At 62.4% G+C, this 55,045-nt stretch carries 57 protein-coding genes and 1 tRNA gene (2 of these 58 running past the window's edge); 25 read left to right on the forward strand and 33 right to left on the reverse strand.

Features of this window, described 5'->3' with window-relative positions; translation table 11 throughout:
• A protein-coding gene (locus tag BSY240_RS15735; RefSeq protein ID WP_054149893.1) for an HlyC/CorC family transporter crosses the window boundary here: on the forward strand, nucleotides 1-917 show its 3' portion. The gene continues 388 nt to the left of window position 1, outside the view; the window shows 917 of its 1,305 coding nt (coding positions 389-1,305); its start codon lies off the left edge, out of view; the stop codon is at nucleotides 915-917.
• Nucleotides 918-930: 13 nt separating this feature from the next.
• Here the strand turns inward: BSY240_RS15735 and BSY240_RS15740 are convergent, their stop codons facing one another.
• The gene (locus BSY240_RS15740; RefSeq protein WP_054149894.1) at nucleotides 931-1,212 is read right to left on the reverse strand and encodes a BolA family protein; all 282 of its coding nucleotides are present in this window, start codon (nucleotides 1,210-1,212) and stop codon (nucleotides 931-933) included.
• 103 nt (nucleotides 1,213-1,315) lie between these two features.
• Here BSY240_RS15740 and BSY240_RS15745 point away from each other — a divergent pair, with 103 nt between their 5' ends.
• From BSY240_RS15745 to BSY240_RS15760, 4 genes are read left to right on the forward strand one after another with little or no spacing between them, the layout of a single operon-like run.
• Entirely contained in the window at nucleotides 1,316-1,942 is a 627-nt protein-coding gene (locus tag BSY240_RS15745) for a J domain-containing protein (protein ID WP_069042914.1), read from the forward strand.
• 59 nt (nucleotides 1,943-2,001) lie between these two features.
• Nucleotides 2,002-2,994 (forward strand): cobaltochelatase subunit CobS, encoded by a 993-nt coding sequence (gene cobS, locus BSY240_RS15750; protein ID WP_054149896.1) that lies wholly within the window; start codon nucleotides 2,002-2,004, stop codon nucleotides 2,992-2,994.
• Nucleotides 2,995-3,006: 12 nt separating this feature from the next.
• Nucleotides 3,007-4,902 carry a cobaltochelatase subunit CobT gene (gene cobT / locus BSY240_RS15755; protein ID WP_054149897.1) on the forward strand — a complete coding sequence of 632 codons (1,896 nt, stop codon included), beginning with the start codon at nucleotides 3,007-3,009 and terminating at the stop codon, nucleotides 4,900-4,902.
• Nucleotides 4,895-5,926: an esterase-like activity of phytase family protein gene (locus BSY240_RS15760; RefSeq protein ID WP_083229746.1), complete on the forward strand. Its 1,032-nt coding sequence runs from the start codon at nucleotides 4,895-4,897 to the stop codon at nucleotides 5,924-5,926. The genes cobT and BSY240_RS15760 overlap by 8 nt, the downstream gene beginning before the upstream one ends.
• A 72-nt stretch (nucleotides 5,927-5,998) precedes the next feature.
• On the opposite strand, the gene BSY240_RS15765 is transcribed toward BSY240_RS15760, so the two are convergent.
• Nucleotides 5,999-6,637 carry a VUT family protein gene (locus BSY240_RS15765; protein ID WP_054149898.1) on the reverse strand — a complete coding sequence of 213 codons (639 nt, stop codon included), beginning with the start codon at nucleotides 6,635-6,637 and terminating at the stop codon, nucleotides 5,999-6,001.
• 150 nt (nucleotides 6,638-6,787) lie between these two features.
• Nucleotides 6,788-7,078, reverse strand: coding sequence for a 50S ribosomal protein L28 (gene rpmB, locus BSY240_RS15770; RefSeq protein ID WP_006724535.1), 291 nt, complete (start codon nucleotides 7,076-7,078; stop codon nucleotides 6,788-6,790).
• A 239-nt stretch (nucleotides 7,079-7,317) separates the two neighbouring features.
• On the opposite strand from rpmB, the gene BSY240_RS15775 reads away from it, so the two are divergent.
• Genes BSY240_RS15775 through BSY240_RS15785 form a run of 3 tightly spaced genes read left to right on the forward strand, consistent with a single transcriptional unit; the run spans nucleotide 7,318 to nucleotide 9,644 of the window.
• Nucleotides 7,318-8,079 carry a DUF3108 domain-containing protein gene (locus BSY240_RS15775; protein ID WP_054149899.1) on the forward strand — a complete coding sequence of 254 codons (762 nt, stop codon included), beginning with the start codon at nucleotides 7,318-7,320 and terminating at the stop codon, nucleotides 8,077-8,079.
• A gap of 33 nt (nucleotides 8,080-8,112) precedes the next feature.
• Nucleotides 8,113-8,991: an aromatic amino acid exporter YddG gene (gene yddG / locus BSY240_RS15780; protein ID WP_054149900.1), complete on the forward strand. Its 879-nt coding sequence runs from the start codon at nucleotides 8,113-8,115 to the stop codon at nucleotides 8,989-8,991.
• Between the two features lie 11 nt (nucleotides 8,992-9,002).
• Complete coding sequence (locus BSY240_RS15785) at nucleotides 9,003-9,644, forward strand: lysoplasmalogenase (protein ID WP_069042915.1); 642 nt, start codon at nucleotides 9,003-9,005, stop codon at nucleotides 9,642-9,644.
• Nucleotides 9,645-9,653: 9 nt separating this feature from the next.
• Here BSY240_RS15785 and BSY240_RS15790 read toward each other — a convergent pair whose 3' ends face one another.
• Together BSY240_RS15790 and gloB are read right to left on the reverse strand one after the other, a co-directional pair.
• Nucleotides 9,654-10,076, reverse strand: coding sequence for a cupin domain-containing protein (locus tag BSY240_RS15790; RefSeq protein ID WP_069042916.1), 423 nt, complete (start codon nucleotides 10,074-10,076; stop codon nucleotides 9,654-9,656).
• Nucleotides 10,076-10,846: a hydroxyacylglutathione hydrolase gene (gene gloB / locus BSY240_RS15795; RefSeq protein WP_069042917.1), complete on the reverse strand. Its 771-nt coding sequence runs from the start codon at nucleotides 10,844-10,846 to the stop codon at nucleotides 10,076-10,078. Before gloB ends, BSY240_RS15790 begins: the two co-directional genes overlap by 1 nt.
• Nucleotides 10,847-10,937: 91 nt before the next feature.
• Here gloB and BSY240_RS15800 point away from each other — a divergent pair, with 91 nt between their 5' ends.
• From BSY240_RS15800 to BSY240_RS15810, 3 genes are all read left to right on the forward strand, one after another.
• Entirely contained in the window at nucleotides 10,938-11,690 is a 753-nt protein-coding gene (locus BSY240_RS15800) for a class I SAM-dependent methyltransferase (RefSeq protein WP_054149904.1), read from the forward strand.
• Nucleotides 11,691-11,824: 134 nt separating this feature from the next.
• Complete coding sequence (gene hisC, locus BSY240_RS15805) at nucleotides 11,825-12,928, forward strand: histidinol-phosphate transaminase (protein ID WP_069042918.1); 1,104 nt, start codon at nucleotides 11,825-11,827, stop codon at nucleotides 12,926-12,928.
• The gene (locus tag BSY240_RS15810; protein ID WP_236759382.1) at nucleotides 12,910-13,851 is read left to right on the forward strand and encodes a prephenate/arogenate dehydrogenase family protein; all 942 of its coding nucleotides are present in this window, start codon (nucleotides 12,910-12,912) and stop codon (nucleotides 13,849-13,851) included. Before hisC ends, BSY240_RS15810 begins: the two co-directional genes overlap by 19 nt.
• Nucleotides 13,852-13,866: 15 nt before the next feature.
• Here BSY240_RS15810 and BSY240_RS15815 read toward each other — a convergent pair whose 3' ends face one another.
• Nucleotides 13,867-14,877 (reverse strand): DUF2125 domain-containing protein, encoded by a 1,011-nt coding sequence (locus BSY240_RS15815; protein ID WP_069042920.1) that lies wholly within the window; start codon nucleotides 14,875-14,877, stop codon nucleotides 13,867-13,869.
• Between the two features lie 50 nt (nucleotides 14,878-14,927).
• On the opposite strand from BSY240_RS15815, the gene BSY240_RS15820 reads away from it, so the two are divergent.
• Nucleotides 14,928-15,455 carry a gamma-glutamylcyclotransferase gene (locus tag BSY240_RS15820; RefSeq protein ID WP_069042921.1) on the forward strand — a complete coding sequence of 176 codons (528 nt, stop codon included), beginning with the start codon at nucleotides 14,928-14,930 and terminating at the stop codon, nucleotides 15,453-15,455.
• Between the two features lie 31 nt (nucleotides 15,456-15,486).
• Here BSY240_RS15820 and BSY240_RS15825 read toward each other — a convergent pair whose 3' ends face one another.
• From BSY240_RS15825 to ftsE, 4 genes are all read right to left on the reverse strand, one after another.
• Nucleotides 15,487-16,272, reverse strand: a complete 786-nt coding sequence (locus BSY240_RS15825; protein ID WP_069042922.1) for a lysophospholipid acyltransferase family protein — start codon at nucleotides 16,270-16,272, stop codon at nucleotides 15,487-15,489.
• Nucleotides 16,273-16,353: 81 nt separating this feature from the next.
• Nucleotides 16,354-17,070 carry a YdcF family protein gene (locus BSY240_RS15830; RefSeq protein ID WP_150127484.1) on the reverse strand — a complete coding sequence of 239 codons (717 nt, stop codon included), beginning with the start codon at nucleotides 17,068-17,070 and terminating at the stop codon, nucleotides 16,354-16,356.
• Between the two features lie 85 nt (nucleotides 17,071-17,155).
• On the reverse strand, nucleotides 17,156-18,178 hold the full coding sequence (locus BSY240_RS15835; RefSeq protein WP_069042923.1) for a cell division protein FtsX: 1,023 nt from the start codon (nucleotides 18,176-18,178) through the stop codon (nucleotides 17,156-17,158).
• Nucleotides 18,171-18,830, reverse strand: a complete 660-nt coding sequence (ftsE, locus tag BSY240_RS15840; protein WP_054149910.1) for a cell division ATP-binding protein FtsE — start codon at nucleotides 18,828-18,830, stop codon at nucleotides 18,171-18,173. The genes BSY240_RS15835 and ftsE overlap by 8 nt, the downstream gene beginning before the upstream one ends.
• Before the next feature lie 200 nt (nucleotides 18,831-19,030).
• Between ftsE and BSY240_RS15845 the strand changes: the two genes are divergently transcribed.
• From BSY240_RS15845 to BSY240_RS15855, 3 genes are all read left to right on the forward strand, one after another.
• The gene (locus BSY240_RS15845) at nucleotides 19,031-19,684 is read left to right on the forward strand and encodes a hypothetical protein (RefSeq protein ID WP_069042924.1); all 654 of its coding nucleotides are present in this window, start codon (nucleotides 19,031-19,033) and stop codon (nucleotides 19,682-19,684) included.
• 82 nt (nucleotides 19,685-19,766) lie between these two features.
• A complete protein-coding gene (hpt, locus tag BSY240_RS15850; RefSeq protein ID WP_006724552.1) occupies nucleotides 19,767-20,309 on the forward strand; it encodes a hypoxanthine phosphoribosyltransferase in 543 nt (180 codons plus the stop codon).
• 150 nt (nucleotides 20,310-20,459) lie between these two features.
• A complete protein-coding gene (locus BSY240_RS15855; RefSeq protein WP_006724553.1) occupies nucleotides 20,460-20,819 on the forward strand; it encodes a response regulator in 360 nt (119 codons plus the stop codon).
• A gap of 76 nt (nucleotides 20,820-20,895) precedes the next feature.
• On the opposite strand, the gene BSY240_RS15860 is transcribed toward BSY240_RS15855, so the two are convergent.
• The 4 genes from BSY240_RS15860 to argH form a co-directional block, all read right to left on the reverse strand.
• Nucleotides 20,896-23,553, reverse strand: a complete 2,658-nt coding sequence (locus tag BSY240_RS15860; protein ID WP_069042925.1) for a TIGR02302 family protein — start codon at nucleotides 23,551-23,553, stop codon at nucleotides 20,896-20,898.
• Nucleotides 23,554-23,686: 133 nt separating this feature from the next.
• Entirely contained in the window at nucleotides 23,687-24,955 is a 1,269-nt protein-coding gene (gene lysA / locus BSY240_RS15865; protein WP_054149913.1) for a diaminopimelate decarboxylase, read from the reverse strand.
• A gap of 13 nt (nucleotides 24,956-24,968) precedes the next feature.
• Nucleotides 24,969-25,157 (reverse strand): LPS translocon maturation chaperone LptM, encoded by a 189-nt coding sequence (gene lptM, locus BSY240_RS15870; protein WP_054149963.1) that lies wholly within the window; start codon nucleotides 25,155-25,157, stop codon nucleotides 24,969-24,971.
• Between the two features lie 109 nt (nucleotides 25,158-25,266).
• A complete protein-coding gene (gene argH, locus BSY240_RS15875; protein ID WP_069042926.1) occupies nucleotides 25,267-26,670 on the reverse strand; it encodes an argininosuccinate lyase in 1,404 nt (467 codons plus the stop codon).
• Between the two features lie 24 nt (nucleotides 26,671-26,694).
• Between argH and tlpA the strand changes: the two genes are divergently transcribed.
• Nucleotides 26,695-27,357, forward strand: coding sequence for a thiol:disulfide interchange protein TlpA (gene tlpA, locus BSY240_RS15880; RefSeq protein ID WP_069042927.1), 663 nt, complete (start codon nucleotides 26,695-26,697; stop codon nucleotides 27,355-27,357).
• A 69-nt stretch (nucleotides 27,358-27,426) separates the two neighbouring features.
• On the opposite strand, the gene BSY240_RS15885 is transcribed toward tlpA, so the two are convergent.
• The 12 genes from BSY240_RS15885 to BSY240_RS15940 form a co-directional block, all read right to left on the reverse strand.
• Entirely contained in the window at nucleotides 27,427-28,986 is a 1,560-nt protein-coding gene (locus BSY240_RS15885; RefSeq protein ID WP_171901581.1) for an EAL domain-containing protein, read from the reverse strand.
• Between the two features lie 112 nt (nucleotides 28,987-29,098).
• Nucleotides 29,099-30,121: a sulfate/molybdate ABC transporter ATP-binding protein gene (locus tag BSY240_RS15890; RefSeq protein WP_054149917.1), complete on the reverse strand. Its 1,023-nt coding sequence runs from the start codon at nucleotides 30,119-30,121 to the stop codon at nucleotides 29,099-29,101.
• A complete protein-coding gene (gene cysW / locus BSY240_RS15895; RefSeq protein ID WP_069042929.1) occupies nucleotides 30,118-31,008 on the reverse strand; it encodes a sulfate ABC transporter permease subunit CysW in 891 nt (296 codons plus the stop codon). The genes BSY240_RS15890 and cysW overlap by 4 nt, the downstream gene beginning before the upstream one ends.
• Before the next feature lie 3 nt (nucleotides 31,009-31,011).
• Complete coding sequence (gene cysT, locus BSY240_RS15900; RefSeq protein WP_054149919.1) at nucleotides 31,012-31,833, reverse strand: sulfate ABC transporter permease subunit CysT; 822 nt, start codon at nucleotides 31,831-31,833, stop codon at nucleotides 31,012-31,014.
• 68 nt (nucleotides 31,834-31,901) lie between these two features.
• Nucleotides 31,902-32,885 (reverse strand): thiosulfate ABC transporter substrate-binding protein CysP, encoded by a 984-nt coding sequence (gene cysP, locus BSY240_RS15905; protein WP_069042930.1) that lies wholly within the window; start codon nucleotides 32,883-32,885, stop codon nucleotides 31,902-31,904.
• 142 nt (nucleotides 32,886-33,027) lie between these two features.
• On the reverse strand, nucleotides 33,028-33,909 hold the full coding sequence (locus BSY240_RS15910) for a 3-hydroxybutyryl-CoA dehydrogenase (RefSeq protein WP_054149921.1): 882 nt from the start codon (nucleotides 33,907-33,909) through the stop codon (nucleotides 33,028-33,030).
• 141 nt (nucleotides 33,910-34,050) lie between these two features.
• Entirely contained in the window at nucleotides 34,051-34,980 is a 930-nt protein-coding gene (locus BSY240_RS15915) for an electron transfer flavoprotein subunit alpha/FixB family protein (RefSeq protein WP_069042931.1), read from the reverse strand.
• Nucleotides 34,981-35,005: 25 nt separating this feature from the next.
• Nucleotides 35,006-35,755 (reverse strand): electron transfer flavoprotein subunit beta/FixA family protein, encoded by a 750-nt coding sequence (locus tag BSY240_RS15920; protein ID WP_054149923.1) that lies wholly within the window; start codon nucleotides 35,753-35,755, stop codon nucleotides 35,006-35,008.
• A 174-nt stretch (nucleotides 35,756-35,929) separates the two neighbouring features.
• Nucleotides 35,930-36,787 carry a rhomboid family intramembrane serine protease gene (locus BSY240_RS15925; RefSeq protein WP_069042932.1) on the reverse strand — a complete coding sequence of 286 codons (858 nt, stop codon included), beginning with the start codon at nucleotides 36,785-36,787 and terminating at the stop codon, nucleotides 35,930-35,932.
• 299 nt (nucleotides 36,788-37,086) lie between these two features.
• Nucleotides 37,087-37,665, reverse strand: a complete 579-nt coding sequence (locus BSY240_RS15930; RefSeq protein ID WP_054149925.1) for a cob(I)yrinic acid a,c-diamide adenosyltransferase — start codon at nucleotides 37,663-37,665, stop codon at nucleotides 37,087-37,089.
• 4 nt (nucleotides 37,666-37,669) lie between these two features.
• Nucleotides 37,670-37,867 carry a twin transmembrane helix small protein gene (locus BSY240_RS15935; RefSeq protein WP_006728764.1) on the reverse strand — a complete coding sequence of 66 codons (198 nt, stop codon included), beginning with the start codon at nucleotides 37,865-37,867 and terminating at the stop codon, nucleotides 37,670-37,672.
• A gap of 30 nt (nucleotides 37,868-37,897) precedes the next feature.
• The gene (locus BSY240_RS15940; RefSeq protein WP_069042933.1) at nucleotides 37,898-38,722 is read right to left on the reverse strand and encodes an SDR family oxidoreductase; all 825 of its coding nucleotides are present in this window, start codon (nucleotides 38,720-38,722) and stop codon (nucleotides 37,898-37,900) included.
• A 93-nt stretch (nucleotides 38,723-38,815) separates the two neighbouring features.
• Between BSY240_RS15940 and BSY240_RS15945 the strand changes: the two genes are divergently transcribed.
• Nucleotides 38,816-39,706, forward strand: a complete 891-nt coding sequence (locus BSY240_RS15945; RefSeq protein ID WP_069042934.1) for a YihY/virulence factor BrkB family protein — start codon at nucleotides 38,816-38,818, stop codon at nucleotides 39,704-39,706.
• Here BSY240_RS15945 and gluQRS read toward each other — a convergent pair.
• On the reverse strand, nucleotides 39,677-40,573 hold the full coding sequence (gene gluQRS, locus BSY240_RS15950; protein WP_069042935.1) for a tRNA glutamyl-Q(34) synthetase GluQRS: 897 nt from the start codon (nucleotides 40,571-40,573) through the stop codon (nucleotides 39,677-39,679). The two genes, BSY240_RS15945 and gluQRS, sit on opposite strands and share 30 nt — an antisense overlap.
• A gap of 44 nt (nucleotides 40,574-40,617) precedes the next feature.
• On the opposite strand from gluQRS, the gene BSY240_RS15955 reads away from it, so the two are divergent.
• Both BSY240_RS15955 and BSY240_RS15960 read left to right on the forward strand, forming a co-directional pair.
• Nucleotides 40,618-41,262: a DNA-3-methyladenine glycosylase family protein gene (locus BSY240_RS15955; protein WP_069042936.1), complete on the forward strand. Its 645-nt coding sequence runs from the start codon at nucleotides 40,618-40,620 to the stop codon at nucleotides 41,260-41,262.
• A gap of 106 nt (nucleotides 41,263-41,368) precedes the next feature.
• Nucleotides 41,369-41,926: an HNH endonuclease gene (locus tag BSY240_RS15960; protein ID WP_054149929.1), complete on the forward strand. Its 558-nt coding sequence runs from the start codon at nucleotides 41,369-41,371 to the stop codon at nucleotides 41,924-41,926.
• A 55-nt stretch (nucleotides 41,927-41,981) separates the two neighbouring features.
• Here the strand turns inward: BSY240_RS15960 and BSY240_RS15965 are convergent, their stop codons facing one another.
• Nucleotides 41,982-42,497: a disulfide bond formation protein B gene (locus tag BSY240_RS15965; RefSeq protein WP_054149930.1), complete on the reverse strand. Its 516-nt coding sequence runs from the start codon at nucleotides 42,495-42,497 to the stop codon at nucleotides 41,982-41,984.
• 11 nt (nucleotides 42,498-42,508) lie between these two features.
• On the reverse strand, nucleotides 42,509-43,090 hold the full coding sequence (locus BSY240_RS15970) for a YqaA family protein (protein ID WP_054149931.1): 582 nt from the start codon (nucleotides 43,088-43,090) through the stop codon (nucleotides 42,509-42,511).
• Between the two features lie 179 nt (nucleotides 43,091-43,269).
• Between BSY240_RS15970 and BSY240_RS15975 the strand changes: the two genes are divergently transcribed.
• The 3 genes from BSY240_RS15975 to BSY240_RS15985 all read left to right on the forward strand — a co-directional run bounded on the left by BSY240_RS15975 (nucleotide 43,270) and on the right by BSY240_RS15985 (nucleotide 45,708).
• A tRNA-Leu gene (locus BSY240_RS15975) sits at nucleotides 43,270-43,354 on the forward strand.
• A 22-nt stretch (nucleotides 43,355-43,376) separates the two neighbouring features.
• A complete protein-coding gene (locus BSY240_RS15980; RefSeq protein WP_150127486.1) occupies nucleotides 43,377-43,868 on the forward strand; it encodes a hypothetical protein in 492 nt (163 codons plus the stop codon).
• 205 nt (nucleotides 43,869-44,073) lie between these two features.
• The gene (locus BSY240_RS15985) at nucleotides 44,074-45,708 is read left to right on the forward strand and encodes an AMP-binding protein (RefSeq protein ID WP_069042938.1); all 1,635 of its coding nucleotides are present in this window, start codon (nucleotides 44,074-44,076) and stop codon (nucleotides 45,706-45,708) included.
• A 33-nt stretch (nucleotides 45,709-45,741) separates the two neighbouring features.
• Here the strand turns inward: BSY240_RS15985 and BSY240_RS15990 are convergent, their stop codons facing one another.
• The 4 genes from BSY240_RS15990 to secA all read right to left on the reverse strand — a co-directional run bounded on the left by BSY240_RS15990 (nucleotide 45,742) and on the right by secA (nucleotide 52,468).
• Nucleotides 45,742-47,013: a GNAT family N-acetyltransferase gene (locus tag BSY240_RS15990; RefSeq protein WP_069042939.1), complete on the reverse strand. Its 1,272-nt coding sequence runs from the start codon at nucleotides 47,011-47,013 to the stop codon at nucleotides 45,742-45,744.
• On the reverse strand, nucleotides 47,010-48,404 hold the full coding sequence (locus BSY240_RS15995; protein WP_069042940.1) for a lipopolysaccharide biosynthesis protein: 1,395 nt from the start codon (nucleotides 48,402-48,404) through the stop codon (nucleotides 47,010-47,012). Before BSY240_RS15995 ends, BSY240_RS15990 begins: the two co-directional genes overlap by 4 nt.
• A gap of 61 nt (nucleotides 48,405-48,465) precedes the next feature.
• Complete coding sequence (locus BSY240_RS16000; protein ID WP_069042941.1) at nucleotides 48,466-49,671, reverse strand: acyltransferase family protein; 1,206 nt, start codon at nucleotides 49,669-49,671, stop codon at nucleotides 48,466-48,468.
• A gap of 100 nt (nucleotides 49,672-49,771) precedes the next feature.
• Entirely contained in the window at nucleotides 49,772-52,468 is a 2,697-nt protein-coding gene (gene secA, locus BSY240_RS16005) for a preprotein translocase subunit SecA (protein WP_054149936.1), read from the reverse strand.
• A 245-nt stretch (nucleotides 52,469-52,713) separates the two neighbouring features.
• On the opposite strand from secA, the gene BSY240_RS16010 reads away from it, so the two are divergent.
• The 3 genes from BSY240_RS16010 to BSY240_RS16020 form a co-directional block, all read left to right on the forward strand.
• Nucleotides 52,714-53,565 carry a peptidylprolyl isomerase gene (locus BSY240_RS16010; protein WP_069042942.1) on the forward strand — a complete coding sequence of 284 codons (852 nt, stop codon included), beginning with the start codon at nucleotides 52,714-52,716 and terminating at the stop codon, nucleotides 53,563-53,565.
• 66 nt (nucleotides 53,566-53,631) lie between these two features.
• Nucleotides 53,632-54,873, forward strand: coding sequence for a bifunctional glutamate N-acetyltransferase/amino-acid acetyltransferase ArgJ (gene argJ / locus BSY240_RS16015; RefSeq protein ID WP_069042943.1), 1,242 nt, complete (start codon nucleotides 53,632-53,634; stop codon nucleotides 54,871-54,873).
• Between the two features lie 7 nt (nucleotides 54,874-54,880).
• Nucleotides 54,881-55,045, forward strand: the 5' portion of a protein-coding gene (locus BSY240_RS16020) for a GNAT family N-acetyltransferase (RefSeq protein WP_069042944.1). 612 nt of this gene lie beyond the right edge of the window; the window shows 165 of its 777 coding nt (coding positions 1-165); its start codon is at nucleotides 54,881-54,883; the stop codon falls past the right edge of the window.

Raw genomic sequence — 55,045 nt, forward strand, 5'->3', positions numbered from 1 at the left:
TCGCGCTGTTTGTTGCCCCGCTCGTTCGCCCGTTCGTCGCCGTGGTTGGGCCGCTTTCCAGCCTTGTCAACTGGATCGTGCGCAAGCTGCTTGGCATGTTCGGTGTTTCGATCTCCGGCGAAGCGTCGATGCTTTCTGCGCATGAGGAACTGCGCGGCGCAGTCGCCCTCCTGCATCGCGAGGGATCGGTGATCAAGGCCGACCGCGACCGCCTCGGGGGTGTCCTCGATCTGGGCGAACTCGAAGTGTCAGATATCATGATCCATCGCACGGCCATGCGGGCGGTCAATGCCGACGAGGCGCCGGAAACCGCGATCCGCAACATTCTCGAAAGTCCTTACACCCGCATGCCGGTCTGGCGTGGCGCGACCGACAACATCATCGGCGTGATCCATGCCAAGGATCTGATCCGCGCGCTCGCCGAGCCGAATGTCGAGCCGCAGGACATCGACATCGTCAAGATTGCCCAGAAGCCGTGGTTCGTGCCTGACACCACCAACCTCAAGGACCAGCTCAACGCCTTCCTGCGCCGTAAGACCCATTTCGCCGTGGTCGTCGACGAATATGGTGAAGTGCAGGGTGTGGTGACGCTGGAAGATATCCTGGAGGAGATCGTCGGCGATATCTCCGACGAACATGATCTGGAGATCCAGGGTGTGCGTCAGGACAGCGACGGGTCGATCGTCGTCGATGGCGGCGTGCCGATCCGCGACCTCAACCGTGCCATGGACTGGCTGCTGCCGGATGAGGAGGCAACGACGATTGCCGGTCTCGTCATCCACGAGTCGAAGTCGATCCCCGAGGAGCGCCAGGCCTTTACCTTCTACGGCAAGCGCTTCATCGTCTTGAAGCGGGAGAAGAACCGCATCACGCGTCTGCGCATCCGGCCGATCGATGCGGCCGAGCCGGAGGTCTGATTTCAGACGAAAACTACCAGCGTGTGGGCTCGCCGGGGGCGGCGGGCTCGATGGCCAGCGCATGCAGGCCGGCGTCCAGTTCGGGTTTCAGCAGATCGGTCACGGCCCGGTGGCGCGCAAGCCGCGTCATGCCCTCAAAGGCGGATGCGACGATGCGAACACGCATATGTGTTTCACCCGTGCCGGTGATGTCGGGCTGGTGGCCGGCATGGTGCTGGCTCTCGTCGATCACGACGAGCCGTTCGGGGCTGAAAGCCTCCGTCAGACGGGTCTCGATCCGGCTCTTTACCGACATGGTCTTACCTCTTTCTGCTGCTTCGCAAAACGCCCCACAAAGCGCGCAACAAACCGGTTTGTCAATTCTTGTCCGACCCCTTCCTGAGCCCCATAATTAGCGCATGAAACTCGACTCGAAATATTTCGACGGGATACGTACCCGGCGAAAGCGGGCAGCGGAGCCCGAACCATCCAATCCTGTGTGCCAATGGGACGGCTGCGACAAGCCGGGGGCCCATCGCGCACCCGTGGGCCGCCACGCCGAAGGCCAGTTTTTCCTGTTCTGCTTCGAGCACGTGAAGGACTACAACAAGGGCTATAACTACTTCTCCGGCCTCTCGGACACCGAGATCGCGCGTTACCAGAAGGAGGCGATCACCGGTCATCGCCCGACCTGGACCGTGGGAGTCAACAAGGCGGCGAAGGCGAGCCCGCTTCACTCCACCATGCGTTCCGGTTCGGCTGCGTCACAGGCGCGCATGAAGGACCCGTTCGGCTTCGTGCAGCAAGGCCGCGGCGGTGCGTCGCGCTATCAGGCGGCGGATCGAAAACTCAAGGCCCTTGAGGCAAAAGCGCTTGATACGCTTGGACTTACCGTCAGCTCCACGCCGACCGACATCAAGACCCGCTACAAGGAGCTTGTAAAAAAACACCATCCCGACGCAAATGGCGGAGACAGGGCTTCGGAAGAGCGTTTTCGCGCTGTTATTGAAGCCTACAAATTGTTAAAGCAGGCCGGTTTCTGTTAATCCGAACACACAGCAGCGATGAGATGCGGCCGGTCGGTGGCGCCCGGCATGGAGAAACGATGAGCAAAATTGATCTTGATATTACCAATCTCCCCGACACCACCGTGTCGGTGCGCGAAGTGTTTGGTATCGACAGTGACATCCGGGTGCCGGCCTATTCCAAGGGTGACGCCTATGTGCCGGACCTCGATCCGGACTATCTTTTCGACCGTGAAACCACGCTCGCCATCCTCGCCGGTTTTGCGCATAACCGCCGCGTCATGGTCTCCGGCTTCCACGGCACGGGCAAGTCCACCCATATCGAGCAGGTTGCGGCCCGCCTCAACTGGCCTTGCGTGCGCGTCAACCTCGACAGCCATGTCAGCCGTATCGATCTCGTCGGCAAGGACGCCATCGTCCTCAAGGACGGCAAGCAGATCACCGAATTCAAGGACGGCATCCTGCCCTGGGCCTATCAGCACAATGTCGCGCTCGTCTTCGACGAATACGACGCAGGCCGCCCGGATGTTATGTTCGTCATCCAGCGCGTGCTGGAATCGGCCGGCCGCCTGACGCTGCTCGACCAGAGCCGCGTCATCCGCCCGCATCCCGCCTTCCGCATCTTCGCGACCGCCAACACGGTTGGCCTCGGCGACACGACGGGCCTCTATCACGGCACGCAGCAGATCAACCAGGCGCAGATGGACCGCTGGTCGATCGTGACGACGCTGAACTATCTGCCGCATGACAAGGAAGTCGATATCGTCTGCGCCAAGGTGAAGAGCTTCGGCTCGACCGCCGAAGGTCGCGACACCGTTTCGCGCATGGTCCGCCTTGCAGACCTGACACGTGCCGCCTTCGTCAACGGCGATCTTTCGACCGTCATGAGCCCGCGTACAGTCATCACCTGGGCCGAGAACGCCGAGATCTTCGGCGATGTCGCCTTCGCCTTCCGCGTCACCTTCCTCAACAAGTGTGATGAACTTGAGCGGACGTTGGTGGCCGAGCAGTATCAGCGCGCCTTCGGCGTGGAACTCAAGGAAAGTGCGGCCAATATCGTACTCGGCGCATAAGGACTGAGAAGCATGGCAGGGCGCGGCGACAATTCGAAGGCGAGAGCCGGCGGTGGAGTAGACACGGAACCGATGCGCCGGGCCATCACGGGCTGCGTCCGTTCGATTGCGGGTGATCCGCAGGTCGAGGTCGCCTTCGCCAACGAGCGTCCTGGTCTTGCCGGCGAGCGCATTCGCCTGCCGGAACTCTCCAAGCGTCCGACCGCCCATGAGCTCGCCGTGACCCGCGGTCTTGGCGATTCCATGGCCCTCAGGCTCGCCTGCCACGACCAGAAGGTCCATGCGGCACTGGCACCGCAGGGCACAGATGCCCGCGCCATCTTCGATGCGGTCGAACAGGCTCGTGTGGAATCGCTCGGGTCGCTGCGCATGCCAGGCGTGGCCTCCAACATCCAGTCGATGAACACCGAGAAATACGCGAAAGCGAATTTCTCGACGATCAGCCGGCAGGAAGATGCGCCGATCGGCGAGGCCGTCGCCATGCTGGTGCGCGAAAAGCTCACCGGCCAGAAGGCGCCGGAAACGGCCGGCAAGGTGCTTGATCTCTGGCGTCCCTTCATCGAGGACAAGGCCGGTGCCGACCTCGACAATCTCTCGTCCGTCATCGAAGACCAGCAGGCCTTTTCCCGCGTGATCCGCCACATGCTGTCGGCCATGGACATGGCAGAGGACATGGGCGACGATCAGGAGCAGAGCGAGGACGAGCAGTCCACCGACGAGGAGCAGCCGCGCAGCGGCGAGCAGGACCAAGAAACGTCCGAAGACGAAGCCGGTCAGGATTCCGCGCCTGCGGAAGAAAGCGAAGCCTCGCAGGAACAGCTCGACGACGGCGAGATGGACGGTGCCGAAATCTCCGAAGAGGAGATGTCGGACGAGGGCGACGACGACAGCGAGACGCCCGGCGAAATGCGCCGTCCGGCGACCCCGTTCGACGATTTCAACGAGAAGGTCGACTACAAGATCTTCACCCAGGAATTCGACGAGGAGATCACGGCTGAAGAGCTTTGCGATGAGGCCGAGCTCGAGCGCCTGCGCGCTTTCCTCGACAAGCAGCTCGCGCACCTGCAGGGTGCCGTGGGCCGGCTCGCAAACCGCCTGCAGCGCCGCCTGATGGCGCAGCAGAACCGCTCCTGGGACTTCGATCTGGAAGAAGGTTATCTTGATCCGGCGCGTCTCACCCGCCTGATCATCGACCCCATGCAGCCGCTCTCCTTCAAGAAGGAGAAGGACACCAAGTTCCGCGATACCGTCGTGACGCTGGTCATCGACAATTCCGGCTCGATGCGCGGCCGTCCGATCACGGTTGCCGCCTCCTGTGCCGACATCCTTGCCCGCACGCTCGAGCGCTGCGGCGTCAAGGTCGAGATCCTCGGCTTCACCACCAAGGCCTGGAAGGGCGGACAGGGCCGAGAGAAGTGGCTTGCGAGCGGCAAGCCGCCAGCGCCCGGCCGCCTCAACGATTTGCGCCACATCATCTACAAGTCTGCCGACGCCCCTTGGCGCCGGTCGCGCCGCAATCTCGGCCTGATGATGCGCGAGGGCCTGCTCAAGGAAAACATCGACGGCGAAGCGCTGATGTGGGCGCATAACCGCCTGATCGGGCGGCGCGAGCAGCGCAAGATCCTGATGATGATCTCGGATGGTGCTCCGGTCGACGATTCGACGCTGTCGGTGAACCCGGGCAACTATCTCGAGCGCCATCTGCGCGCCGTCATCGAGCAGATCGAGACGCGGTCTCCGGTTGAGCTTCTGGCGATCGGCATCGGCCACGATGTCACGCGCTACTATCGCCGCGCTGTCACCATCGTGGACGCTGACGAACTGGCCGGCGCCATGACCGAACAGCTCGCCTCGCTCTTCGAGGAAAAGCCCTCCGGTGGCACCGGCCGGGCGCGCCTGCGTGCCTGAGCGATCGACCTATCGGCGGCGTCTTGGCCTGAGCTCTGCGCTGGCAGGCCTGCTTGCGCTCTCCGCCTGTACGCCTTCGGTCATCCCGCCTGGTCAGACCTTGTCCATCCCGGTCGACAGCGACATGTTCACTGAACTCGGCGGCAATCCGACCATCGCGCCCGGACTGACATTCCTCGGCGGTGTCGAGCTGTCCTCATCCGAGCCGCTGTTCGGCGCCTTCTCGTCGATCCGGTTCCTGGACGACAGCCGCTTCCTCGGCGTGTTCGACACGGGCTACTGGATCGAGGGAGAGATCAGGCGCGATGCCGAGGGCCGACTCGCTGGTGTCGACGCCGTCAAACTTGCGCCGTTGCTGGACGCGTCCGGGCAAGAGAGCCCGAGCAAGTTCTTTGTCGATGCGGAAAGCCTTGCCGTCGATGGCAACAGTGCCTTAGTGGGTTTCGAACAGCGTCACCGCGTCGTGTCCTACGCTCCTCTGTCCGACCTTGGCAAGGCAGTGCCGTCTGAACCGCTCGCCTTCCCCTTCGATCTCGACGTCCTGCGCAGCAATGGCGGTTTGGAGGCGCTGGTGATCGCCGAAAAGGACGGACCGCTCGGCGGGGCGCTGGTGGCGATTTCCGAAAAGAGCTTCGACGACAACGGCAATATCTATGCGGCGATCCTCGGTGGTCCGCTTGCCGGCGAATTTCGAGTGCGTCCGCGTGACGGTTTCGACATCACCGATGCGACTTTCCTGCCGGATGGGGATCTGCTGCTGCTCGAGCGCCGCTTCACCATCGCCAGAGGTGTGGGAATGCGTTTGCGCCGCGTCGACGGGGGCAGCATTCGACCGGATGCTGTTGTCGATGGCGAGATCCTGTTCGAGGCCAATTACCGATCCCAGATCGACAATATGGAAGGCATCGACGCCATCCCCGAGCCCGACGGCTCCGTTCGGCTGATCGTCGTCTCCGACGACAACCATTCGATCCTGCAGCGGAACTTGATGCTGGAATTCCGGCTCTCCGCGCCTCAGTCCTGACGTCTTCACCCCTAGAAAACGAAACAGCCCCGGTTTCACGAGGCTGTCTTTGATCGTTTGGTTTCGCTGCCGTCAGGCCGTGCGCGAGGCTGTCGGCATGGGGCGAACGACACTCATCAGCGCGCCGTAGGGCAGGAGCATGATGAAACCGATCAGCATCTTCACGCCGAAGTCGGCGATCGCCCAGGAGATCCAGCGTGGTGCTTCTGTCGACATCACGCCTAGGATAGGGGCTGCGGCAATCGCGAAGTCGTCGTTCGGGCCGATGAAGCCGAAGACGGGCGCGAAGGACAGCGAGAAGAAGATGATCGTGTCCAGCACGGAGCCGATCAGCGAGCCCATCAGCGGTGCCTTCCACCAGGTCTGCTGGCGCAGCCTGTTGAAAACCGAGATGTCGAGCAGCTGGCCGACGAGGAAGGCCGAGCCCGATGCGATCGCAATGCGCGGCGTGGCCAGCAGGATCGACAGGAGAACACCTGCGATGAAGCCGACGAGAACGACGCGGCGCGCAACCTGAGGGCCGAACTGACGGTTGGTCAGGTCGGTGACGAGGAAGGCGATCGGATAGGTGAAGGCGCCAAAGGTCAGGAGGTCGGCGAGATTAATGCCGGCCAGAACGCCGTTGACCGGGTGCTGGACGAGGAAGTTCGAGGCGACGACGATTGTCGTCATCAGCAGACTGTAGGCAAAGAAATAGCGCTTGTTCAGCATTTTTTTATCCTGGGTGATGCCACCAGTTGGAGGGACAAAAATGTAAGGGTAGGGCGGTATGCGAGGCTCTCGCCTCTCAGGATACCCCAAACGAAAAGGCTTGCCCGGCGTGCCGGTCAAGCCTTTCGAAAGTCTGGCCGGATGACGCTATTAAGCGGCTTCGGCGGTCTTCTTGACGATCTGGCGACGCAGCAGACGAGCGCGCATGCTCAGTTCGGTTTCGGAAGCCTTGATCAGGAAAGCATCGAGACCACCGCGATGCTCGACCGTGCGCAGGGCAGCAGCCGAAACGCGCAGGCGGAAGCGCTGGTTCAGAGCGTCCGAGATCAGCGTGACGTCGCACAGGTTCGGAAGGAACCGGCGCTTGGTCTTGTTGTTCGCGTGGCTCACGTTGTTGCCCGACTGGACGCCCTTGCCGGTCAATTCGCAACTGCGGGACATGGTACACCTATTGTTTTTCTAGGCCATCGCATCGCTTCCGGCCAAATGCCGGCGAGGCAATCCAACAGCGTCTGATTGGAAAGTTGCGGTTCTATAGTCAGTGAGAACCGGCGCGTCAAGCCAAACCTTGGATTTTCCGGGCGGCAGACCGGGTGTAGGATATTTTCTTGCCACAGTCCACGGCGAGACTGCATGTTCTAGACGCCGGCCCGCCGGCATTCCCATGATGGAGATGGCATTTGCGTCCGACCGGCTTCCTTACCGCCTTCCTCGTCCTTGCCGCCGGTGGTGCCGGGGCTGCCGATTATCGCTACGACACATCCTACAAGGTTTCTCTCGGTGTCTTGCCGATTGCGCGCATGACCTTTCAGACGGCCGTCAAAAACGACCGTTATACCATTTCCGGCCAGTTCCATTCGTCGAGCCTCGTGGACATCGTGCGCGAGGTGTCTGCCGACAGCAGCGTGTCCGGGCGCATGTCCGGCGGGAGCATGAACCCGGAGCGCTATGTGCTCGACTACAAGAGCGGCAAGCGGAAACATACCTACGAGGTGCTTTTTGCCGGTGGCAATGTGGTGGAAACCAGGGTCACGCCGGAGCGGCCGAAGCCGGACACCTGGGTGCCCGTCCAGCCGGGTGACCTGAAGTCGGTGCTTGATCCAATCGGTGCTCTCCTCATCCCCGGCAATGCCGATGTCTGCGGCCAGATACTGCCCGTCTATGACGGCGAAAGCCGGATGGATCTCGTTCTCTCCCCGAACCGCTCCGAGACCTTCTCCGCCGGCCGTGCCAAGGGCGAGGCCATCGTCTGTTCGGTTCGCTACGTGCCGAAGTCCGGATATCGCCAGGGCCGCAAGGACATCGAGTATCTGAAGTCGGTGACCGGCATGGAGATCTGGTTTGCCAAGACTGCGACGCTGCAGCTATATGCACCTGTCTATGCGAGAATCCCGACCCGCTACGGAACCGTGCATGTGACAGCAGAAAAGTTCGACGGCTAGTTTGAGCGGGCGAGCCCCGCATCAGGGGATTTCATGAAGACCAAGGCAACGCTGATCGGGTTCACCGCGATCCTGATGTGGTCCTTCCTCGCGCTGATGACAGCGGCTTCCGGCACCATGCCGCCCTTCCAGCTTTCGGCCATCACCTTTGCGATCGGCAGTCTTCCCGGCATCTTCATGTTCATCGCCCGGCCGGAGCGGTTGAAGGAGCTGCGCCAGCCGCCAAAGGTCTGGCTCGCCGGCGTCGGTGGCCTCTTCGGCTATCATTTTCTCTATTTCACCGCACTCCGGAATGCGCCGGCCGTCGAGGCCGGTCTGATCGCCTATCTCTGGCCGCTCCTGATCGTCGTCGGCTCGGCGCTCCTGCCGGGCGAAAGGCTCGGTTGGCACCATATCGTCGGTGCGCTGTGCGGTCTCGCCGGTACTGCGCTCATTGTCGGCAAGAACGGTTTCGCTTTCGACCCGGCCTATAGCCTCGGCTATTTCACCGCCTTGCTCTGTGCCTTCACCTGGGCCGCCTATTCGCTTGTCAGCCGCAAGTTCGAGACGGTGTCGACCGATGTCGTCACCGGCTTCTGCCTTGCGACATCGGCTCTTTCACTTCTCTGCCATCTCGCGCTCGAAACCACCGTCTGGCCGGATACGACGGCGCAATGGGCCGCGGTGATCGGGCTCGGGCTGCTTCCGGTCGGGCTTGCCTTCTATGTTTGGGACTATGGGGTGAAGAACGGCGACATCCAGATCCTCGGCGTTTCCAGCTATGCCGCGCCGCTTCTGTCCACGCTGATCCTGATTATTTTTGGCTTTGGCGAGATTAGCGTCAGAATTGGCCTTTCATGCCTGCTTATCACAGGTGGCGCTGTGCTCGCGGCTCGCGATATGGTTTTCCGCAAATCGGAGCGCGCGACCTGACGGGAGATTGAATGGCCACTGCGACCGGCATCCTCTGGCTTTCGGTGGCGCTCGGTACCAGCTATCTCTGGATCCTGCCGCGAGAGAAAACCGTGTTCCGGGCCGTCTGGAAGACGTTGCCTGTCCTGCTGCTCGCCCTCTATGCCTATGCCGTCGGCGCCCATCCGCTGCTGATTGCCGCCCTTTTGTTCGGAGCCCTTGGCGACTGGTCACTCGCCTTTGAAGGAGACCGAGCCTTTGTCGGTGGTGTCGCCGCCTTTCTCTCGGCTCATATCGCCTATGTGGCCTTGCTCGCGACCCTTACCGACCTGGAGATCGCCTTTGCCGAACCCTGGCGGGTGATCGCCGGCGCGCTTGTCGCGATCCTGACCTTCGGCGTACTTATGCGCATCTGGAAGCCTGCCGGACGATTGGCGCTGCCCATAGGCATTTATGTCTTCTTGTTCATGGTCCTGGTCTGGCTGACGCTCGGTCTCGCCAATCCGGTCGCCTTTGTCGGCGCAACGCTCTTCATCCTCTCGGACATCGTGCTGACGATCCGGAAATACTGGACAGGCCCCGATCACCCGATCGATGGCATGGCCGCCTACTTCGTCTGGATGACCTATTATGCAGCGCAGGTGATCCTGACGGTGACGCTGTCCGAGGTCTGAATCGCGGGCTTATGCGCCCGGTGCCCAGCCTGGCGGCGCCATTTCGAAGGCGGAAAAGTCGAAGCCGGGCGCTACGGTACAGCCGACCAGCGTGAATTCGCCGAGACTTTCCGCCGCCTGCCACTCATCGGCATCAATGATTGCCTGAGGACGCTGACCGGCCGCGAGATCGAGCCCCAGCACGACCGTCTCCTGCGTCACGCCGTCCTTCGAACGGCGCAGGGCAAGCGGCGCACCGGCATAGTAGTGCCAGGCCTCGGCGGCATCCTTGACCTTGTGCCAGTGAGACCGTTCGCCGGCCTGCAGGAGATAGTAGATCGCCGTCGAATGGCCGCGGGGCCCGCCGTGTTCGTCCCGATAGGTTTCCACATACCAGCCGCCCTCGGGATGGCGCTGCATGCCGAGGGTTTCGATGATATCTGCTGCCTGCATCAGAAGGAGTCCTTGCGCTTGCGGATTTCCGCGAAGACCTCATCATTCGTCGCGCCCTCCATGCCGAGCGTGCGGCGGATATCCGGGTCGCCGGCGCGCAGGAAGGGATTGGTTTCCTTCTCCAGTCCGATCGTCGTCGGAATGGTGAAATCGCCACGCTTGCGCTGCATTTCGATCAGTTCGACGCGGGATCTGAGCCGGGCATTCTCCGGATCGACCGTCAGTGCGAAACGGGCATTCGAGAGTGTGTATTCATGGCCGAAATAGACGATGGTCTCGTCGGGCAGCGCCGCAAGCTTCTGCAGGGAATGCCACATGTCGAGCGCGGATCGTTCGAAGAGGCGCCCACAGCCAAGGGCGAAGAGCGTGTCGGCGGCAAAGAGCAGCATATCCTCGGGCAGGTAGTAGCAAATATGCCCCGCAGTGTGGCCCGGCGTCTCGATCACCCGCACCGGCCGCTTGGCGAAGGTGAACTCGTCGCCGTCGCCCACAGTCCGGTCGATGCCGGGAATCGCCGCCGCCTCGTTGCGCGGGCCGATGATCTCGCAGCCGTATTTTTCCTTCAGTGCCAGATTGGCATCGACATGGTCACCGTGGTGGTGGGTCGTGAAGACATGGGTGATCGTCCAGCCCCGCTTCTCCGCGGCCGCCACGATCGGATCGAGTTCCGGTGCGTCGATCGACGCCGTCTCGCCGGTTTCCGGGCAATGGAGGAGGACGCCGAAGTTGTCACTTCGGCAGAGGAATACCTCGATCTGCAGTGATTTCATTGTTGACCCGCTTTTTTATGTCCCGCCTCGTTGGCGCGAATGTATCCTCTTGCAGCTTGAAGTCCAAGGATGGGCTGCTAACAATAAGTTCATGCATGTCGATATCGTGGATCTGAGGCAGTTTTATTATACGATGCTCGGCCGAGTGGCGGAGCAGTCGGTCGCGCTGGCAATATCCTCGGTCTGGGCGCGCCTGCCACAGGAGCGGCTTGTCGGCCTTGGTTACTGTATTCCCTTTCTCGAACGCTTCCGTGCCGACACCGAGCGCACCATGGCCTTCATGCCGGCGGGGCAGGGAGCGGTGAATTGGCCGGTCGGCGAGCCCTCGGCCACGACGCTCGTCTTCGACGAGGAGTTGCCTCTCCCTGATAGTTCGGTCGATCGCGTCCTCATGGTTCATTCACTCGAATTCGCCGAGAACCCGCGGGAGACCTTGAAGGAGGTCTGGCGGGTGCTCGCCCCCGGCGGCCGCCTCGTCATCGTCGTGCCCAACCGTCGTGGCGTCTGGGCGCGCATGGAGCACACGCCCTTCGGTTCGGGCCGGCCCTATTCGCGTGGCCAGCTCACGGCGCTGCTGCGCGAGACCAACTTCACACCCGGTGCCTCGGCAGAGGCCTTGTTCTTCCCGCCGTCGAAGATCCGTGCAGTCCTCCGCCTTCGCCGAGGCTTCGAGCGGCTTGGTAAGGTACTCTGGCCGGCCTTTTCCGGCGTCATCGTCGTCGAGGCGCAGAAACGGCTCTATCAGGGACTGCCCGTTGCCGCGCGTGCCTCCCGCCGCGTCTTTGCGCCGGTGCTCGCACCGCAGGGCGTGCCGACGACCCGCAATCGGTCTCCCGAGGTCTGAAAAGCGGAGAGTGTCGGGCGTCCCCTGGACAGGCTGCGGCGCTCGCCCGCCTCGACAAAGCGCGTTTTCCGCAGTAATCCCAATCCCATGTGAAGGGGTGGCCTCTTGCCATCCAATGGCCGGGAATGCGCCTCATGAACGCCTCGACGAAGCCGACACCCCGTGCCGGGGTCATGGAGATCGCCGCCTATGTTCCTGGCAAGGACCATGCGGGCGGGGTTTCCCGCGTCTTCAAGTTGTCGTCCAATGAAACGCCGGTTGGTCCAAGCCCGAAGGCCATGGACGCCTTCCGCATGGCGGCCGAAACGCTCGAGATCTATCCTGACGGACAGGCGCGCGTGCTGCGTGCTGCGATCGCCGAGGTGCATGGGCTGAACCCGGCCAACATCCTCTGCGGCAATGGTTCGGGCGAGTTGCTGGCCCTGCTCGCCAACATCTATGTCGGGCCCGGCGACGAAGCCATCATCACCGAACATGGCTTCCTGCTCTATCGGATCCAGATCCTGGCGGCCGGCGGCACGCCCGTGACGGTCAAGGAAGCCGATCGGCGCGTCGACGTGGATGCAATCCTTGCCGCCGTGACCGAGCGGACGAAAATCGTCTTCCTCACCAATCCCGGCAATCCGACTGGCACCTATGTGCCCTATGCCGAGATCAAGCGACTGCATGCGGCCTTGCCGGCGCATGTCATCCTCGTGCTCGACGCCGCCTATGCGGAATATGTCCGCCGAAACGATTATGAGGCCGGTATCGCGCTCGTGTCTGCCAACCGCAACGTTGTGATGACCCGGACCTTCGCCAAGGTCTACGGGCTGGCTGCTCTGCGCATCGGCTGGATCTATGGCCCCGCCGAGATCATCGACACGCTGAACCGGGTGCGCGGGCCGTTCAACATCAACACGCCGGCACTTCTCGCCGGGGCTGCCGCCATGCACGACCAGGCGCATGTGGCGAAAGCCGTCGAGCATAACCAGGTCTGGCTCGCCCGGGTCTCGGAAGCGCTCACCGCCCTTGGCCTCGAGGTCACGCCCTCGGTCACCAATTTCATCCTGATCCACTTCCCTGACCAGGACGGAAAGCGCGCGTCTGATGCCGATGCCTTCCTGACTTCGTGCGGCTTCGTCTTGCGCGCCGTCTCGTCCTATGGTTTTCCCAATGCACTCCGCATGACGATCGGCAGCGAGGAGGCCAATACCGGCGTCATCACTGCCCTCACCGAATTCATGGAACGCACCTGATGTCTGAAATCCTGTTCGACCGCATCGCCCTGATCGGTATCGGCCTCATCGGCTCGTCGATTGCCCGCGACGTGAAGAAGCTCGGGCTGGCTAAAGAGGTCGTCATCTCGACCCGCAGCGCCGAGACGCTGAAGCGGGCAGAAGAACTGGAGCTCGGTACTGCTTATGTCGGGTCTGCCGCCGAGGCGGTCAAGGATGCCGATCTCGTCATCGTCTCCGTTCCCGTCGGCGCTTCGGAAGCGGTCGCCAAACAGATCGCGCCCAACCTGAAGCTGGGCGCCATCGTCACTGATGTCGGCTCGACCAAGGCATCCGTCATCGCGCAGATGGCGCCGCATATGCCAGACGGTGTGCATTTCATTCCCGGTCATCCGCTGGCGGGTACGGAGAAGTCCGGTCCCGACGCCGGTTTTCCCGGCCTGTTCAAGGGGCGCTGGTGCATCTTCACGCCGCTCGAAGGTACGGACGCGCAGGCGATGGCCCGTCTGCGCGGCTTCTGGGAGGCGCTGGGATCGATGTGTGACGAGATGGATGCGCAGCACCACGACAAGGTGCTGGCCATCGTCTCGCATCTGCCGCATATCATCGCCTACAACATCGTCGGCACGGCGGACGATCTGGAGGCCGTGACGGAATCGGAAGTCATCAAGTATTCCGCTTCGGGTTTCCGCGACTTCACCCGTCTGGCCGCTTCCGATCCGACCATGTGGCGGGATGTCTGCCTGCACAACAAGGATGCGATCCTCGAAATGCTGGCACGGTTTTCGGAGGATCTCGCCTATCTACAGCGGGCGATCCGTTGGGGCGAGGGCGACAAGCTGTTCGAACTCTTCTCGCGCACCCGCACCATCCGCCGCTCGATCGTCCAGGCAGGCCAGGATGTCGATGTGCCGGACTTCGGCCGTCACGCGCTCGACAAGTGAGCCAATCCCGCCGCCTCAGAGGGGCGGGATCTGTCCAAGCGGGATGAAGCCGAGCGATGCCACGCCATTCTGGATGGTGATCTCGGCTTCGCTGTCGTCGCGGCCGAAGGCGAGTGCCCGCAGCACGTTGGCGACATTGTCGATCATGTCTGATTGCTCGGGATAAGCCGTCTTCACAGCATCGCGCCAGGCACGGATTTGCTCGACCTGCAACTTGATCCGCCCGGAGATCAGGCCGTCCTCACCCACCTCGAAGGGGCCACTCAGCGTCAGGACGCGGCCTTCACCCATGTCGATCACCATGCGACGAATTTCGCCCCTCGTGCCGTAGAGCTTCTGCTCCTGTGCCACACGCGGATCGAGCAATCCGCCCTTGTCGGCAAAGGTGGCGTCGAGGCTCGCCGCCACGGGTGGAAGCGCGATCTGGGTGCCGTCGATCGAGACCGAGACATCGCGCACCAGCGTCGCGTAGTCGAGATTGCCTTCGTTCTGGCGGACATGCGACTGGGCGCTCGGCGCCGTCATCTGCACCTGCAGGTTCGACACGGTGGAGGTGACCGTCGCGCTGAGCCCTTCCATCATCAGCGAACTGCGCGACAGGCCTGATAGTCCGATGCGGAAGCTCGACTGCATGTTGGTCCAGTCCAGCGCCGTGTTGAAGCCGAGTGCCGAGCGGATTTCCGCCGGCCCGTCCAGTTCCCAGACGATATGGCCAGGATTGTAGATCTGGGCTGCGGCGCGCATCGGGCCGAAGGAGGCGGCCACACCCTGGAAGTGATCGTCGAAGGCAAGTCGCGTGCAATTCAGCCGGAAGCGGAAAGGATAGCCGCCAAGCGTCGCATCCTCGCAGGTTGCGGTCACGCCTGCCGGATTTCCGCCGCCGAAGAAGGTCAGAATGCGTTTCTTCAGAAATTCCGCAGCAAAATACCAGCCGACACTATAGACAGCGATGACGAGGACGATCAAAACGCCGAGCCGGACAACCTTTCGGCTGATCGTGCTTTCCGGCGCGGTCGACATGGCCATGGGATGCTCCTCGTTGCGATCACTTCACGTGTCTTGGATTGGCGTGCGATATGGACGAATTTTGGGTCTTTGGCTACGGATCGCTGATGTGGAATCCGGGCTTTCCCTATGAAGAAAGAGTGCTTGCCCGGCTCGGCGGCTATCGTCGTTCCCTCTGTGTCCGCTCCTATGTTCACCGCGGAACCGAAGAGCGCCCTGGACTGGTCCTCGGGCTCGACCGGGGCGGCTCCTGCAAGGGCGTCGCGTTCCGTGTCGCGCCATCTTCGTGGCAATCCACCGTTGACTATCTGCGCGAACGCGAACTCGTCACCAGCGTCTATCTTGAGCGCCACGTCCGCACCACGTTGGCCGACGGCCGCTCCGTAAGGGCACTCACCTACGTGATCGACCGGGCCCACCCGCAATATGCAGGCGCCGTCACGGTCGAGGAGGCGGCGCAGATCGTCGAGGGCGCCGTCGGTCGCTCGGGTCCCAATCCGGTCTATGTCGCCAACACCGTCGCCCATCTCAGGGAAATCGGCATCCGTGACCACTGGCTCGAGAGCGTGGCTTCCGCCATCACCGCGAACGGAGCCTGAAGCCCCACACGTATTCCCGTGTTGAATGCGTTCAGAGTGCTCCGAGTTCCTTCAGCCTGTTCACGGCCGTGGGAGGCAGCGGCAGATGCGGGTTGTCCTTGGCCGTCTTGATCAGCAATTCGTCGCTTGCCGCCTCCAGGCGTTCCATCAGGGTTGCCTGCATGACATCGGGATCGAGACCCGGCTCGATCGGCGGCAGGATGCGGACGACGAAGTGACCCGGAAAGCGTAGGAACTTGCGGCGCGGCCAGAAGAGGCCGGGATGCATGGCGACGGGCACGACGGGCACGTTGATGTCGCGGTAGAGACGGGCGATGCCATATTTGTATTCCGGCGGCGCACCCGGCGGACGGCGGGTGCCCTCGGGATAGATGATCAGTTGTCGGCCATTGGCCATTTCCACCTTGGTCCGCTCGATGACCTGCGCCATGACCTTGCCCTTGGCGCCGCGATTGACCGGGATCATCCGCTGCTTGGCGACATACCAGCCGAAGACCGGGATCCACATCAGTTCCCGCTTCAGGATATAGACCGGATCATCCAGCCAGGGCAGCAGCGCATAGGTGTCCCAGAAGGACTGGTGCTTCGGCGCCAGGATGTAGCCGCCGTTCTTCGGAATGTTCTCCAGCCCCTCGACCGTAAACGTCGTGCCGACGATCTTCTCCATCAGCCAGTGATTGGCGCGCGCCCAGTCCTTCGGCACGAAGAAGGCCTTCTTGCGCGGCAAGAGGAAGTAGATCGGAAACAGCACGATCATCCGGATGATGATGTTCGCGTAAAAGGCGATGTTGAAGATGATGGAACGCAGGGCAATCATGATCTGGAGCTCTCGAGGGCGGGCGAAACCGTCATTAGAGCAAAAGTCCCGCCAGCAAAAGCGCTAGCTTCTTCTTGCTGGTCAGGATGTGCGTCCAGATTCGGTGATTTCGCCGTCCGGGCGCAGGCCCTGATCCCGGCTCCATCCGGTCACGCCCCTAACATAGGCAATCACCGTCTTTCCGTATTCGGCCAGCATGGTGCGCATCGCATCCGGCTCGCTGTACCAAGCGCGCGTCTTTAGATCGGCATTGACCACGGGATAGCCGATGAATTCGGTCTCCGGATCGCTGCGGCGCAACTCCATCAGGCTGCGTGAAAGATGGTAGTTGCTGGTGACGACCAGGATGGAGCGATAGCCCTTGTCGCGGATCCAGATCGCCGTCTCGTTGGCATTGCCGATCGTGTCGATCGCGGCGTAACCGATGTCGACGCAGCATTCGAAGATGTCAGGCGAGGTGCGCGTCGCCTTGCGGATCTGCCCTGCGGTGGTCGAGGGATTGACCCCCGAGATCAGAAGTCTTTCGCCGTAGCCGCGCTTCAGAAGATCGATCGCCTGCTCGATGCGCTGGTAACCTCCGGTCAGAACGACGATCGCATCCGCCTTCACCGTCTCGGGTGGCCGCATGTTACTCACCGAATCAGCGAAGATCAGAAAACCGGCCACCAGCACCGCGGCGCTGAGGATCACCAGCATCCCGCCATAGCGCAAAGCCCGGCGTATCAGGCCTTTGCGCGCAAAGAGGCCGTCTCCGGAAGGAGGGCGGCCGCCGTCACGCAGCGGTTGATTCGAGGTCATCCGATCCATGCTCATAGCCCGTGAATAGCCGGGATTTCCCACAGCGAACAGGCGGCTTTAAGGCAAGTCAACATGCGAGATTTCGTCAATCGTCGAGAAGGCCGTCCGTGCGGGCCGGATCGGAGCGAATGAGATCGATTTCATAGATCGTGCGCATGACCGTCAGGCGCGCGGTAATGGTGGTCAGAAGCGCAATCACGATCATCGTCGCGAAGATGCCGAGATAGCCGCCCCAGCCGATCGTGAAGGTGCCAAACAGTGCCGTCGCCTGGTCGCTTTCCGGGGTTGCCAGCGACCGGCTTTGCCAGAAACTGGCAAGCGCAAAAAAGCTTGCTGCCAGCACCGCCCCGACGGCGGCGCCCTTCATGCTGATCTTCAGAAAGTGTTTCTGAAATTCCTGGGCGACGAAGCTGCCCTCGGCGCCGACGAAATGCAGCACTTCGATGATGTGGCGGTTGCCTGACAAAGCGCCGCGCGTCGCAAAAACCACCGTCAGCACCATGGCCGTGAAGACGAGGATCAGGATGCCCGAGCCGATCAGCACCGTCGTGCGCGCCATCTGCACCAACCGGTCCACCCAGGTGCGGTGATCGTCGAGGAAGGCCTGTGGCACTTCTTCATTCAGGAGCGCGCGCATGGCGTCGAAGTCGGGCGGATTGGTCTCGTCGATGGTAATGACGATTAGCCGAGGAACGGGGAGGTCTTCGAGGTTGAGCCCCGTGCCGAGCCAGGGTTCGAGCAGGCGCGCGGTCGCTCCGTCGTCCATGATCTGGCCGTCGCGGGTTCCAACGAAGGTGAGCGCCAGATCGCGCGCCTTGACGAGGGCGGCCCCCATGTCGAGGCCTTCTTCGGGTTTGATCTGGATGGTGATCTCGCGAGAGATCTGGCTTTGCCAGCCGGCGGCCGTGGCGCGGACCATGGAAACGCCGCCCAGCGTCAGGCAGGCGAGGAAGGCCATGATGGCGATCACCACCATCAGCGCATTGCCCTGGATGTTGGATGGCGGCAGGATCGGGCCTGTTGGCCTCACCGTCATCTCGACGCGGCGCTTCTTCTGACCAGGGGTCTGGTTAGCGTTCTGATTGGGGTTCTGGGTGATCTCATTCATAGATGTCGAGCCGCCCGTCGGTCAGGATCATCCGGCGCGCATCCACCTGGTCCATCAATGCGAGATCGTGGGTGGCGATCACCACCGCGGTGCCGAGACGGTTGAGTTCCAGGAAAAGGCTCAAGAGCCTGCGCGCCATCGGCGGGTCTACATTGCCCGTCGGCTCGTCGGCGAGCAGGATTTCCGGCCGGTCGATCAGAGCGCGGGCGATCGCCACGCGCTGCTTCTCGCCGCCCGAGAGCACTGGCGGCAGCACATTGATGCGCTCGCCGAGGCCCACCCATTTCAAGAGTTCGATGACATCCTGCTTGTAGGTCTGCTCGGCCTTGCCGCGTACGCGCAAGGGAAGCGCCACGTTCTCATAGGTCGTCAGGTGGTCGAGCAGGCGGAAATCCTGAAAGACGATGCCGACGCGACGGCGCAGCATCGGCAGCTCATTGCGGGGTATGCTGGTGATGTCGCGGCCGAAGCTCTTGATCAGTCCGCGCGTCGGCTGCAGCGACATGAAGAGCAGGCGCAGAAGCGTCGTCTTGCCGGCGCCCGACGGCCCGGTCAGGAACTGGAAGGATCCCTTCGGCAGGTCGAAGGTCAGGTCGCGGAGGATCTCCGGTCCCATCCCATAGCGCAGGCCGACATTTTCGAAATGGATCAAAGGGGGCCCAGTCTGACGTGTCCGAGGTCTGGGGCGCGTAAACGACGATCGTAAACGGCCGGTAAACATGCCCCGGGGCGCCGGGCTTTCTCAGCCGTCTTTCCGAAGCATTAACCAATTGAATTTACGACTGGTGAGGATTCGTTTCAACCGCCGACTTTCGGGGTATCCGATTTTGGCTGTGCGAAAGGTCCGCACACATGAGTGCTTTCCGTTATCAGAAGCAGGCCGCCGCCACGGACCTCGATCTCCTGCCGCCGGATCGTGCCCGTCGACGGATCGATCACCAGCACCAGCGTGCGACCCGTCACGAAGTCGTGGATGCGCAGTTCGTCACGGTCCGGGAGGCACCCAAGGCGTCGCCACGCCCGGATGCGTCCGCGTCTTCCGCAGCCGTCGCCCCTGATCTGCGTGCGATCCTCCGTCATGCGACCGATGCCGTCGAACAGCGCCTGCAACGGCTGTCGGACGTCGCCTTTTCGCTGCTTGTGGCGATTGCCTTTGTCTCCATCTTCTCGCTTGCCGGACAATTGGTCTTTGGCGGTGGCGAGCATCCGGAGATTGCCGCCAAGCCGCTTGACTTCACGCATGTCAATCTGACGCCACAGGACCGCAACGGAATGCGTGTTCTTCTGCTCAATGCCATCGTCGAGAACCGCACCGCCCGGGAAGTGTCGCTGCCGAAGCTCAGGGCCGATCTTCTCATCGACGGGCAGGTGATCGCCAGCACCTATATCGAGCCGCCGGTCGCGAGCCTGGATGGCGGCGAGAGCCGCGGCATCGTCACCCGTCTCCAGCATCCCGATGGAAAAACGCCGGAAGTCCGGCTTTCCTTCGAAGAGTCGGGTGCCTAAGCCCTTGCCAGTGTGCTAAGGCCCTTGCCTTTCCGGCATGCCGCCGGCCAAGGACCTGAGGTCGACAAGCAAGGAGTTCCCCATGCCCGTAGTTCGCGGAAAGAACATCGAACCGCTCTTTACCGCCGAGCAGATCCGGCAGCGTAATCTCGAACTCGCCCAGGATATCATCAAGGGTCCCTGCGACGACCTTCTGGTCATTTCGGTGCTGAAGGGCTCATTCATCTTCGCCGCCGACCTCATTCGTGCGTTGCATGATGTGGGTCTTGCCCCGGAAGTCGAGTTCATCACCCTGTCCAGCTATGGCACAGGCACGGTCTCCCAGGGCGTGAAGATCATCAAGGACATCGATAGCGACGTGAAGGGGCGCAACATCCTCCTGATCGACGATATTCTGGAGTCCGGCCGTACCCTGCTTTTCGCCAAGGAACTGATGTTCGAGCGTGGCGCGGCAAACGTCACGATCGCCGTGCTTCTCGACAAGAAAGTGAAGCGAAAAGAACAGTTTGAGGCTGATTATGTCGGCTTCGAATGCCCCGACTATTTCGTCGTGGGCTACGGAATGGATGTGGCCTATGCCTTCCGCGAACTGCCGTTCGTCGGCGTCGTCACCGGAGACGCGTGAGCTGTTTCGAAACGGAACATCTTGCCATCTGATGGCAGTGACCTGTTAACCATCGCGCCGGACTGCATGTCCGGCGTTTACCACTCGACAAGGAAAGTCTGGTGATTTGCCTCTCGCAAGGCTCAAATGACGCGGGAGAAAACTTCAACCATGGCGAGAATCCTCATCACCGAAGACGAAGACTCCCTGCGTTCGTTCGTGGCCAGGGCGCTCCGCCTCGACGGTCACGAGACGCATGAAGCCGCCGATGGCGCGGAAGGTCTCGAAAAGCTCTCCGAAGGCGCCTTTGACCTGCTTCTGTCGGATATCCGCATGCCCGTCATGGACGGCATCGAGCTTGCGCATCGCGCCCATTCCGAGTTTCCGGCCATGAAAATCCTGCTGATGACCGGCTATGCCGAGCAGCGCGAACGTGCAGACGACCTCTCGGCAAAAATCGTCGACGTCGTCTCCAAGCCCTTTGCCCTGCCTGACATCCGCAAGGCCGTCGCTTCGGCGCTCGCCGGCTGAGGCAGCCGACTACATCGCTCAACAAACAAACGCCCGCTGATGCGGGCGTTGTCGTTTCTGCAAAACCGCTACGGCCTCACTGGATGTCGAGCAATCGCTCCAGATAACGCCGCTCGATCTCGGGGCTCGAATTCTCACCGAGCTTTTCGCGGATGGCTTCAAGGATCTCACGAGCACGCTGCACGTCGATCTCGTCGGGAACCTTGACCTGCTCGCCGAAATCCGGGCCGCTGGTGGCGCGGGGGCGGCCGAGCGGATCGCGACCATCCTGATTGCCCTGGCCCTGACCCATCTGCGGACCCTGGCCACCCTCGCCCTGCTGGGCCTGCATCATCTGGTTCATCATGTCGCGAGCGCCCTGGCGAAGCGCCTCCATGGCGCGTCCCTGGCCTTCGACGGCCGGGCCGCCCTGACCCTGGCCAAGCGCCTCGCCGGCGCCCTGCATTTCCTGCTGGGCTTCGCCGAAACCGGGGCCGGGCTCCATGCCCATGCCTTCGAGGCCTTCCTGCAATTCGCCAAGCTGCTGGCCAAGCTGTTCCTGCTGTTCGCGCAGCTGCCTGAGCGCCTCGCGCAATTGTTCGGCGGTCATGCCGTCCAGGCCCTGCTGACCCTGCTCGCCCTGCTGTCCTTGCTGGCCCTGTTGCTGCTGGCCCTCGGCGCCTTCTTCGCCCTGCTGCGGGTCGCCGCGCTGCATGCGGTCGCGCAGCGCCTGATCCAGACGGAAAGTCTCGTCCATCAGCCGCTGCTGCTCCTGCATGATCTCGCCGAGCTTGTCGATCTGGCGGCGGGCCTCGCTGTTCTGCTGCTGCTGGCCCTGCTGCGGGCGTCCGGCCTGCAGGTTGTTCATCATCCGCTGCAGTTCCGAGAGCAGTTGCTGTGCCTGGTCGCGGTTGCCGGAACGGGCGAGGTTCTCCAGCTGGTCGAGCATGTTGTCGAGATCCTGCTGACGCAGCATGTTCTGCGCATTCTGCTGCGGTTCGCCCTGCTGGTTGGGCATGCGCTGCGCCAGGGCTTGGAGAAATTCCTGCATCGCCGAGCGCAGCTCTGCCATCAGCCGCTGGATTTCCTCGTCGGAAGCGCCGTTCTCCAAGGCATCGGACAGAGCCTGCTGGGCGTCGCGCAGACGGCGTTCGGCCAGCGACAGGTCGCCGTCCTCGATGCCGAGCGCGATTTCCCAGAGATAGTCTGCCGTGTCCTTCAGCTGTTCTTCGCCGCGCGCCATGTTCATGCGCGCGCGGGCGCTTTCTATCGCAATGAAATTGCCGAGATCCGGGATCGTCTCGTCGGCGCGGAGCACCAGCGCCTCGTTCAGCGCGATCGCCTGCGGCATCTGGCGGGTGTCGAGGGCGAAGACCTTGCGCTGTTCGGCAACGGCTGCGGCGAGCGGCTCGTTGAAATTGCGGCCGGGCAGCAGCATCTCGATCGGCTCGCTACGACCAGTCTGGCCGGCGCCATCGGTCGCCACCAAAGTGATCTTCACCATCTGGCCGGCAAGCGGATGCTCGGTGATGTTGCGGCTCGCCACGCCCTTTGTGTCGCGGGCATTGTGGCGCGGCAGGTCGAGCTTGTAGTCCGGATGCGGGTAAAGCGGCGTCGCATCTGCTTGCTCTTCCAGCGGCAGGATCTCGGCATGGGCCCCGCGCAGGCCGTAGTCGTCCTTGGCGGTAAAGGCGATTTCGAGCGCCCCGTTGATCGCGCGGCGCGGCGTGCCGTCAAAGGCAATCTCGGGTGCTCTGTCCGGTGTGACGCCGATCGTCCAGGTCCGGTCGGCAACCCGCAATTCGCCGGCCTCGTTCAGTTCCAGCTCATGGGTGCGCGCCACCATAGGGGCGTTCGGCGCCGGCGCTGGGGGCGGCGTCGGGACAGCCGTCTGACTGCTTGCGTCGATCTCGGAGCCGGCCGTGGGCCTGCGGGCTGCATCGTCCTTCTCGGCTACGTCGAGAACGGCGCCATCCGATTGCTGGACGAAGAGAACCTTCTCTTCCGACGGCCCACCGCTGATACGCACCGTCACCTTTGACTTCTGCGGCACGGTCACGCCGGCTGCGTCCTGGGTGCCGAGACCCGAGAGGAAGACCGGCGGCTGACCTGTATAGCCGGGTGGGGTGATCCAGGCGTCGATACGGATCGCTGGTGCCTCGCTTTCCGGCACATGCTGGCGGAAGGCATCGGCAATCTGGCCTGCGCCATTGGAGCCGGAATAGGCGAGTGCCGTGACAAAGAGCAGGGCCGGCACGGCGCGCAGGGCATAACGGTCGTAGCGGGCGATGTCGGGCTGCGGCATACCGGCGTCGAGGGCGGCAATCCGCTCGGCCATGCGCCGCTGGTGTTCCTGCCAGAGCGCGCGAGCAAAGGGTGTCTCGGCGGAGAGCTGATCGTCCTGCACCGCCACCGGCTGGTGGGCGAGGCCATTGCGCTCCTCGAGCAGCCTGTCCGCTTCCGGAATGCTCGGCAAGCGTAGCTTCAGGAAGGGCAGGAAGGAGGCGACAAAGGCAAAGACTAGGATAAAGACGATCGCTAGGCGGACGAGATCCGGGACCTCACGATAAACGCCGAACCAGGCAAGCGCGACGAAGAGGGCGGCAATGCCCGCGACCGGCAGGAAGAGCGGCAACAGCCGCTCGGCAAACAGCACGGACCGTGCGAGCACACGTTTGACGCCGACGCGCCGCGCAAGCTTCGGGTCGTCCTTGAAGGCGCCTTTCCTGTGGCCGGCCGGGCGGGAAGAGCTCATCCGTCTGGTCTCCGAGAGCGCCGCGCATCGTCACGGCTGATTGTTCTCGAAGATAGCAGTCTTTGTGGCGAAGACGAGGGCGGCAAGGAAAAGCGGCAAGCTTTTCCCGCCTCATCGCCGAATTGTGAATGGATCAGGCCAACCAGTCGGGCACGCTGTCGAGCGCGATCAGGTCCTCATAGGTCGGACGCGGGCGAATCACGTGGAACTCGTTGCCGTTCACCAGCACCTCCGGCACCAGCCGGCGGGTGTTGTAGGTGCCGGCCTGCACGGCGCCATAGGCACCAGCCGAACCGACAGCGATCAGATCGCCGGGCTTCGGCATCGCCATCTCGCGGTCGAGCGCCAGGTAGTCGCCGGTCTCGCAGACGGGGCCCACGACATCGGCCTTGATACGCGGGGCGTTCGCTGCCGAAATCACCACGGGTTTGATCTCGTGATAGGCCTCGTAGAGCGTCGGGCGGATCAGGTCGTTCATCGCCCCGTCGACGATGACGAAGGTCTTGTCGCCGCCGTCCTTCACATAGATGACCTCGGTCACCAAGATACCGGCATTGCCGACGATCAGGCGGCCGGGCTCGGTGACGATGCGGCAGTTGAGGCTCGACAGCTGGTCCTTGACGATCCGGGCATAGGCATCCGGCTCCGGCGGCGGGTTGTTGTCGTCCTTGTAGGGAATGCCAAGGCCACCGCCGACATCGACGTGATCGATGGTGTGGCCGTCGCCGCGCAGCGTCTCGACGAGCTCGCGCAGCAGGCGGAAGGCGTCTTCGAAGGGCTGCAGATCGGTGATCTGGCTGCCGATATGCATGTCGATCCCGGAAACCTTTATGCCGTCCAGCGTCGCCGCCCGTGCATAGACGGCACGCGCGCGCTCATAGGAAATGCCGAACTTGTTTTCCTTCTTGCCGGTCGAAATCTTAGCATGGGTCTTGGCATCGACATCAGGATTGATGCGGAAGGAGACATGCGCCTTTTTGCCGGCCTTGATAGCGCGCTGGTTCAGGATTTCCAGTTCCGGCTCGCTCTCGACGTTGAAGCAGTAGATGCCGGCTTCGAGCGCCAAATCCATCTCGCTCGGCGTCTTGCCGACGCCGGAGAACATGATGCGCTCTGCCGGGATGCCGGCTGCCAGCGCGCGGCGGAGTTCGCCTTCCGAGACCACGTCCACGCCGGCGCCGAGGCGACCCAGCGTCTTCAGGACGGCCTGGTTGGAATTGGCCTTCATCGCGTAGCAGACGAGGGCATCGACGCCGTCGAAGGCTTTTGCGAAGACCTTGTAGTGGCGCTCCAGCGTCGCGGTCGAATAGCAGTAGAAGGGCGTGCCGACGGCACGTGCGATTTCGGGAATGGCCACGCCTTCGGCGTAAAGAACGCCGTCGCGATACTCGAAGTGGTTCACGGGTTAAGCCCTGTCAAAGAAGCGGATCGAGAAGGAAGGGGCTGTCCGGCGTTGCCGGCGCCTCGGCGCCACGCTGGTTCTGCTGGCTGGCAGGGGTGCTCGGCGGATCGAGATCGCCCTTGCGGCCGCAGGCGGACAGAGCCAGCGAGGCGGCCAGCGCAATAGAGAGCGTAAGCGTCGTGCGTTTCAGCGAATTCACCATGACCCGGTCCATAGAAATGTTGTTGCTCTAGGCTCTAGCGAAAAAAGGGGCGCTTGTGCACCCCTGATCTCGTGATGATTGGCAAGCGTTCGCGTGATCGGTTGCCTTATCAGTTTCTGGCCCGCCACCAGGCAATCTGCTTGCGCACTTCCGAGGGCGCGGTTCCGCCAAAGCTCTTGCGGCTCGCGACCGAGGCTTCCACCGTCAAGACGTTGAAGACGTCGGCCGTGATTGCCGCATTGATGCTCTTGAGTTCTTCCAGCGAAAGCTCGGCTAGATCGCAGCCCTTCCTCTCGGCCATGGCAACCGCATTGCCGGTCACATGGTGCGCATCACGGAAGGGCAGGCCGGCTTCGCGGACCAGCCAGTCGGCCAGATCGGTCGCGGTCGAGTAACCCGAACCGGCAGCCGCCTTCATGCGGTCGGTGCGGATGGTCATGTCGGTGACCATGCCGGTCATGGCGGCAATCGCCAGTTCCAGGCTTTCGGCGGCGTCGAAGACCTGTTCCTTGTCTTCCTGCATATCCTTGGAATAGGCGAGCGGAAGGCCCTTCATCACGGTCAGAAGCGCAATCAGCGAGCCGTTGATGCGGCCGGTCTTGGCGCGCACCAGTTCGGCGGCGTCCGGGTTCTTCTTCTGCGGCATGATCGAGGAGCCGGTCGAAAACGCGTCCGACAGCCGGATGAAGCCGAATTGCGGCGTCGACCAGATGACGATTTCTTCGGCGAGCCGCGACAGATGTACCGCGCAGATCGAGGCGATCGACAGGAATTCCAGTGCAAAGTCGCGGTCGGAGACGGTGTCGATCGAGTTGCGGGTCGGCTCGCGGAAGCCAAGCGCCTTCGCCGTCATGTGGCGGTCGATGTTGTAGCCTGTGCCGGCAAGCGCTGCAGCACCGATCGGGCTTTCGTCCAGATGTTCGATGGCGTGGCGCACGCGCTGGCGGTCACGGCCGAACATCTCGACATAGGCCATGCAGTGATGACCGAAGGTCACCGGCTGGGCCGTCTGGAGATGTGTGAAGCCAGGCATCACGGTGTCTGCATGTTCTTCGGCGCGGTCGAGGAAGGCCGCGATCAGGCCGGACAATGCCTGTTCCGTCTTCTGCAGCTCTTCCTTCACCCAGAGGCGGAAATCGAGTGCCACCTGGTCGTTGCGCGAGCGGGCCGTGTGCAGGCGACCAGCGGCCGGGCCGATCAGCTCGGCGAGGCGGGCCTCGACGTTCATATGGATGTCTTCGAGCTTGCGCGAGAAGACGAACTGACCGCCCTCGATCTCTGACAGGATCGTGTCCAGGCCGTGAAGGATCTTGTCTTTATCTTCGTTCGAGATAATGCCTTGGTGCGCCAGCATGGTCGCATGCGCCTTTGAGCCGCGGATATCCTGGGCGTAAAGCTTCTTGTCGAAACCGATGGAGGCATTTATCTCCTCCATGATGGCCGAAGGGCCCGAGGCGAAGCGACCGCCCCACATCTGGTTGGAGGATTTGGTGTCTGTAAAGTCCTCGGCCATGAAGTGCCCGTCCTGGAGAATGACATGACAGAAAAAAGACCTGAGGGTCTCTTCCCCACCAAGCTGGTTGCGATTGCGGCGGTAGCCGGCATCGTCGCCGGCGCGGCTGCGGTATACGTGAAGCAGACCATGTCTGGCAATGCCGTGGAGACAGCGTATGCCGCGCAATGCGAGGGTTCTGTCGCCAGGGCAGAAGCCATCACGCCCTATCTGAAAGGCGATGTCGCAGCGATGATCCCCGTCAGCGAACCGAAGCTCATCCAGGGTCTTACCTTCCAGGACAAGGAAGGTACACCGATGACCATGGCAAACTTCGCCGACAAGACGGTGCTCATCAATCTCTGGGCCACCTGGTGTGTGCCCTGCCGCGAGGAAATGCCCGCCCTCAACAACCTGCAGGAGGCAACTGGTGGGGAAGCCTTCCAGGTACTCGCCATCAACATCGACACCGGCGATGTCGAAAAGCCGCAGACCTTCCTCGAGGAAACCGGCGTCGACGCACTCGGCCTCTATCGCGACGCCTCCATGGGTGTCTTCAATACGCTGAAGCGCGAGGGGCTTGCCTTCGGCCTGCCGGTAACATTGCTCGTAGACGGCAAGGGCTGTCTGCTTGGCAGCATGAACGGCCCTGCCGTTTGGGACGGCGCGGACGCCAAGGCGCTGGTGACGGCTGCCGCGACGCAGTGACCGAATTCTAGCGCATGAGGTGAGGGAAGCTGTCCGGCCTTGCTCGGCAGACGGCGCCGTGCTCGCTCACTAGGCTGCTTTCGGCAGAGGCGTCAGGCTATTCTCGACCCTGGCAATCAGGTCGCTCGCCGGCAAAGGCTTGGCGTAGAGATAACCCTGACCCTCCTTGATGCCGAGGTCCAGGAGCTTGCTCCGCTGTTCTTCGGTCTCTATCCCTTCGGCCACGACCTCCATGCCGAATTTCTCGGCAAGCGAGATCAATGCTTCGACCAGAACGCTGGACTTCCTGTCCAGGGCCACGCTGTCGACGAAGTACTTGTCGATCTTCAGATACTGGGCCTGAAGGGCATGAAGCGATGAAAGTCCGTTATGCCCGGTTCCTGCATCGTCGATCGCCAGCCTGATGCCAAGCGTTGCCAGTTCCCGCGCAACCTGCAATGCAGACTCGAAGTCGGAAATCGGCTGACGTTCCGTGATCTCGATGACTAGCTGGGTGGGGTTCAATCCGGCTTTTGCGATCATTGCGGCCAGATTTTCGACAAATCCTGCACCGAGAAGCTGGTCCGGGGTCACGTTGAACGAAAGCTTGAGTGTCTCGTGGCGTCGGAGCAAGTCGCCGATCTCTGAGCCTGCCCTGCCGAGGAGGACTGATGTCAACGTGTCGATCCGACCATTGTTCTCGGCCAGCGGAATGAAGACTGCCGGCGAGACGCTGCCGCCATCGGGCTTGGTCCAGCGTGCCAGCATTTCGAAACCGGTCATCCGGCCGGTCGCAAGGCAGAAGAGCGGCTGGTAGACCGGATGCACATGTCCTCTGGAAAGAGCGTCGTCCAGCTGCCGCAGCGGCGTTGGCGGACGCACCAGACCTCTGGCGCCGAGATAACCCAGTCCGAGCGAAAACAGCCCGGCGATCACGATGATGTCGCTGCCGAAGCTGCTGTTCCAGGACCCGATGACAGCTTCTTCGATCATCAGCCTGACGCGGATGGGATAGCGCTCGGAGGCTTTCATGAATTCGCCAAACGGTCCGTCCAGTCCGGCAGCACCCTCTGGCTCGTAGCTCGATACGACCTGCTGATTGCTGAGCGTCATCTCCATCAGGGCATGGTCGCGCAGCTCGCCGGGCAGGATGTCGAAGAGAAGGCCTGCCGTGGCGAGGAAGGCGGTCAGGCTGCCATCCTCGGTCGTCCATCGCACCATCAGGCCTTTCCATTCCTCGGCCTCGATGGGAGCCAGTTCATAGGCGGGATTGATTGCGGGCACTGGATCGGAAGCAGCGAGGGCCGCCTGAAAGACCTGTTCATGGGCATTGTCGGCCCAACATGTCGCCTTTGCCGAGGAAACACGGATTTCCCGGATGGAGACGGAACGGAAGGCTATGTCTTCAATGGCCTTGTTGACGGACGGCGAGCAGCCATAGGGACCCTGTGCGCCAAGCTCGCCCATGCTCATGACTGCAAGATCGATCTGGCGTTCCAGCCGGATCACAGCGGCCGTCAATATGTCATTCAGTTGCTGCCGGTTCGCCTGAGCGACGAAAGACTGCGCGATCAGCCAAAGACTGCCAGCGACGAGCGCCGCAAGCGCGAGGGACGCTGCGGTCAATTTCAGTCGAACTCTCGTCGTCACGCTGCCACCCATGATGGCAAGGCTGGCAAACAATCCTTAAGATTGGCTCAAAGACCCAAGCCTGAACCGTCTCTGGATCATTCACAATCAGGAGAGCAGCGCGGAGCTTGGCTCACAGCTCGTAAATCCGCGGCCGCAGGATTTCGATGAAGCCCTGATCGCCCTTCGCCTTGGCGAAGTCGGGGGACACGTCGAATTCGACGATCGTGTCGCCCGCGGTCTTGGCCAGCACCCGGCGCGAGCCCGGGCGGTCAAGAACCCGCTGGATTGTCGCTGCCACACCCTTCGATGCGTCGTCGCTCCACACGACATCAGTCGGACGGAAAAGAAGCTCGGCCGGCCCGTCCTTCAAACCTTCCGCGGCATAGGTCATGTTGCCGACGGTCGCCTGTCCATTCGATACACTCGCCTTCAGCGTGTTGGTGTCACCGAGGAAGCGCATGACGAAGGCATTGGCGGGATGGCGGCAGACCTCTTCCGGCGTGCCCTGCTGAACGATTTTACCCTTCTCAAGGATCACCACGCGGTCGGCGAGGTCGAGTGCCTCTTCCTGGTCATGGGTGACGAAGAGCGTGGTGATGCCCAGCTCGTCATGGATCGAGCGCAGCCAGCGGCGCAGGTCGCGGCGGACATTGGCGTCGAGTGCGCCGAAGGGCTCGTCGAGCAGCAACACGCGCGGATCGACGGCGAGTGCACGGGCGAGTGCCACGCGCTGCCGCTGGCCGCCGGAGATCTGGCCGGGGAAACGTTCGCCGAGACCGGAAAGCTGGACGAGGGAAAGCAGGTCTTCGACACGACGGTCTATTTCGGCCGTCGAGCGCTTTACCTTCGACACCTTCATGCCGAAGGCGATGTTCTCGGCCACGGTCATATGCGGAAACAGCGCGTAGTGCTGGAACACGAAGCCGACGCCGCGGTCGCGCACGGGAATGTTTGTCGCATCCTCTTCTCCGAAATGGATCTGGCCGCCATCGGCAAATTCCAGGCCGGCCACCATGCGCAGGATGGTCGTCTTGCCGGAGCCCGAAGGGCCGAGCAGCGCCACGAGTTCGCCGCTCTTGATGTCGAGGGAGACGCCATGCACGGCGCGGAAGGTTTCGAAGGTCTTGACGACCGTGTCGAGGCGAATGTTCACGAATTCATCTCCGAAGTATTGCCGGCGAGCGTGGCCGGTCGGTTCCGGCGTCCTGCGCCCTGGCGTTCGAGCAGAACCTTGGCCACGAGCGTTACCAGTGCCAGCGCGGCGAGCATTGAGGCGGCAGCGAAGGCGCCGACGGCGTTGTAGTCCTGGTAAAGCAGCTCGATATGCAGCGGCAGCGTGTTGGTCTGGCCACGGATGTTGCCGGAGACGATCGACACGGCGCCGAATTCACCCATGACACGGGCATTGCAGAGCACCACACCATAGAGCATGGCCCATTTGATGTTGGGCAGCGTCACCGACAGGAAGGTGCGCAAACCGCTTGCGCCCAGCGAGGTTGCGGCCTCCTCGAGATCGCGCCCCTGCGCCTGCATCAGTGGGATCAGTTCACGGGCGACGAAGGGTGCCGTCACGAACATTGAGGCGAGCACGATGCCCGGCAGGGCAAAGAGAACCTTCAGCCCGGCGCTGTCGAGGGTGGGGCCGAAAATTCCCTGCAGGCCATAGACGAAGAGATAGGCGACGCCTGCCACGACCGGCGAGACCGAGAAGGGGATCTCGATCAGGATGGTGAGCAAGCGCTTGCCGCGAAAATCGTGCTTGGTGATCGCCCAGGCGGCGGCCACGCCGAAGATAGTGTTGATCGGCACCGCGATCAGCGCTGTCAGTACCGTCAGCCAGATCGCATGACGCGTGTCGGGGTCTGCGATCGTCTCCAGGAAATAGGGAAGCCCCCTGGAAAACGCTTGGATGCCGATGACCGCCAGGGGCGCTACGACGAAAAAGGCCACAAGCACGAGGACCATGCCGATCAGCGTGTATTTGAAGAGGGGCGCATCGCCGACGCGTGGCGGGCGTCGATTGTTCGTGACGTGGCTCATGGTTCAGCCTTTCACCGTGTAGCGCAGCGCGCGGGCCTGCATGTAGTTGGTGACCGCCAGCATCACGAAGGCGGCGATCAGCATGACGGAGGCGATCGCGGCGGAGGCTGGATAGTCGTATTCCTCGAGTCGGATGAAGGCGAGAAGTGCCGTGATCTCGGTCGAGAAGGGCTGATTGCCGGCAATGAAGATGATCGCCCCGAATTCGCCGAGGCTGCGGGCGAAGGCGAGCGATGTGCCGGCAAGCAGCGCCGGCGTCAGAAGTGGCAGGATCACGCGGCGGAAGATCGAAAGGTCGCTGGAGCCGAGCGTCTGGCCGGCCTCTTCGAGCGCCGGATCGAGCTCTTCAAGCACCGGCTGTACCGTGCGCACGATGAAGGGCAGGCTGGTGAATGCCATGGCAATCATGATGCCGAGCGGCGTATAGGCGACCTTGATGCCGATCTCGCCCAGTGCTGCGCCAAACCAGCCGTTGGAGGCAAACAGGGTGGTGAGCGAAATGCCAGCGACGGCCGTCGGCAGCGCAAACGGCAGGTCGACCAGCGCATCGACAATGCGGCGCCCTGGGAAACGATAGCGCACCAGCACCCAGGCGAGCGCCAGGCCGAAGACGAGGTTGAACAAGGTCGCGACCAGCGCCGAGCCGATCGTCACGCCATAACTCGCCACAGCGCGTTCGGAAGAGACGATGCGCCAATAGTCTGCGGGTCCGAGGCTCGCGGCCTTGAAAATCAGGGCTGCCAGCGGCAACAGGATGATGATCGCGGCATAGACCAGCGTGATCCCGAGGGACAGTCTGAAGCCCGGCAATACGCGGCGTTTCAACGTCGTCGTCCTTTCATGAGAAAACCGGCGGATGATCCGCCGGTCCTGAAATCGATTGGAGACCGTGCTTAGCGGCTGCCATAGATCCCATCAAGGATGGCACCCTCTGCGAAATGCTCCTCGGAAACCTTGGCCCAGCCGCCGAAGACGTCTTCGACGGTGACGAGACGGATCTCGGGGAACTGGTCCTTGTATTCGGCAGCGACCGTCTCGTCATGGACGCGGTGGCCGAAATCGGCGGCGATCTTCTGACCTTCCGGCGAATAGAGGAAGTCGAGATACTTCTTGGAGAGTTCCTGGCTTCCCTTGGCATCGGCGACCTTGTCGACGATCGCGACCGGGAATTCGGCAAGCAGGCTCACCGACGGCACGACCTGCTGGAACTTGTCCTCGCCATACTGCTTGGCGATTGACTTGGTCTCGGCTTCGAAGGTGATGATCACGTCACCGGTCTCGCGCTCGACGAAGGTCGTCGTCGCGGCGCGGCCACCGGTGTCGAAGACCGGCACGTTGTCGAAGATCTTTTCGACGAATTCCGTCACCTTGGCCTCGTCGCCGGCAAACTTCTCCTTCGCATAGGCCGTTGCCGCCAGATAGGTGTAGCGGGCATTGCCCGAGGTCTTCGGGTTGGGGAAGATCACCTGGACGTCGTCGCGGGCGAGATCGTCCCAGTCCTTGATGTTCTTCGGGTTGCCGGCGCGTACCAGGAAGGACGGGAAGGAATAGAAGGGCGAGGCATTGTTCGGGAATTCCGACTGCCAGCCTTCGTTGATGAAACCGTTCTTGGCCAGGAATTCGACGTCCGTCACCTGGTTGAAGGTGACGACGTCGGCTTCCAGACCCTCAACGATGGCGCGTGCCTGGCGCGAGGTACCGCCATGCGACTGATCGATGCTGACGCCCGGATTGGCCTTGATGAAGGCTTCGTTCTGGGCGGCGAAGATCTCGCGGGCGATGTCATAGGAGGCGTTGAGCAGCTTGTCTGCGGCGCTGGCCGAAACCGGCAGGGACAGGGCGGCGAGGGCGGCGCTCAAGAGTAGGAGGCGTTTCATGGACTGGTACTCCGGGATGCGGGGGATCTATCTGCCCCGCAAACTAGAGGGTCGGCCCGCCCCTTCCGAGGAATGGCCGACCAATGATTGCCCGGAGGGGCAAATATCTTTCCGCCGGAGGGGCCCCCGCCGGAATGGTCCATCAGCGCGTCGGAACCGGCACTTCGCCGCGGTAGTCGTAAAAGCCGCGGCCCGACTTGCGACCCAGCCAGCCGGCCTCGACATATTTGACCAGCAGCGGGCAGGGACGGTACTTCGAGTCCGAGAGGCCCTCATGCAGCACCTGCATGATCGAGAGGCACGTATCGAGACCGATAAAATCGGCAAGCTGCAGCGGGCCCATCGGGTGGTTGGCGCCGAGCTTCATTGCCGTGTCGATCGCTTCGACCGAGCCGACGCCTTCATACAGCGTGTAGATCGCCTCGTTGATCATCGGCAGCAGGATGCGGTTGACGATGAATGCCGGGAAGTCTTCGGCGACCGTGATCGTCTTGTCGAGCGAGGAGACGAAGTCCTTGGCGGTGGCGAAGGTGGTTTCATCGGTTGCGATGCCGCGCACCAGTTCTACGAGCTTCATGACCGGGACCGGGTTCATGAAATGGATGCCCATGAAACGCTCCGGCCGGTCGGTGGCCGAGGCGAGCCGGGTAATCGAGAGCGACGAGGTATTCGTTGCAATCAGTGCCTCTGGCTTCAGAACCGGGCAGAGTGTCGCGAAGATCTTGCGCTTGACAGTTTCATCCTCGGTCGCTGCCTCGATCACGAGATCTGATGGAGCGAGGTCGTTGACGTCCGACGAGCCGGAGATCAGCGCGAGTGCGGCCTTGCGATCCTCGTCAGTGATCTTGCCATTGGTGACCTGTCGGGCGAGGTTGCCGTTGATGGTAGCGAGGCCTGCCTCGATCCTCTCCTTGGAGAGATCGTAGATCGTGACCTTGTAGCCGGCGGCGGCGGCGACCTGGGCAATGCCACAGCCCATCTGGCCGGCACCCACGACACCCACATTGCTGATCTTGTCCGTCATCGTCTCGCTCCTCACCCGTTCTCGTCTTCACTCAAGAAGATGGCACCGACAAAAATGCCGGACCCGCTCATCGCGGACCCGGCTGATTGATAGACCGCAAAGGTTTCTTTGACCAGTCCTTTCGCAGTTGCGAAAGGGCGATCAGAGCGCCTTCTCGAGCTCCGGCAGGGCCTCGAAGATGTCGGCGACGAGGCCGTAATCGGCAACCTGGAAGATCGGTGCTTCCTCGTCCTTGTTGATCGCGACGATGACCTTCGAGTCCTTCATTCCGGCGAGGTGCTGGATGGCACCGGAGATGCCGCAGGCGATGTAGAGCTGCGGGGCAACCACCTTGCCGGTCTGGCCAACCTGCCAGTCGTTCGGGGCATAGCCTGCATCGACGGCCGCACGAGATGCGCCGACGGCGGCACCCAGCTTGTCGGCTACAGGCAGGATCACTTCCTGGAACTTCTCCGAGGAGCCAAGCGCACGGCCACCGGAAATGATGATCTTGGCCGAGGCCAGTTCCGGGCGGTCGGACGAGGACAGCGCATCGGAAACATAGCTGGATACGCCGGTGTTTGCAGCGGCAGCAATGCTTTCTACGGCAGCAGACCCACCTTCACCGGCAGCGGCGAAGGAGGCTGTGCGAACGGTGATCACCTTCTTGGGATCGGTCGACTGCACGGTCTGGATGGCGTTGCCGGCATAGATCGGACGCTTGAAGGTGTCGGCAGAGACCACTTCAGTGATTTCCGAGACCTGCATGACATCAAGCAGGGCTGCGACGCGCGGCATCACGTTTTTGCCGACCGAGGTCGCGGCCGCAATGATCGTGTCGTAGGAGCCGCCAAGCGAGACGATGAGGGCCGCCAGCGGCTCTGCAAGGTTGTTGCCGAGCGAAGCGTCGTCGGCGAGCAGCACCTTGGAGACGCCCGAGAGCTTTGCAGCCGCATCGGCGGCAGCCTTGGCGCCGGAGCCGGCGACCAGGACATGCACGTCGCCACCGATCTTGGTGGCGGCCGTGAGCGCCTTCGCGGTCTGTTCGGAGACGGTCGCGTTGTCGTGTTCTGCGAGAAGAAGAATAGCCATTTTACGTTTCTCCTGTCCGTTCCGCTTACAATACGCCGGCTTCGTTCTTGAGCTTGTCGACAAGCTCTGCCACCGACTTCACCTTGATGCCCGCCTTGCGGCCACCCGGCTCCTCGGTCTTCAGAACCTTGAGGCGCGGTGCGACGTCGACGCCGAAGTCGGCCGGGGCCTTCTTGTCGAGCGGCTTCTTCTTGGCCTTCATGATATTGGGCAGCGAGGCGTAGCGCGGCTCGTTCAAACGCAGGTCGGTGGTGACGATCGCCGGGAGCTTCACGTCGATGGTCTGGAGACCGCCGTCGACTTCGCGGGTGACGGTCGCCTTGTCAGCGCCAAGCTCGAGCTTGGAGGCAAACGTCGCCTGGCCCCAGCCGAGGAGAGCCGCCAGCATCTGGCCGGTCTGGTTCGAATCGTCGTCGATCGCCTGCTTGCCGACGATGACGAGGCCCGGAGCCTCAGCCTCGACCACGCCCTTCAGGAGCTTGGCTACGGCGAGCGGCTCGACGGCTTCGTCTGTCTCGATCAGGATGCCGCGGTCAGCGCCCATGGCGAGTGCGGTGCGGATGGTTTCCTCGGCCTTGGCCGGGCCAATCGACACGATCACCACTTCTTCGGCCTTGCCGGCTTCCTTCAGCCGCAGCGCCTCCTCGACGGAGATCTCGTCGAAGGGATTCATGGACATCTTGACGTTGGCGAGCTCGACGCCTGAACCATCTGGTTTGACGCGGATCTTGACGTTGTAATCCACAACCCGCTTGACTGGGACGAGTATCTTCATGGGTTCCTCTCTTCAAATCTTCTGCCGGAAAATGCGCGCTGATGCGCTCCGCCGTTTGTCGATTGGCGACATCGATACGCATTTTTTTCCCAAACACAACGATCGATGCCGTTTGACGGACAGCAATAATTTACGTTGACGTTCACGTCAATACTTTGCCGCCGCGACCTCTTGTCATCGTCCCCAGTGGGTGACCTTGCGAACCGGTTGCGATGCCGTGGTTTTTGCGCCGTTTTCTGCCTCGTCCCTCTCCCAGGCTCTCGTGTCGCCGGCCGGTCTTTGCCCCCAGGGGCCTACTGTGGCGACATCCACGGTGGGCGCGGCGTGTTCGACAGCCTTGGGTGTCACGATCGCCCGATCGAAGAGCGGCACACCCGGACGTCGCAAAAAGAGCACCAGGATCGCACCGGCGATGATGCCGCCGACATGCGCGCCCCAGGAGACATTGCTGTCACCGTCGATCACCAGCATGACGAATTGCTGGCCGACCCAGAAGAGAAGCGGGATGAAGGCCGGGAGCGGCAGCGGAAAGCGCATGAAGACCAGCACCCAGACGCGCACCTTTGGGTGCAGCATCAGATAAGCCGCAACCACGCCCGATACCGCGCCCGACGCCCCGATCAGCGGCGCTTCGCTCGCCGGCATAACCAGCCCATGCACGAGCGCGCCGGCGGCCGCGCAGGCAAGGTAGAAGAACAGGAACTTGAAGTGCCCCATCGCATCCTCGACATTGTCGCCGAAGACCCAGAGGAAGAGCATGTTGGAGCCCAGATGAAGCCAGCTGCCATGCAGGAAGGAATAGGTGACATAGGTCGCCCCCTCCGGCACCAGCACCAGCCGCGGATCGAGCTCGGCAATATCGAAGGCGACGGCCGGTATGAAGCCCATGCCATAAACCCCGATCTCGTAGAGCGCCTCCGGTGCCAGTGTCGCCAGCGCATGGGTCACGACATTGGCGAGAATCAGCCCCAAGGTCACATACTGCTTGCGGATGTGCTTCAGCGCGTTTCGGTCGTGCAGGGGAATGAACATCGCGCCTCGTCGGGTTCGCCGGAGATGGGTGCGTAGAACCTAGCGCAGCTTGGGGGATGGGGACAGGGGGAGGTTGCCATGTAGGCGGCTCCCACCTCCCCCTTAGCGGGGGAGGACGGAAAATCGAAGGCTTGAGGTCCGCGCAAGCCGCCTAAACTTCAGATTTTCCAAGAGAGGGGCAAAGTTGCGCGGGCAGAAACCTCAGCAGGCCCCCTCTTGCGAAATCTGAGGTTTGCCCCTGATCGGGCCAATTCCCCGATTTCGGTTTCTCCCCCGCAAGGGGGGAGAAATGTCGTCGCCTACCTGTTCTTCCCCGGCACCCACAGAATATCCGCCTTGCCGCCGTCATTCGCATGACGTGCTGCCACGAACAGAAAATCCGACAGCCGGTTCACATATTTCAGTGCCGGTGCGCCGACTTCCTCACCGTCGAAGCGGGAGAGTTCGACCATGATGCGCTCGGCACGACGCGAGGTGGTGCGCGCGAGGTGCAGATAGGCTGCAGCGGGCGTGCCTCCCGGCAGGATGAAGGATTTCAGCGGATCGAGAGCGGCATTCAGCTGGTCGATTTCCTTCTCGATCCGGTCGACCTGGGCCTCGATGACGCGGAGCGGCTCGTAGGAGAGGACCTCGCCGGTTTCGGGGGCGGCGAGATCCGCGCCGAGGTCGAAGAGGTCGTTCTGGATGCGCATCAGCATGGCATCGAGTTCCGGCATCTCTCCCGTATGGAGCCGGGCAATGCCGATCGCTGAATTCGTCTCGTCGATCGTGCCATAGGCGTCGACGCGCAGGTCGTGCTTCAGGCGGCGCGGGCCTGTCACCAGTGCCGTGGTGCCGTCATCGCCGGTGCGGGTGTAGATCTTGTTGAGCTTGACCATGGTTTCAGCGTCCCCCGCCCGTCAGCCAGAGTGTGAGCATGATCAGCGCGATCGCGATCGCCTGCAGCACGATACGGGCCTGCATCAGTTTGTTGGATGTATTGCCGTCGCCGCCTTTCAGCATGTTGAAGAGGCCTCGCAAGAGGACGAGGGCGACAAGCCCCATGACGATGATGGCGAGGACATAGGTGAATGTGGACATAACGTGGGATGAGCCTTTGTTCGTCGCCGGTCAGTCCAGCGAGCGCATCAGTCGATAGAAGAGGTCGGCCGGAAGCCAGCGCTTGATCAGGGCCCCCTGCTTGGCCGGCTTGGTCACGAGATAATGTGGGCGGGCACGCCGGGCGGTCAAGGCGTGGGTGAGGACTTTGTAGACGGCCTCCGGCCCGAGTTTGTGGCGGTTGACGGGGCCTGTGCCATCGAGTCGCGCCAGTTGCCGGCGGTAGTCCTCGGCATGAACCGAGTTTTCGAGGTCGATCACGCGGCGGATGTGGTGGAGCGCATTGGCGGTGAAGCGGCTTTCGATCGGGCCGGGCTCGATCAGGCTCACCTGCACGCCGGAGCCCTCGAGTTCCATACGAAGTGTGAGCGAGAGGCCCTCGAGCGCAAACTTCGAGGCCGTATAGGCGCCGCGCCAGCGATAGGGGATGATGCCGAGGATCGAGGAGCATTGCACGATGCGGCCTGATCCTTGCGCTCGCATCGCCGGGATCACCCGACGGGTCAGGTCGTGCCAGCCGAAGAGATTTGTCTCGAACTGCTGCCTGAGCGCTTCCGTCGGCAGATCCTCCACCGCACCCGCCTGGCCATAGGCGCCATTGTTGAACAGCGCGTCGAGCCGGCCCCCTGTGCGGTCGAACACGGTCGCGACAAGGGTTTCGATGCTGGCTGTGTCGGTGTAATCCATTACGAGGGCCTCAATACCCTTCGCCTCGAGCGCGCCCAGGTCTTCCGGCTTGCGCACCGTCGCAAAGACCCGCCAGCCGTCGCGCTTGAGGGCCTCGGCACAGTAGGCGCCGATGCCGGAGGAACAACCGGTGACGATGATGCTCTTCACGGGGAAAACCTCGTTATTGCTTTGCAAACGGCGATGGGTTTCCCATATTCGGCCCCAGCCTGCAATCGTGCCCCGCGTTCTTGAGGAGACTGGATGCCGACTTTCCTGCGTATGCTCTACAAGGTCGGCTTTGACGCGTTCTGGCATTTCACCGAGGACGACGGCTGGGCGATGGCGAGCCATGTCGCGCTGTCGGCTATTCTTGCGCTTTTTCCATTCCTGATCTTCGGCACGGCGCTTGCGAGTTTCCTCGGCGCCGACCAGTTCGCCGAGACGGCGGTGCATCTGATTTTCGACACCTGGCCGGAGACCATCGCCAAGCCGCTGTCCGACCAGGTGGTGCAGGTGTTGACCATTCCGCGCGGTGGGCTTCTGACCATCTCGGTGCTGGCAGCCGCCTATTTCGCCTCGAACGGGGTGGAGGCGCTGCGCGTCTCGCTCAACCGCGCTTACCGGGTGGCGGAGACGCGGCCGTGGTATGTGACGCGGCTCGTCAGCCTCGGTTTCGTGCTGGCCGCCGTCGTCGTGCTGGCGGCGATCAGCGCGCTCCTCGTCGCCGTGCCCGTAGCGCTCGCCTATGCGGAAAAGCTCTTTCCCTTCCTCAAGGATTTTCTCGCGACCGTCGCCAACTGGCGGGTTTACGGAACCGTTCTCTTCCTCGTCCTGGCGCTCGTGGTCTTCCATCTCGGCCTGCCGGCCGGCCGGCGGCGACTGATCGACGTTCTGCCCGGCGTGCTCCTGACGCTGGCGCTCTGGCTGGTCGGCGCACTTCTCTTCGCCTATTACCTCGCGTCCTTCGCCGATTATGCGGCGACCTATGCCGGTCTTGCCTCGATCATGATCGTGCTGGTCTTTCTCTACATGGTCGGCGCGATCTTCATCATCGGCGCGGAGTTCAACGCGGCACTGATGAAATTCCGGGTGGTGCCGGTGAAGGGGACACCCGCAGGGATCTCAAATCCCGACCATGGCGCGAATATCTGACGGCGTCTTGCCCTCTGCCCTGAGCGCCGACAAGGCCGTGTCGCCGAGGCTTTTCGACAGCTTGCGGCCATCGGGCCCCAGGATCAGCCGGTGATGGTGGTAGACGGGTACGGGCAGGCCGAGCAGGGTCTGCAGCAGTCGATGGATCGAGGTCGCATGGAAGAGGTCGAGACCGCGCACGACGTTGGTCACGCCTTGGGCTGCATCATCGAACGTGACGGCCAGATGGTAACTCGAAGGCGCGTCGGAGCGCCAGAGCACGACATCGCCCCAGGCGGCCGGATCCGCCTCAATCTCGCCTGTCGGCCCATCGCCGGTTTCCTGCCAGGTGAGAGGTTTTTCGATGAGACGCTGCGCCTTGTCGATGTCGAGCCGCCAGGCATAACGTTCGACCGTTGCCAGTTTGTCGCCCCGCTCGGCCTCGGACAGCATGCGCTCCTCTGTCGGATAGAGCGGTGCGCCGTCCGGGTCGCGTGGCCAGGGGCCACCCTCGCGCTCGAAGGCTGAGACACGGGCCTTCACCTCGCCGCGGGTGAGAAATGCGGGATAGACCAGCCCCATTGCTTGCAGCCTATCGAGAGCTTCGCGATAGAGGGGAAAGTGTTCCGACTGGCGGCGGACGGGCCGTTCGAAGGGGATGCCGAGCCAGGTGAGATCGTCGATGACCGCCTGTTCGAAGTCCGGCGTGCAGCGCGTCAGGTCGATATCCTCGATGCGCAGCAGAAGGCGCCCGCCCGTTTTTCCGGCCATATCGGCGTTCACAAAAGCAGAGAGCGCATGGCCGAGATGCAGCCGGCCATTGGGGCTCGGCGCGAAACGAAAGACGGGGGCATCCTGTCCGGTGGTTTGACGATCGCGTTCGGTCATGCTTTTCCTTCGCATGAGAGTGGAATGAGGAAAAGGGGACGGATTTGACGACGATCCGATGCGAGGCCGATCTCGCTGCGGGGCTTTCCCTTTTGCTGACACGCGATCCCCGGCTCTGTCCGATCGCAGACGCCTGCGGTCCGCTGCCGCTTCGCCTGTCGCCGCCGGGATTTGCGGGGCTCGCCTCGATCATCGTCTCGCAGATGGTGTCGCGGGCCAGCGCCGACGCGATCTGGCGGCGGATGACGGCGGTCCTGGGGAACCGGCCGCTGGCGGAAGATTATCTGGCGCTCGGGCCCGAGCTGATCGGCACATTCGGCCTGTCGCGCGGCAAGGCGCAGGCGCTGGAAGAGGCCGCCAAGGCCGATCTCGGTGGACCCTTCCGGCTCGACGAGCTGGCAGAAATGCCGGCGGAGACCGCGATCGCGGCGCTGACGGGGCTCAAGGGCATCGGTCCCTGGACGGCCGAGGTTTACCTGATGTTCTGCGGCGGCCATCCGGACATCTTCCCGGTCGGCGACGTGGCACTTCGGATCTCGGTGGGCGATGTTTTCTTCGCCGGAGAACGGCCTGCCCCCGAACTTGTGGCGGAGCTGGCTGAAGTCTGGGCGCCCGCCCGATCGGTCGCCGCAAGGCTGTTCTGGGCTCATTATGCCCGCATCACAGGCCGCACTGCCTTGCCCCGCTGAGGGCGCGCCGAGAGGTCGCAAGGCGGCTCAAAGATTCAGGCTTCACAATGCTGTAACAACGGACCTAATATAGAAGGGCAGATGCCGAATCGATCAGGAGTACCCCTTGACGATTGCAGTTTCTCCCCAGGCCCTGCCGGCGCTCGTCCTGAATGCCGACTACCGGCCACTGAGTTATTATCCCTTGTCGCTCTGGTCCTGGCAGGACGCGATCAAGGCGGTCTTCCTCGACCGTGTGAACATCATCGCCGAGTATGATCACTCCGTCTGCTCGCCGAGTTTCTCGATGCGACTGCCGAGCGTGGTTAGCCTCAAGACCTATGTTCAACCGACCCGGAATCCGGCCTTCACCCGCTTCAACGTCTTCCTGCGCGACAAGTTCGAATGCCAGTATTGCGGTTCGCCCGACGATCTGACCTTCGACCATGTCATCCCGCGCGCCCATGGCGGCGAGACGACCTGGGAGAATGTCGTGGCCGCCTGCTCGCCGTGCAATCTGCGCAAGGGATCGAAGCTCCCCAGGCAGGCCGGCATGCATCCGCATCAGGCACCTTACCGGCCGACGGTGCAGGATCTGCACAACAACGGCCGGCTCTTCCCGCCGAACTACCTGCACGAAAGCTGGATGGACTATCTCTACTGGGATACCGAACTGCAGCCTTGAGGTCAGGCGGCAGCGCGGCTGAAGGCGGCACGGATTGCGCCGCCTCGGATCCGCTTCAGACAGCGGGCTTGCGGAAGACGCCCCAGAGCGCAAGCGCGGCAAGGGCTGCACTCGTCAGCACATTCCAGCCGGCAAAGGACAGGCCGAGCACGCGAAGCGTCGCTTCGGTGCAGGAGGGCGCCTTGGTGGCGTTCAAGGCTTCCAGAACGTTGACGGGCGTGTCGCCACCGGTTGCGCCGATCGCGCAGGTTGACGGGCCTTCCCAGAACTTCCACTCGACGCCGGAATGGTAGATGCCCATGCCGACGCTGATCAGCATGGTGATGGCGATGGCGATCAGCAGGAGCTTCGTGACGACTGGCGGCAGGCGGAAGACGGTTGAAAGGACGGCCAGGACGCCGATTCCAATGCCGATATAGTAGGGATTACGCTGCATCAGGCAGAGCGCACAGGGGATATAGCCGCCGATATGCTCGAAGCCGAGCGCGGAGCCCACGACGAGCGCCATGCCGAAGGTAAGCAAGGCGGCAAGCGCGCCATCGGACTTCAGGGGTATTAGGATCGAGTTCATCTGCAACACTCTCACAGGGCGAATTTCACGAGGTAGAAGCCGCCGATCAGCAGCAGCATAAAAAGGGTAAAAAGAAGACCGAGATATTTCTCGATGAAGAGGCGAATGGATTCGCCATAGAGCTTCAGCAGGAAGGCTACGAGGAAGAAACGGAACGCGCGGCCAATGATGCTGACAATGGTGAAGACCAGGAAATTCAGCCCCGTGGCGCCGGAGAAGATGGTTAGGACCTTGTAGGGGAAAGGTGTGATCGCAGCAAAGAGCACCCCCCAGCCACCCCAGGTGTTGTACCAGCCCGCCACCTGTTCGAAGGCATCCTCCTTGCCGTAGAAGGCGAGGATAGGGCGTCCAATTGCCTCGAACAGGAACATGCCGATGGCATAACCGAGAAATGCACCGAGGACGGATGCGAGCGTGCAGAGGAGGGCCAGCCTGAACCAGTGGTCCCGGCGCTTGATGACCATAGGGATGAGCAGGACATCCGGCGGGATCGGAAAGAAGGAGCTTTCGATGAACGAGACGCCAGCAAGGGCCCGATCGGCGTGGCGAGTGCCGGCAAGCGACATCGTCCAATCATACATACGACGCAGCATTGAGGCTTCCGTGGGTAGATGGTTCACGGCGTTCTAGGGGGCGCATGGCTGCCTGTAAATGGTGCTGGCGCCGCGTCGGACGCGAGCGTTGAACGTTTGCGTGAAGGGATGCTCGAAAAAGGCGTTGACCGCTGCACCCCGGCTCGTATAGTCCGGCGCTGTCCATCCGACGCTCATGTGCCCCATTGGCGGAACTGGTAGACGCGCTCGACTCAAAATCGAGTTCCGAAAGGAGTGCTGGTTCGATTCCGGCATGGGGCACCACAATCTCAAAAAGGCAGAAGGCATGAGCAATACCGGCAAGAAGATCCGTATGGCGCAGCCCGTGCAGCAGGTGGTGGTGGATGCAGGCCTGTTGCCGAAGGTGCCGGCTCAGCCCGTTGCCGCCAAGGGTAAAGGCAAGCCGCAGACGGCTGCATCTCTGGCCGCGTCGCCTGTCGCCCCTGTCGAGGGCAAGCAAAAGATCAACATCGTGGCACCCGTTGCGCCGCAGGTTGCGGCCATGCGCCAGAAGCTTCGGCAGCAGTCGGTCCAGTCGCAGGTCGCGCGTATCGATGCGGCGATCGAGGCCGGTACGGTTTCGCCCGCCGATGCCAAGGCACTGGTTCTGACGCTTGCGATGAAGCGGCTCGGCGCGAAGGAGGCGGCGGAGAAGTGGTATCGCAGCCAGAAGCTCGAACCCTTCGCCGGACGGACGCCGGCGCAGATGGTGCGTGCCGGTGAGTTGAAGGCACTGGTTGCCTTGATGCGCGCAGAGGGCGCCCAAGCCAAGGGCTGACCTTTGCGGCCGGCCCGTGCGCTTCGATGTGCAGACGTTTCCGTTTTCGGGTCAGCCTATGTCCTCGCCTGGCAACCGGTTTCCTGGCCATTCCAACGTCGATCCTTCTCCCGTTTGCCGGTCGTTTACGCTGAGATGAGCGGCTTATTGTGCGCTTGCGAGATGAGTGTTAGCACTGACAGCATGACGATCCGGACACTCAGCCATGCTGCTTGAGCCGCGCGAGACCTTCGAGGCCCTGCGCCGCGACTTCCGCTGGACCATTCCCGCCGATTTCAACATCGGCCGGGCGGTCGCCGACGATTGGGCGGCGAAGTTTCCCGAGCAAGTTTGCCTGCAGCACTTTTCACCCGATGGCCGGCATCTTTCGATGACCTATGGCGAGCTTTCGGCGCAATCCTCGGCGCTGGCCGAGGCCTTGACGGAAATCGGCGTCATCAGGGGTGACCGTGTGGCGCTTCTCATGCCGCAATGTTTCGAAACGGTCATTGCGCATGTGGCGATCTACAAGATGGGCGCGATCGCGCTGCCACTTGCACTGCTCTTCGGCGAAGAGGCGCTGGAATACCGGTTGCGGGATGCCGGCGCCCGCGTGATCGTCACCAACAGTTTCGGCCTGCAGCGGCTGAAGGCCATCAAGGCGCGTCTGCCGGCGCTGCAGACGGTGATCTCGGTCGATGGGCCCGGGCCCGATGTCATCGGTTTCCGTTCGATGATCGAGGGCCGGTCCGGCCTGTTCGACATTGTCGACACAGGACCCGACACGCCGGCGCTGATGATCTACACCTCGGGCACGACGGGGCCGCCCAAGGGAGCGCTGCACGGACATCGCGTTCTGGCCGGTCACATCCCCGGCTTCCAGCTGGCGCATGACTATCTGCCACAACCGGACGACAAGGTCTGGACACCCTCCGACTGGGCCTGGGCGGGCGGGCTGCTCAACGCGCTTTTGCCGGCGCTGATGCTCGGTGTGCCGGTCGTTTCCTCGCCGGCGCAGAAATTCGATCCGCATATGGCCTTCCGGATCATGGCCGAGATGAAGGTCCGCAATGCCTTTATCCCGCCGACGGCACTCCGGCTCCTGAAGGCGGTCGACAAGCCCCGCGAGGCCCATGATCTCGTGCTGCGCAGCATCGGGTCAGCGGGCGAATCGCTGGGGCGTGAAACCTATGAATGGGTGAAGATGGCGCTCGGCATCGTGCCCAACGAGTTTTACGGCCAGACGGAGTGCAATTTCGTGCTGTCCTCGGCGGCGCATCTCGGTGTTTCCAAGGGCGGCTTCATCGGCAAGGCGGTGCCGGGGCATGAGGTGGCGATCATCGATGCCGAGGGTCGGGAATTGCCGGCCGGCGAAACCGGGCAGGTGGCGATCAAGCGACCGGATCCGGTGATGTTCCTCGGCTATTGGAACAATCCCAAGGCGACGGAGGAGAAATTCGTCGGCGACTGGATGAAGACGGGCGATCTCGGACGGCAGGACGAAGACGGCTATGTGCAGTTTTTCGGCCGCGACGATGATGTGATCACGTCGTCCGGCTATCGAATCGGACCGGCGGAGATCGAGGACTGCCTGATCGGGCACCCGGCCGTCCGGCTCGCAGCCGTCATCGGCAAACCGGATCCTCTGAGGACCGAGATCGTCAAGGCCTTCGTCGTGCTGCAGGACGGATACACGGCGCAGGCGGCCTTGTCGGCGGAGATCCGCGACTGGGTGAAGAACCGATTGTCGATGCACGAATATCCGCGCGAGGTTGAATTTGTCACCGAGCTTCCGCTGACGACCAGCGGCAAGGTGATCCGTCGGCTGTTGCGGGATCAGGAGATCGCCAAGGCCAGCTGACGGGGCAAGGATCGCTCACTGCGGTCGCGGTGATCAGCCGCCGAAACGGCGGTTCAGCACCTTGTCACGCAGGATACGGGCGATGTTGCGCGTGTTGCGGTACATATGCAGCTGTGCACCGACCTGGCGGACGTCACGATCGACATTGGTTTTCAGGCCGATCACCAGGGTGCCCATGGCTTCGCGCTCCTGCCAGAAGCGGCTCATGATCGGATGATCGGGGGCCGCACAGCTGTCGGTGCGCTCGATGTTGGCATCGTCGAGATGCCATTCGGTGAGATCCGCCATCAAGAGCTTGCCAGGCGAGAAGCGGGCGTAGTGCTCGTCATAGGCGGTCTTCCAGGTATAGGCCTCGCCGGCCATGATGAAGACGACCATGGAGGCGATCGCCTGACCGTCGAGGTCGAGCGTGTGGATACGCACGGCATCGGCCTCGGCAAGATTGGTGATGGCCTCGCGGGCAAAGGCCGCCCGCAAGCGGTCGTTGACCATGGCCGAGCGCTTGCGCCCCTTCCAGCCGCTCGCTTCCAGCGCCAGAAATTCCTCCATCCGCAGACGGATCTCTTCCGGCTGGCGCGCGACATTGTAGCTCAACCTGCCCTGCGCGGAGAGCAGCTTCGCCTGACGCCGCATCTCGCGCAGGTGGCTCTTGCTGAGCGTCGATTGCAGATAGGCGGGGCCATCCACATAGCTCTGCAGCATGGGCCGTTGATATTCGTTGGTGACGGTCAGAGGCAGGTCGCGGGCGAGCGCCACGGCACGGGCGAGCTGGGTGAAGCGTCCTTCGAGGCGCAGATCCGGAATGACGAGCACGTTGGGAAGGCGCATCTCCGGCGCCACAAGGGCATCGAACATGTTGTCGATGGTTTCCGCCGCCCCTTCGGCATCGACCAGCGGCGTGCCAAGCGGTCCGAAGGGATTGGCCCAGACTCGAATGATCGAGGGACCGACGGAGAAGCCTGGCTTTTCGATCGAGAAGGGAAAGAGAAGGCGCAGGCGCGAACGGCGCTCGTCCTCGTCGCGAATGACGGCGAAACGCACCTGGCGCTCCTCCAGCCGCGGCATGGCCGGGGCGAGGAAACGCGGGGCGAAGAAGACATTGGCTTCCATCACCCGATAGGTCAGGTAGTCGAGTTCGTCCTGAAGCTCGTAGCCCATCTGGCTCGGATAGACGCTCAGACGACGGCCGGGGCGGCCGGTCGCGACCTCCGTCTCCGCCGCGGGCTTTACGCGGGCACCGGCAAGGCTGCCGACCAGGCGGTTGGCGCCGCTGTTCATGCTCTCGTCGTAGATGCTGTCGGTCATTGGCGGACGGCCTCCGTGGGGGGCGTCAGGGCATGCGGATCGGCAAAGGCGAAGACGACGATCCCGAGTGCGCGGCGGACCGCGATATGTAGCAGCATGGCTTCCACGACCATGGCCGTGGCGGTCGCTGTGGCAGCGCCGGCCAGACCCCAGGCGGGGATCAACGTGATATTGAGGCCGATATTGCAGGCAAGAGCCACCGCATAGACGGCGACGCAGAGCTGCTGGCGCCCGGCCATGGTCAGGAGCATTTCGGCCGGGCCGACCAAGGCCTTCGCCATATTGCCGGCAAAGAGGATCACCATCAACAGGTATCCGGCGGTAAAGGCTGAGCCGAAGAGACCGAGCAGCATGTCGCCGAGCATCAGGACGACGACGCCGACGGCCAGCGAGGGCCAGAAGCTCCAGCGCGCGGCCGTTCCCGCAAAACCGGCGAGGCCCTGGCTGTTTCCCTCGGCCATCAGGGTCGAGAAACGTGGTGTGGCTCCGGCTTTCACGGCGAAGAAGACGAATTGCATGAGTGCCATGGTCTTGGCGGCTGCGAAATAGACGGCGACCTGGTCCGGCGGCAGGTATAGGCCGACGACGATGACATCGGAATTGGTGAGGAGAAAGCCGAACCCCTCGATGAAGAAGATCGGCAGGGCTACCTTGAACCAGCCGGCGAAATCGATCTTGCGATCGCCACGGTCGTAGCGGTTCAAAAGGCGTCGATCTACGAGCAGGAACTGGCCGAGGGTCGTGAGATAGGTTGCGGCAAGTGCTGCCTGCATGGCGGTGACCGCGGTTGCGGGCGCGCCCCCGCTGACGGCCAGAAGCATGAAGGCGAGGATCAGGGCGGGGCGAACGATATAGGTGGGGCTCAAGCCGAGCACGGCCCAGCGATTGGCCCGGGCGGTGCCGTCGAGCACATCGCCGAGGGCGATCATCGGGAGGGCGAAAACAGCGAGGAAGAGCGGCACGAGGTAATAGTGCTCGATGCCGCTGCCGAAGAAATGCAGGGCCGTGATGCCGGCAAGTGCCAGGATACTGGCGCTCGTCATGGCAAAGAGGCGTGCGGTGGAGGTCAAGCCGCGGATCTCCGCATCGGCCTTGTCCTGGTCGTATTGCGGCAGGAAGCGGATGACGGCGGTGTGGAAGCCGAGGCAGGAGAAATTGCCGGCGAGAACGACCAGAACCCAGACGAAGACGAAAATGCCGTATTCGAATTCGCCCATCAGGCGGGCCTGGATGATCTGCGAAATGAAGGCGATGGCGGCGCTGATGACGCGGACGGCAAAGGCGATCGCGGCCATGCGCTGGGCGCGGGCCGTCTCGTCTTCAGCGCGGAGCGCGCGCACCAGACGCGGGCCCGCGGGCAACCATTTTTCCGCTGTTTCCAGAACAGTCATCGGTACGGACGCAATACTTCTCGCTGGGTCGGGTATGGCCTCCAGTGATGACAGATCAGGGTTAACGAAGTGTGGTGATGCTGCCTTGCGGCCGCCCGTCGTCCCGGGTCTTGCCGGACATCGGTACGCCGTTGAAGAGGAAAAGTGCCAGGGGCGAGCGCCGGATCAGCCGGTGGAGACCAAAGGAGAGGAAGAAGGTCGTGAGGCAGATCAGGAGGAACTCCACGACCGGCGGCCATTCCGCCAGGATGAAGAGCGCCGCAAGCGCGTAGATGATCGGGTGGTGCAGCAGATAGATGCTGAAGGAGGCGTCGACGATGCGGTCGATGCGCGGTTCCGGGCGGTTCCAGAAGCGTTCGGCGATGCCGATGAGAAACAGGCTCAGGAGGATCGCGGCCGCGCCGTCGAGCGCGTTGTAGGCGATGCCCCAATCGCTGGCTTCCGCCCCGCGCAGTGCTGCGGCAAGGATCGCGGCGGCCACGCCGAATGCCGGAAGGCCGTAGCCCTTCGTCCAGACGAGTGCCTGGCGGATGTCCGGCGAGGCCCGCAGGACGGTGCCGATCAGGAAGAATGGCAGGTAGCGGAGATAGGGATCGATGCCATGGGCGAGGAGATAGGGAAGGGCACCCTGGCGCGTCAGCATGTCCTGATGCGCGAGGTGGATCATCACCTCCCATGTCGCCGTCGCGATGATCAGGAATACGAGCGCCAGCCTCGGGCGCGTCCGCCAGTTCCCTTCGGTCTGCTTGATGACACGACAAACTCGTTCGAACCGCCGTCCGGCGGTGAGAAGCACCAGTATCCCGCTATAGGCGAGGAGCGCTGGCAGGAACCAGAGATGCATGATCCAGTTGGCGCCGGGATGGACGAGGTCCCGGCCAACCTGATCGAGCGCCGTCGACATCGAGCTTGCGCCGAGAAGGGCGCTTTCGAGGTCGATCACGGCGATCTGGATCGGTGCAAGCAGCACCAGCCCGGTGAGGAAGGGGATGCCGAGGCGAATGATACGACCGCGGAGCCAAGCTGCGGGCTTGCGCCTCTCCAGCATCATCGCCGCGAAGTAGCCTGCGACCATGAAAAAGGCGGGCATGCGGAAGGTCACGAGCACGCCGCTCAGGAAGGTCAGGATCTCGCTCTTTTCGGGGGATTGAATGTCCCAGAGGACGCGGGCGTTGTAGGCCATTGCGGCGTGGTAGGGGATGCCGAGAAGCATCAGGAAGGCGCGCAGCCAATCCCACTGGTGCTCCCGCGCTGTCATAGCCGACATCAAGCCCTCCAAAGGAAAAGGGGAACCGGGCCGTTTGGCGCGGTTCCCCTTTTGTCAGAGGCTAAAAGCGAAAGGTTGAGAAAGCCTCAAGCCCTTGCGGTCATGCTTCGAGCGCGCCGTGGCAGTGCTTGAACTTCTTGCCGGAGCCGCAGGGGCAGGGCTCGTTGCGACCGACGGTGCCCCAGCTCTTCGGATCCTGGGGATCGCGGTCGCCGGCGGGAACGGCAGAGCCTTCGCCGACATCGTCCTCGCCGGTGGTGGCGTCGATGTGGTGGGCCTGCATTGGCGGCGGGGTCGGGGCCGGGGGCGGATCACGGACCAGTTCGACGCGTGACATCTGCATGGTCACGGCATCGCGCAGGTTGGCGAGCAGGGCCTGGAAGAGCTCGAAGGCTTCGGCCTTGTATTCCTGCAGCGGGTCGCGCTGGGCGTAGCCGCGGAAGCCGACGACGGAGCGCAGGTGGTCGAGGTTGACGATGTGTTCGCGCCACAGGTTGTCGATGGTCTGCAGCACGACGGAGCGCTCGACATAGGTCATCAGTTCGGCACCGAAGCGCTCGGCCTTGTCGGCATAGGCCTTGTCGGCAGCTTCCATGATGCGGTTGTAGATGTCGTCCTCGGCGATGCCTTCCTCGGCGGCCCAGGCATCGATCGGCAGGTCGAGATTGAGGGTGGTCGCGACCTTCTGCTTGAGGCCGGCGACATCCCACTGCTCGGCATAGGCGTTCGGGGGCACATGGATGCCGACCATGGTCTCGATGACTTCGTGGCGCATGTCGGTGACGGTCGCCGAGACATCGGTCGCGTCCATCAGCTCGATGCGCTGCTCGAAGATCACTTTGCGCTGGTCGTTTATGACGTCGTCATACTTCAGAAGGTTCTTGCGGATGTCGAAGTTGCGGGCTTCGACCTTCTTCTGGGCGCGTTCCAGCGCCTTGTTGATCCAGGGGTGGACGATCGCTTCGCCATCCTTCAGACCGAGCTTCTGCAGCATGCTGTCCATACGGTCAGAGCCGAAGATGCGCATCAGGTCGTCCTGGAGCGACAGGTAGAACTTCGACCGGCCCGGGTCACCCTGACGGCCGGAACGTCCGCGCAGCTGGTTGTCGATGCGGCGGCTTTCGTGACGCTCGGTGGCGATGACGTAGAGACCGCCGGCTTCGAGCGCCTTCTGCTTGAGGGCCGCGATCTCAGCCTTGATGGCTTCGGTCTTCGCATCGCGCTCCGGACCCGGCTCGATCTCGGCCAGTTCGTGCTCGAGGCGCATGTCGAGATTGCCGCCGAGCTGGATGTCGGTACCGCGGCCGGCCATGTTGGTGGCGATCGTCACGGCGCCGGGAACGCCGGCCTGCGACACGATATAGGCTTCCTGCTCGTGGTAGCGGGCGTTGAGGACCTTGAAGTCCTTGAAGCCCGACTGGCTCAGCATGTTGGCGAGCAGTTCGGACTTTTCGATCGATGTGGTGCCGACGAGAACCGGCTGGTTGCGCTCGCTGGCGGCCTTGATTTCCTCGATGATCGCCTTGAACTTTTCCTCGACGGTCCGGTAGACCTCGTCATCCTCGTCGATACGCTTGATCGGCAGGTTGGTCGGAACTTCCAGGACGTCGAGACCGTAGATGTTGGCGAATTCTTCCGCTTCGGTTGCTGCCGTACCGGTCATGCCGGCGAGCTTCTTGTACATGCGGAAATAGTTCTGGAAGGTGATCGAGGCGAGCGTCTGGTTCTCGGGCTGGATCTGCACCTTTTCCTTGGCTTCGAGCGCCTGGTGCTGACCTTCCGAGTAACGGCGGCCCGGCATCATGCGGCCGGTGAATTCGTCGATGATGACGATCTCGTCGTTGCGGACGATGTAGTCCTTGTCGCGCTGGAACAGCTTGTGGGCCTTCAGCGCGTTGTTGATGTGGTGGACGATCGCAACGTTTTCTACGTCGTAGAGGCTCTCGCCCTTCAGGAGGCCTGCCTCGCGAAGCAGATTTTCGAGCTTCTCTGTGCCGACTTCCGAGAAGTTGGCCGCGCGCTGCTTTTCGTCGATCTCGTAGTCTTCTTCCGACAGGAGCGGGATGAAAGCGTCGATGGTGTTGTAGAGATCCGAGCGGTCGTCGAGTGGGCCGGAGATGATCAGCGGCGTGCGGGCTTCGTCGACCAGGATCGAGTCCACTTCGTCGACGATCGCGAAGTTGTGGCCACGCTGCACCATCTGGCCGCGCTCGTACTTCATGTTGTCGCGCAGATAGTCGAAGCCGAGTTCGTTGTTGGTCGCATAGGTGACGTCGCAGGCATAGGCAGCGCGGCGTTCATCGTCGGAGAGACCATGGACGATGACGCCAGTGGTCAGCCCGAGGAAGCCGTACATCTTCGCCATGGTCGCGGCGTCACGGCGCGCGAGGTAGTCGTTGACGGTGACGACGTGGACACCCTTGCCCTCGAGGGCGTTCAGGTAGACGGCAAGTGTCGCGACCAGCGTCTTGCCTTCGCCCGTCTTCATTTCGGCAATCGAATTGTCGTTGAGGATCATGCCGCCGATCAGCTGAACGTCGAAGGGACGCATGCCGAGCGCACGACGGGCACCTTCACGGGCGACGGCGAAGGCGGGTACCAGGATATCGTCCAGCGTCTTGCCGGCGGCCAGTTCTGCCCGGAACTCGGCCGTCTTGGCGGCGAGCTGTTCGTCGGTCAGCGCCTTCACCTTCTCTTCGAGGGCTGCGATCTGAGCAACGCGGGGGTTATAGGATTTCACGCGACGGTCGTTCGACGATCCGAAGATTTTGCGCGCAAGTCCACCAAGACTGACCATATCGATGGTCCTTTCTGACCTTCGTCATATCGTTGACGTACCTTTCGAACCACCATTAGCGAGGACGAATAGGCACAAGGCGCCCTGAAACTACTCTGGACGCGAGGTTGCGTGACAGATAAGAGGGGGGTCGAATGATGTCAACGGCGCAGGCTGGTGCCAAATCCCCTCGGTCGCCGGGCATCTGACAATCTTTTGCCCAATTCGAACGGTCTTGAAACGGTTCACCATCCGAAAGGTCTTTCATGCTTCGCCTCAACAAAATCGTGCTTGCCGCCTGCGTTTCCCTCTCGGCCCTCACCGGTGCGGCTTTCGCCCAGGACGCCACTGTCGTTGCAAAGGTCGGTGATCTCGAGATCACCCAGTCCGAACTCGATTTGGCGATCGCCAACCTCGATCCGCAGCTCGCACAGCTTCCCGATGAGCAGAAGAAGGTCGCTGCCCTTTCCGGCGCAATCGACGTCAAGCTGCTTGCGGCAAACGCGACCGCCGCCGGTCTGCAGGACGATCCTGAATACAAGCGCCGCATGGCCTTCATCGCCGAGCGCGAGCTGCATAACGCCTTCTTCAAGAAGAATGTTGTCGACGCTGTCACGGAAGACGAAGTGAAGGCGCGCTACGAGAAGGAAATCGCAGCGCTTCCGAAGCAGGAAGAAGTGCGCGCCCGCCACATCCTGGTGAAGACCGAGGAAGAGGCCAAGCAGATCATTGCCGATCTCGATGCCGGCAAGGACTTCATCGAAATCGCCAAGGAAAAGTCGACAGACCCGAACAAGACGGAAGGTGGCGACCTCGGCTACTTCTCCAAGGGCCGCATGGTCCCCGAGTTTGAAGAAGTGGCGTTCTCGCTCGAAAAGGGCACTTACACGAAGACCCCGGTTCAGACCCAGTTCGGCTTTCACGTGATCCTTCTCGAAGACAAGCGCGATGCTCCGCCGCCGGCTTTCGAAGCCGTCGAGCAGCAGGTTCGCCAGCTCGTGATGCGCGACAAGTATCTCGAGCTGATCGAAAAGGCGAAGACCGAGCAGAAGATCGAGATCGTCGACGAAGCCCTGCGCAAGGGCTACGAAGAAGCCAACACGGCAGAGCAGCAGTAAGCTCTTCCCTAATCGTTGTTTGTTCCAAGGCCCGCAGTTTGCGGGCCTTCCATTACGGGCCGCGCCATGTCTTCCAGCATTTCTCCTCTCGCTCCGAAAACCTATGCCGACATGCCTGTGATCCGCGGTGTGCGGATGGCGACCGCGGCTGCGGGCATCAAGTACAAGAACCGCACCGATGTGCTGTTGATGGCCTTTGACGAACCGGCCTCGGTCGCGGGCGTCTTTACCAAATCCAAGTGCCCTTCGGCTCCGGTCGATTTCTGCCGGCAGAACCTTTCGCACGGCGTGGCGCGCGGCGTCGTCGTGAATTCCGGCAATGCCAATGCCTTCACCGGGGTGAAGGGCAAGGCTGCGACGGAGCTGACGGCGAAGTCGGCAGCGGCAGCATTGGGTTGCGGCGAGAACGAGATCTACCTTGCCTCGACGGGGGTCATCGGCGAACCGCTGGATGCGACGAAGTTTTCCGGCGTCCTCGAGCAGATGGCGACAGATGCGACCGGTGACTTCTGGTTCGAGGCCGCCAAGGCGATCATGACCACGGATACCTATCCGAAGGTCGCAACGCGCAGTGCGAAGATCGATGGCGTGACTGTCACCATCAACGGCATTGCCAAGGGTGCCGGCATGATCGCGCCCGACATGGCGACGATGCTCTCCTTCGTTGTGACGGATGCGGATATCGCGCCGGCGGCCCTTCAGGGTCTTCTGTCTGCAGGCGTCGAGCCGAGCTTCAATTCCATCACCGTCGACAGCGATACATCGACCTCGGACACGCTGATGCTGTTTGCGACCTGTGCCGCATCGGCGGATGGTCAGGCGAAGATCGAGGGGGCAGATGATGCCCGTCTCGGCGATTTCCGGGCGGCGCTGAACGATCTCCTCAAGGATCTGGCGCTGCAGGTTGTGCGTGACGGTGAAGGTGCCCGCAAGATGGTGGAGATCACCGTCAAGGGGGCCGAAAACGATCTTGCGGCCAAGAAGATCGCGATGTCGATCGCCAATTCGCCGCTGGTCAAGACGGCGGTGGCCGGTGAAGATGCCAATTGGGGTCGTATCGTGATGGCGGTCGGCAAGTCCGGTGAAATGGCCGATCGTGATCGGCTGGCGATCTGGTTTGGCGATGTGCGCGTAGCGGTCAATGGCGAGCGTGATCCGGCCTATTCGGAAGAGGCGACCACGGCCGTCATGGAACGGGAAGACATTCCGGTTACCGTCGATATCGGTCTTGGTTCCGGCACGGCCACGGTCTGGACCTGCGATTTGACAAAGGAATATGTCGCCATCAATGGCGACTATCGGAGCTGACGTCTGAATGCATGCAATGGTAAGTGATCCCAACCTGCCGCTCGTCCGGCGCCTCGAAGCGGTGGGTTTTCGGGCCTGGCCGGCAAGCAGCGTCGTCTATGATGGAAGCTGGCAGGTGCGCCTGACTGGGGGACATCCCGGCAAGCGGTTGAATTGTGTCGTGCCGCTCGAT

The organism is Agrobacterium sp. RAC06 (assembly GCF_001713475.1).
Taxonomy (GTDB): Bacteria; Pseudomonadota; Alphaproteobacteria; order Rhizobiales; family Rhizobiaceae; genus Allorhizobium.

Bases quoted from the DNA above. Each gene is read 5' to 3' on its own strand.
- BSY240_RS15945 (WP_069042934.1), top strand. From the start codon at position 38,816: ATGCCGACTTTCCTGCGTATGCTCTACAAGGTCGGCTTTGACGCGTTC.
- gloB (WP_069042917.1), bottom strand. From the start codon at position 10,846: ATGAAATCACTGCAGATCGAGGTATTCCTCTGCCGAAGTGACAACTTC.
- BSY240_RS16000 (WP_069042941.1), bottom strand. From the start codon at position 49,671: ATGTCGGCTATGACAGCGCGGGAGCACCAGTGGGATTGGCTGCGCGCC.
- hisC (WP_069042918.1), top strand. From the start codon at position 11,825: ATGAACGCCTCGACGAAGCCGACACCCCGTGCCGGGGTCATGGAGATC.
- BSY240_RS15920 (WP_054149923.1), bottom strand. From the start codon at position 35,755: ATGAAGATACTCGTCCCAGTCAAGCGGGTTGTGGATTACAACGTCAAG.
- gluQRS (WP_069042935.1), bottom strand. From the start codon at position 40,573: ATGACCGAACGCGATCGTCAAACCACCGGACAGGATGCCCCCGTCTTT.
- BSY240_RS15910 (WP_054149921.1), bottom strand. From the start codon at position 33,909: ATGACGGACAAGATCAGCAATGTGGGTGTCGTGGGTGCCGGCCAGATG.
- BSY240_RS16010 (WP_069042942.1), top strand. From the start codon at position 52,714: ATGCTTCGCCTCAACAAAATCGTGCTTGCCGCCTGCGTTTCCCTCTCG.
- BSY240_RS15765 (WP_054149898.1), bottom strand. From the start codon at position 6,637: ATGCTGAACAAGCGCTATTTCTTTGCCTACAGTCTGCTGATGACGACA.
- BSY240_RS15930 (WP_054149925.1), bottom strand. From the start codon at position 37,665: ATGGTCAAGCTCAACAAGATCTACACCCGCACCGGCGATGACGGCACC.
- BSY240_RS15800 (WP_054149904.1), top strand. From the start codon at position 10,938: ATGCATGTCGATATCGTGGATCTGAGGCAGTTTTATTATACGATGCTC.
- BSY240_RS15860 (WP_069042925.1), bottom strand. From the start codon at position 23,553: ATGAGCTCTTCCCGCCCGGCCGGCCACAGGAAAGGCGCCTTCAAGGAC.
- BSY240_RS15785 (WP_069042915.1), top strand. From the start codon at position 9,003: ATGGCCACTGCGACCGGCATCCTCTGGCTTTCGGTGGCGCTCGGTACC.
- hpt (WP_006724552.1), top strand. From the start codon at position 19,767: ATGCCCGTAGTTCGCGGAAAGAACATCGAACCGCTCTTTACCGCCGAG.
- BSY240_RS15845 (WP_069042924.1), top strand. From the start codon at position 19,031: ATGAGTGCTTTCCGTTATCAGAAGCAGGCCGCCGCCACGGACCTCGAT.
- cysP (WP_069042930.1), bottom strand. From the start codon at position 32,885: ATGAAACGCCTCCTACTCTTGAGCGCCGCCCTCGCCGCCCTGTCCCTG.
- BSY240_RS15815 (WP_069042920.1), bottom strand. From the start codon at position 14,877: ATGGCCATGTCGACCGCGCCGGAAAGCACGATCAGCCGAAAGGTTGTC.
- yddG (WP_054149900.1), top strand. From the start codon at position 8,113: ATGAAGACCAAGGCAACGCTGATCGGGTTCACCGCGATCCTGATGTGG.
- secA (WP_054149936.1), bottom strand. From the start codon at position 52,468: ATGGTCAGTCTTGGTGGACTTGCGCGCAAAATCTTCGGATCGTCGAAC.
- BSY240_RS15985 (WP_069042938.1), top strand. From the start codon at position 44,074: ATGCTGCTTGAGCCGCGCGAGACCTTCGAGGCCCTGCGCCGCGACTTC.
- BSY240_RS15830 (WP_150127484.1), bottom strand. From the start codon at position 17,070: ATGACCTCGAATCAACCGCTGCGTGACGGCGGCCGCCCTCCTTCCGGA.
- lptM (WP_054149963.1), bottom strand. From the start codon at position 25,157: ATGGTGAATTCGCTGAAACGCACGACGCTTACGCTCTCTATTGCGCTG.
- BSY240_RS15855 (WP_006724553.1), top strand. From the start codon at position 20,460: ATGGCGAGAATCCTCATCACCGAAGACGAAGACTCCCTGCGTTCGTTC.
- cobS (WP_054149896.1), top strand. From the start codon at position 2,002: ATGAGCAAAATTGATCTTGATATTACCAATCTCCCCGACACCACCGTG.
- BSY240_RS15820 (WP_069042921.1), top strand. From the start codon at position 14,928: ATGGACGAATTTTGGGTCTTTGGCTACGGATCGCTGATGTGGAATCCG.
- BSY240_RS15925 (WP_069042932.1), bottom strand. From the start codon at position 36,787: ATGTTCATTCCCCTGCACGACCGAAACGCGCTGAAGCACATCCGCAAG.
- argJ (WP_069042943.1), top strand. From the start codon at position 53,632: ATGTCTTCCAGCATTTCTCCTCTCGCTCCGAAAACCTATGCCGACATG.
- rpmB (WP_006724535.1), bottom strand. From the start codon at position 7,078: ATGTCCCGCAGTTGCGAATTGACCGGCAAGGGCGTCCAGTCGGGCAAC.
- BSY240_RS15915 (WP_069042931.1), bottom strand. From the start codon at position 34,980: ATGGCTATTCTTCTTCTCGCAGAACACGACAACGCGACCGTCTCCGAA.
- BSY240_RS15995 (WP_069042940.1), bottom strand. From the start codon at position 48,404: ATGACTGTTCTGGAAACAGCGGAAAAATGGTTGCCCGCGGGCCCGCGT.
- BSY240_RS15970 (WP_054149931.1), bottom strand. From the start codon at position 43,090: ATGCTGCGTCGTATGTATGATTGGACGATGTCGCTTGCCGGCACTCGC.
- BSY240_RS15835 (WP_069042923.1), bottom strand. From the start codon at position 18,178: ATGAATGAGATCACCCAGAACCCCAATCAGAACGCTAACCAGACCCCT.
- BSY240_RS15935 (WP_006728764.1), bottom strand. From the start codon at position 37,867: ATGTCCACATTCACCTATGTCCTCGCCATCATCGTCATGGGGCTTGTC.
- BSY240_RS15825 (WP_069042922.1), bottom strand. From the start codon at position 16,272: ATGATTGCCCTGCGTTCCATCATCTTCAACATCGCCTTTTACGCGAAC.
- tlpA (WP_069042927.1), top strand. From the start codon at position 26,695: ATGACAGAAAAAAGACCTGAGGGTCTCTTCCCCACCAAGCTGGTTGCG.
- BSY240_RS15745 (WP_069042914.1), top strand. From the start codon at position 1,316: ATGAAACTCGACTCGAAATATTTCGACGGGATACGTACCCGGCGAAAG.
- BSY240_RS15980 (WP_150127486.1), top strand. From the start codon at position 43,377: ATGAGCAATACCGGCAAGAAGATCCGTATGGCGCAGCCCGTGCAGCAG.
- BSY240_RS15990 (WP_069042939.1), bottom strand. From the start codon at position 47,013: ATGACCGACAGCATCTACGACGAGAGCATGAACAGCGGCGCCAACCGC.
- cysW (WP_069042929.1), bottom strand. From the start codon at position 31,008: ATGAGCCACGTCACGAACAATCGACGCCCGCCACGCGTCGGCGATGCG.
- cobT (WP_054149897.1), top strand. From the start codon at position 3,007: ATGGCAGGGCGCGGCGACAATTCGAAGGCGAGAGCCGGCGGTGGAGTA.
- BSY240_RS15740 (WP_054149894.1), bottom strand. From the start codon at position 1,212: ATGTCGGTAAAGAGCCGGATCGAGACCCGTCTGACGGAGGCTTTCAGC.
- BSY240_RS15965 (WP_054149930.1), bottom strand. From the start codon at position 42,497: ATGAACTCGATCCTAATACCCCTGAAGTCCGATGGCGCGCTTGCCGCC.
- BSY240_RS15790 (WP_069042916.1), bottom strand. From the start codon at position 10,076: ATGCAGGCAGCAGATATCATCGAAACCCTCGGCATGCAGCGCCATCCC.
- argH (WP_069042926.1), bottom strand. From the start codon at position 26,670: ATGGCCGAGGACTTTACAGACACCAAATCCTCCAACCAGATGTGGGGC.